This window comes from Chloroflexus islandicus (assembly GCF_001650695.1).
Lineage (GTDB): Bacteria > Chloroflexota > Chloroflexia > Chloroflexales > Chloroflexaceae > Chloroflexus > Chloroflexus islandicus.
The window spans coordinates 1-57,671 of record NZ_LWQS01000021.1 but is presented as its reverse complement, the minus strand read 5'-3'; the positions used below and the strand labels follow the sequence as shown (position 1 = coordinate 57,671).

General features: G+C 61.0%; 42 protein-coding genes and 1 tRNA gene (1 of these 43 running past the window's edge). 10 read left to right on the top strand and 33 right to left on the bottom strand.

Annotated features, from left to right (window positions below):
* The 7 genes from A6A03_RS20225 to A6A03_RS00690 all read right to left on the bottom strand — a co-directional run.
* Positions 1-1,771: the start of a hypothetical protein gene (locus tag A6A03_RS20225; RefSeq protein ID WP_156525232.1), read on the bottom strand. The gene continues 1,964 nt to the left of window position 1, outside the view; 1,771 of the gene's 3,735 nt are visible here — the first part of the coding sequence; its start codon is at positions 1,769-1,771; the stop codon falls past the left edge of the window.
* A gap of 281 nt (positions 1,772-2,052) precedes the next feature.
* Positions 2,053-4,098: a glycosyltransferase family 39 protein gene (locus A6A03_RS00715; protein ID WP_066782603.1), complete on the bottom strand. Its 2,046-nt coding sequence runs from the start codon at positions 4,096-4,098 to the stop codon at positions 2,053-2,055.
* A 145-nt stretch (positions 4,099-4,243) separates the two neighbouring features.
* Positions 4,244-6,376 (bottom strand): tetratricopeptide repeat protein, encoded by a 2,133-nt coding sequence (locus A6A03_RS00710; protein ID WP_066782600.1) that lies wholly within the window; start codon positions 6,374-6,376, stop codon positions 4,244-4,246.
* Between the two features lie 465 nt (positions 6,377-6,841).
* Positions 6,842-9,346 (bottom strand): hypothetical protein, encoded by a 2,505-nt coding sequence (locus A6A03_RS00705; RefSeq protein ID WP_172812266.1) that lies wholly within the window; start codon positions 9,344-9,346, stop codon positions 6,842-6,844.
* A 520-nt stretch (positions 9,347-9,866) separates the two neighbouring features.
* A complete protein-coding gene (locus A6A03_RS00700; protein WP_066782599.1) occupies positions 9,867-11,885 on the bottom strand; it encodes a glycosyltransferase family 39 protein in 2,019 nt (672 codons plus the stop codon).
* Positions 11,885-13,126 carry a glycosyltransferase gene (locus A6A03_RS00695; RefSeq protein WP_066782598.1) on the bottom strand — a complete coding sequence of 414 codons (1,242 nt, stop codon included), beginning with the start codon at positions 13,124-13,126 and terminating at the stop codon, positions 11,885-11,887. Before A6A03_RS00695 ends, A6A03_RS00700 begins: the two co-directional genes overlap by 1 nt.
* Before the next feature lie 16 nt (positions 13,127-13,142).
* Positions 13,143-15,974 carry a glycosyltransferase family 39 protein gene (locus A6A03_RS00690; RefSeq protein WP_066782596.1) on the bottom strand — a complete coding sequence of 944 codons (2,832 nt, stop codon included), beginning with the start codon at positions 15,972-15,974 and terminating at the stop codon, positions 13,143-13,145.
* Between the two features lie 349 nt (positions 15,975-16,323).
* Between A6A03_RS00690 and A6A03_RS00685 the strand changes: the two genes are divergently transcribed.
* Together A6A03_RS00685 and A6A03_RS00680 are read left to right on the top strand one after the other, a co-directional pair.
* Positions 16,324-17,367, top strand: a complete 1,044-nt coding sequence (locus A6A03_RS00685) for a hypothetical protein (RefSeq protein WP_066782594.1) — start codon at positions 16,324-16,326, stop codon at positions 17,365-17,367.
* 939 nt (positions 17,368-18,306) lie between these two features.
* A complete protein-coding gene (locus A6A03_RS00680) occupies positions 18,307-19,008 on the top strand; it encodes a metallophosphoesterase (protein ID WP_066782592.1) in 702 nt (233 codons plus the stop codon).
* A gap of 50 nt (positions 19,009-19,058) precedes the next feature.
* Here A6A03_RS00680 and A6A03_RS00675 read toward each other — a convergent pair whose 3' ends face one another.
* The 3 genes from A6A03_RS00675 to A6A03_RS00665 all read right to left on the bottom strand — a co-directional run bounded on the left by A6A03_RS00675 (position 19,059) and on the right by A6A03_RS00665 (position 24,334).
* The gene (locus A6A03_RS00675) at positions 19,059-19,349 is read right to left on the bottom strand and encodes a PspC domain-containing protein (protein WP_066782590.1); all 291 of its coding nucleotides are present in this window, start codon (positions 19,347-19,349) and stop codon (positions 19,059-19,061) included.
* Positions 19,350-19,527: 178 nt separating this feature from the next.
* Positions 19,528-23,679 carry an alpha-amylase family glycosyl hydrolase gene (locus A6A03_RS00670; RefSeq protein ID WP_245668743.1) on the bottom strand — a complete coding sequence of 1,384 codons (4,152 nt, stop codon included), beginning with the start codon at positions 23,677-23,679 and terminating at the stop codon, positions 19,528-19,530.
* 334 nt (positions 23,680-24,013) lie between these two features.
* The gene (locus A6A03_RS00665; protein ID WP_066782588.1) at positions 24,014-24,334 is read right to left on the bottom strand and encodes a Rieske (2Fe-2S) protein; all 321 of its coding nucleotides are present in this window, start codon (positions 24,332-24,334) and stop codon (positions 24,014-24,016) included.
* A gap of 117 nt (positions 24,335-24,451) precedes the next feature.
* Between A6A03_RS00665 and A6A03_RS00660 the strand changes: the two genes are divergently transcribed.
* Positions 24,452-26,089 carry a GAF domain-containing sensor histidine kinase gene (locus tag A6A03_RS00660; RefSeq protein ID WP_066782586.1) on the top strand — a complete coding sequence of 546 codons (1,638 nt, stop codon included), beginning with the start codon at positions 24,452-24,454 and terminating at the stop codon, positions 26,087-26,089.
* Positions 26,090-26,166: 77 nt separating this feature from the next.
* Here the strand turns inward: A6A03_RS00660 and sucD are convergent, their stop codons facing one another.
* Both sucD and deoC read right to left on the bottom strand, forming a co-directional pair.
* Positions 26,167-27,057 carry a succinate--CoA ligase subunit alpha gene (gene sucD / locus A6A03_RS00655; RefSeq protein WP_066782584.1) on the bottom strand — a complete coding sequence of 297 codons (891 nt, stop codon included), beginning with the start codon at positions 27,055-27,057 and terminating at the stop codon, positions 26,167-26,169.
* 91 nt (positions 27,058-27,148) lie between these two features.
* Positions 27,149-27,940: a deoxyribose-phosphate aldolase gene (deoC, locus tag A6A03_RS00650; RefSeq protein WP_066782582.1), complete on the bottom strand. Its 792-nt coding sequence runs from the start codon at positions 27,938-27,940 to the stop codon at positions 27,149-27,151.
* Positions 27,941-28,061: 121 nt separating this feature from the next.
* Between deoC and A6A03_RS00645 the strand changes: the two genes are divergently transcribed.
* On the top strand, positions 28,062-28,952 hold the full coding sequence (locus A6A03_RS00645) for a sugar kinase (protein WP_066782579.1): 891 nt from the start codon (positions 28,062-28,064) through the stop codon (positions 28,950-28,952).
* Here the strand turns inward: A6A03_RS00645 and A6A03_RS00640 are convergent.
* The 7 genes from A6A03_RS00640 to A6A03_RS00610 all read right to left on the bottom strand — a co-directional run bounded on the left by A6A03_RS00640 (position 28,949) and on the right by A6A03_RS00610 (position 38,200).
* A complete protein-coding gene (locus A6A03_RS00640; protein ID WP_066782577.1) occupies positions 28,949-30,073 on the bottom strand; it encodes an FtsW/RodA/SpoVE family cell cycle protein in 1,125 nt (374 codons plus the stop codon). The two genes, A6A03_RS00645 and A6A03_RS00640, sit on opposite strands and share 4 nt — an antisense overlap.
* 19 nt (positions 30,074-30,092) lie before the next feature.
* Positions 30,093-31,127 (bottom strand): 3-deoxy-7-phosphoheptulonate synthase, encoded by a 1,035-nt coding sequence (gene aroF, locus A6A03_RS00635; RefSeq protein ID WP_066782576.1) that lies wholly within the window; start codon positions 31,125-31,127, stop codon positions 30,093-30,095.
* A gap of 85 nt (positions 31,128-31,212) precedes the next feature.
* The gene (ndk, locus tag A6A03_RS00630) at positions 31,213-31,668 is read right to left on the bottom strand and encodes a nucleoside-diphosphate kinase (RefSeq protein ID WP_066782574.1); all 456 of its coding nucleotides are present in this window, start codon (positions 31,666-31,668) and stop codon (positions 31,213-31,215) included.
* Between the two features lie 171 nt (positions 31,669-31,839).
* Positions 31,840-32,187 carry a roadblock/LC7 domain-containing protein gene (locus A6A03_RS00625; RefSeq protein ID WP_066782570.1) on the bottom strand — a complete coding sequence of 116 codons (348 nt, stop codon included), beginning with the start codon at positions 32,185-32,187 and terminating at the stop codon, positions 31,840-31,842.
* Positions 32,188-32,250: 63 nt separating this feature from the next.
* Positions 32,251-37,572: a tetratricopeptide repeat protein gene (locus A6A03_RS20975; protein ID WP_066782568.1), complete on the bottom strand. Its 5,322-nt coding sequence runs from the start codon at positions 37,570-37,572 to the stop codon at positions 32,251-32,253.
* 265 nt (positions 37,573-37,837) lie between these two features.
* Positions 37,838-37,914, bottom strand: a tRNA-Pro gene (locus tag A6A03_RS00615).
* Between the two features lie 34 nt (positions 37,915-37,948).
* Positions 37,949-38,200 carry a hypothetical protein gene (locus A6A03_RS00610; RefSeq protein ID WP_066782566.1) on the bottom strand — a complete coding sequence of 84 codons (252 nt, stop codon included), beginning with the start codon at positions 38,198-38,200 and terminating at the stop codon, positions 37,949-37,951.
* A gap of 189 nt (positions 38,201-38,389) precedes the next feature.
* Between A6A03_RS00610 and A6A03_RS00605 the strand changes: the two genes are divergently transcribed.
* Both A6A03_RS00605 and A6A03_RS00600 read left to right on the top strand, forming a co-directional pair.
* Entirely contained in the window at positions 38,390-39,418 is a 1,029-nt protein-coding gene (locus tag A6A03_RS00605) for a sulfurtransferase (RefSeq protein ID WP_066782564.1), read from the top strand.
* A gap of 3 nt (positions 39,419-39,421) precedes the next feature.
* Complete coding sequence (locus tag A6A03_RS00600) at positions 39,422-40,648, top strand: YeeE/YedE family protein (RefSeq protein WP_082908881.1); 1,227 nt, start codon at positions 39,422-39,424, stop codon at positions 40,646-40,648.
* 63 nt (positions 40,649-40,711) lie between these two features.
* Here the strand turns inward: A6A03_RS00600 and A6A03_RS00595 are convergent, their stop codons facing one another.
* From A6A03_RS00595 to trpA, 3 genes are read right to left on the bottom strand one after another with little or no spacing between them, the layout of a single operon-like run.
* The gene (locus tag A6A03_RS00595; protein WP_066782562.1) at positions 40,712-41,650 is read right to left on the bottom strand and encodes an acetamidase/formamidase family protein; all 939 of its coding nucleotides are present in this window, start codon (positions 41,648-41,650) and stop codon (positions 40,712-40,714) included.
* 27 nt (positions 41,651-41,677) lie between these two features.
* Complete coding sequence (locus A6A03_RS00590; protein WP_066782560.1) at positions 41,678-41,911, bottom strand: Lrp/AsnC family transcriptional regulator; 234 nt, start codon at positions 41,909-41,911, stop codon at positions 41,678-41,680.
* Between the two features lie 25 nt (positions 41,912-41,936).
* Positions 41,937-42,731 carry a tryptophan synthase subunit alpha gene (trpA, locus tag A6A03_RS00585; protein ID WP_066782558.1) on the bottom strand — a complete coding sequence of 265 codons (795 nt, stop codon included), beginning with the start codon at positions 42,729-42,731 and terminating at the stop codon, positions 41,937-41,939.
* 1,035 nt (positions 42,732-43,766) lie between these two features.
* On the opposite strand from trpA, the gene A6A03_RS00580 reads away from it, so the two are divergent.
* Positions 43,767-45,185 carry a BCD family MFS transporter gene (locus tag A6A03_RS00580; RefSeq protein ID WP_066782556.1) on the top strand — a complete coding sequence of 473 codons (1,419 nt, stop codon included), beginning with the start codon at positions 43,767-43,769 and terminating at the stop codon, positions 45,183-45,185.
* 58 nt (positions 45,186-45,243) lie between these two features.
* Here A6A03_RS00580 and A6A03_RS00575 read toward each other — a convergent pair whose 3' ends face one another.
* From A6A03_RS00575 to A6A03_RS00560, 4 genes are all read right to left on the bottom strand, one after another.
* The gene (locus tag A6A03_RS00575) at positions 45,244-45,762 is read right to left on the bottom strand and encodes a hypothetical protein (protein WP_066782553.1); all 519 of its coding nucleotides are present in this window, start codon (positions 45,760-45,762) and stop codon (positions 45,244-45,246) included.
* Positions 45,763-45,887: 125 nt separating this feature from the next.
* Positions 45,888-46,538, bottom strand: coding sequence for a response regulator (locus tag A6A03_RS00570; protein WP_066782552.1), 651 nt, complete (start codon positions 46,536-46,538; stop codon positions 45,888-45,890).
* A 174-nt stretch (positions 46,539-46,712) separates the two neighbouring features.
* Positions 46,713-47,969: a sensor histidine kinase gene (locus A6A03_RS00565; RefSeq protein WP_066782550.1), complete on the bottom strand. Its 1,257-nt coding sequence runs from the start codon at positions 47,967-47,969 to the stop codon at positions 46,713-46,715.
* Positions 47,966-48,922, bottom strand: coding sequence for a hypothetical protein (locus tag A6A03_RS00560; RefSeq protein ID WP_066782548.1), 957 nt, complete (start codon positions 48,920-48,922; stop codon positions 47,966-47,968). Before A6A03_RS00560 ends, A6A03_RS00565 begins: the two co-directional genes overlap by 4 nt.
* 375 nt (positions 48,923-49,297) lie before the next feature.
* Here A6A03_RS00560 and A6A03_RS00555 point away from each other — a divergent pair, with 375 nt between their 5' ends.
* The gene (locus A6A03_RS00555) at positions 49,298-50,794 is read left to right on the top strand and encodes a M1 family metallopeptidase (RefSeq protein WP_066782546.1); all 1,497 of its coding nucleotides are present in this window, start codon (positions 49,298-49,300) and stop codon (positions 50,792-50,794) included.
* Between the two features lie 87 nt (positions 50,795-50,881).
* Here the strand turns inward: A6A03_RS00555 and A6A03_RS00550 are convergent, their stop codons facing one another.
* The 7 genes from A6A03_RS00550 to mnmA form a co-directional block, all read right to left on the bottom strand.
* Complete coding sequence (locus A6A03_RS00550; RefSeq protein WP_066782544.1) at positions 50,882-51,160, bottom strand: HU family DNA-binding protein; 279 nt, start codon at positions 51,158-51,160, stop codon at positions 50,882-50,884.
* Positions 51,161-51,419: 259 nt separating this feature from the next.
* Positions 51,420-51,950 carry a GTP-binding protein gene (locus tag A6A03_RS00545; protein WP_066782542.1) on the bottom strand — a complete coding sequence of 177 codons (531 nt, stop codon included), beginning with the start codon at positions 51,948-51,950 and terminating at the stop codon, positions 51,420-51,422.
* Between the two features lie 31 nt (positions 51,951-51,981).
* Entirely contained in the window at positions 51,982-52,794 is an 813-nt protein-coding gene (locus A6A03_RS00540; RefSeq protein WP_066782541.1) for a DUF4388 domain-containing protein, read from the bottom strand.
* A gap of 39 nt (positions 52,795-52,833) precedes the next feature.
* Positions 52,834-53,769, bottom strand: coding sequence for a DUF1385 domain-containing protein (locus A6A03_RS00535; RefSeq protein WP_066782539.1), 936 nt, complete (start codon positions 53,767-53,769; stop codon positions 52,834-52,836).
* A 98-nt stretch (positions 53,770-53,867) separates the two neighbouring features.
* Positions 53,868-54,320 carry a hypothetical protein gene (locus A6A03_RS00530; protein ID WP_066782537.1) on the bottom strand — a complete coding sequence of 151 codons (453 nt, stop codon included), beginning with the start codon at positions 54,318-54,320 and terminating at the stop codon, positions 53,868-53,870.
* 66 nt (positions 54,321-54,386) lie between these two features.
* Positions 54,387-54,644, bottom strand: a complete 258-nt coding sequence (locus A6A03_RS00525) for a hypothetical protein (RefSeq protein ID WP_066782535.1) — start codon at positions 54,642-54,644, stop codon at positions 54,387-54,389.
* Positions 54,641-55,720, bottom strand: a complete 1,080-nt coding sequence (gene mnmA, locus A6A03_RS00520) for a tRNA 2-thiouridine(34) synthase MnmA (protein WP_066782533.1) — start codon at positions 55,718-55,720, stop codon at positions 54,641-54,643. Before mnmA ends, A6A03_RS00525 begins: the two co-directional genes overlap by 4 nt.
* A 62-nt stretch (positions 55,721-55,782) precedes the next feature.
* Here mnmA and A6A03_RS00515 point away from each other — a divergent pair, with 62 nt between their 5' ends.
* Entirely contained in the window at positions 55,783-56,631 is an 849-nt protein-coding gene (locus A6A03_RS00515; RefSeq protein ID WP_245668742.1) for an alpha/beta fold hydrolase, read from the top strand.
* A 63-nt stretch (positions 56,632-56,694) separates the two neighbouring features.
* A complete protein-coding gene (locus tag A6A03_RS00510) occupies positions 56,695-57,483 on the top strand; it encodes an alpha/beta fold hydrolase (protein ID WP_066782529.1) in 789 nt (262 codons plus the stop codon).
* Positions 57,484-57,671 lie beyond the last annotated feature (188 nt).

Genomic DNA, 57,671 nt, shown 5'->3' with positions numbered 1-57,671 from the left:
CGAACAGTTCTTCATCCCAAGCAAGAACTTCTAAAGCCCATAGCGTACTAGCAATATAGCTTTGATAATTTTCTTGAGCGAAGAGAATATCAAATATACTAGGTTTTTGTTGCAATTTTTGCTCAACGATATACAAAAACTCTTTTGGGGCAGCCTCCGCAAGCAGAGGCAACAAGTGATCGAGGCGTGCCCATCTGTTGCTATCCGCATCTTCAAGTACTGCTCGAACTGTTAGAATAGCAGTTGTTTCAGATTTTCTATGGCTGCACGATATCAATGCTTTGCTATGGCTACCTAAAAGTGCTAGTGTTCCGGCTATACCTTCACGCAGAAGCTTTGAATAACGTTCAGAGTCTTGCAAAACCGCCACCGCAATACGTTGGAAATCGTCTAAATGGCGATCAGATAGCCATTTGCCAAGTGTATGCCAACCTTCATACCGTAATACAAAGCGCCACTGTTGTTCGTGATATGATAGTGGAGGTGATGGATTCAACAAGAATACACGTATTTTCTTAGTCCATTGATCATACGATTGACCTGCTAAAGATTCTATAGCCTCTCGATCTGCTTCTGATGTTTCTAGCCAAGATCCTACTAGCAATGCAATGGCGAGATCATCAGCATTGTTGTGTTCAGACCATTTTGGTTGAACAGTGCTACCTGCCAATAAGTGTAATAGTGAGCTCAAATTTCCGGCACTGCGTTCTGCTAAAACTCGCGCTCGCTCTTCGTTGTATCCACTTTGTTCTAAAATCTTTCGAAGGTCATGGATCGAAAACTTTGCAGGTAATGTACAGTGACGAATTTTGCTTCCTAACTCTTTACCCGGCAATGTAGACCATACAATAGAATGACCGTTTTGTTTGGCAAGTTGCAGCGATCTACTCCAATTTTCGCTATTCATCTCAAGATTAGGATGAGCAATGAGTATAAGTGGTTCGCGATAATCACACAAAACATTCCAAGCACTAATATTCTGAACAATTAAACATCGCCCAACAGCACGAATACGAACATCTTCTGTTAATGACGCAATATACGCAGCCACAAAATCAACGAATTGATCAGGAAAACGGGTTGTGAGTACTAGTTCGTAATTTAATCCGTTCAAAATATCTTGAAGACCTATACAGGCTTCATGACGGTTCATGAGGAAAATTTGTGGTGTGAGTGGAGGATCACCGATCGATCGCAAAAGCTCCCAGTGTCGATCAAGTGTTTCGATCTGATCTATATTAAGACCAGTGATGATCTTTTGAGACAACCACAGCTCTACCGCAGGAAATCGATGGATCCAGTCAATTAGTTTGGTTCCGTCAATAATCCGTATATCTTTCCATGCATTTTGCTCACGTCGTTTTGACAGCCAAGCCGCTTGATGTTCTTCTTTCCAAGAATACTCCCAATTACGCCTTGCAGAGAGTGGGGTCACAAAGATAAATGTTGATTCTTTTCTAACACTCTCTGGAAGAGCACTAGTAAGATCGTTATAATCTGCTGTAGCCTTATCTCTTGATTGCAAACCTGTTCCTATTTCCCAAAATGATCGTCCAGCAGGAACAAACGGTTCAAAACCTGTGGCAACTTCCAATATCCCATCAGGTCCATGCTGTCCAATACTATCAGCTAAAGGGAAACGCTGTTCTCGTACCTGAGTGCATGAAGCACTAATAAGCCGGTAGATCAATTCAACAATGACACCTTGAGCTTCACGAGCATGTGCGCGAACCCATTCATCAAGTTGGTTTTCATTAACTATAAACAACATTTTTCAACCTCTAACCCGATTAAGGATTACTAAATTTTATTTTATTGTATCACAAGCCGGTTTGTTTTTCAATCTGACCACTAAATCAATCAATGAGCGTAATAGACCATCAAGCTCTATTCAATCAGTGACAGAACTGTTTTTTACTCTGTCAGTAATAAGTTCTTGCTAAAACTTTCAATTTTTCATTCGATAACATTGCTTATGAGACATGTTGCTAACAGCTTGACAGGTTCAGCGCGATGAACGGTCGCCCCAGAGCGGCACACTGTGCAGCTTGCCTACCGCACCTCCACCGTATCCACCACCAACCCCAGCTCGCGCCCATCCGGCGCCGGCCACGGCGTCACCCGCAACTCGATGTCCCGGAGTTGGGAGGCGGTCGTCGCCGGCGGCAGTTGCACGATCAGCCAGCGCCACGCCACGCCGAGGCTCAACGAGTGGCACTGACCGTCGCTACAGATCTGCCCCGCCACCGGCGCGTCGGGCCGCAGCGCCGCGACCCGCAACCGCACCACCCGCGCCGTCGCCGGCACCCGAATCCGCGCCACTGGCCCTGTCCAGCGCGCGCGTGCGCCGGCCAGCTCTTCGGCAGGGTAGAAGCCGCTCAGGTAGCCGAAATCAAGCCCATCCCCGACCTCGATCACGGTTTGCGCAACCGGTACGGTGTCGCGCCACGCTAGATCGAGCAGGGTCTGTTCGCTAGCGTATTGCGGACGGTAGACGCGGCGAGCTTCGTCACGTTCACCGGTTTCGCGCAGCAGATCACCGAGATAGACATACGACGGCGCATAGAGCATGTTGCTGCGGATGGCGGCCCGGTAGGCGGCAATCGCGCCGGCGGTGTCTCCCTGCGCGCGCAAGGTATGGCCCAGCGCCAGATAGCCGTCGGGAGTTGGTTGGGCCGCGAGCGCCTGTTGGTAGAAGGTGGCGGCCTGCGGCAGATTGCCGGCGGCGCGGGCCAGATCGCCGCTCAGCCGCCAGAAGCTGCGCGCGCCGCCTTGGATGGCGTAGTCCCAGTGGTAGGCGAGCAGTGCTGAAAGACCAACCGCACCCGCCGCCGCGAGCGCCGTCCCCATTGCCAGCCGGTGACGCCGGCGCGCCAGTGCCGGCAGTGCCAGCCATGCCCGCGCTGCATACGGGATCAGCGCGCAGAAGATGAAGTGCCGGTAACGCCCTTCGCCGTGCGTGACCAGCGATACGGCGATAAAGTAAGCTAGCCACAATCCTAGCAAGACCGCTGGTGCGCGCCCGCGCATGGCGGCATAGACTAATGCCGCCACGCCTCCCACGGCGATCACTCCGTAGAGCAGATCGTCGAAGATCAGCGCGGCGAGGAAGAGCAATGGCGGCGGATCGGCCCGGTAGTCTTCGAGCAGGAAGCGGTCTTGGATGGCCTTCACCCGCCAGATCGCCAGCCAGTTCGGCCACAGCTTGCGCAGCATAATCGCCGGATCTTCGCGCAACCGCTCCAACCCGCGCGCGGTGGCGTAGGCCGCCCGTTCTGATGGGTCGGGGATGTTTTCGAGCACGCGGAAGATGGTCGCCATATCTTCACGTGGCTCGTTGAAAGCCCACAAGTTGTACGAGAGTCCAGTCTCGATCAGAATGCAACTACGGTAACTCAAGCAATTACGGATCGTCCACGGCGCGACGACGGCCATGGCGGTGACAGCAAAGACCACGCCGATCAGCAGGGTGGCGGGACGGCGCATAAGGTTGCGCCAATGGCCAGCGGCGACGACCGCAATCCAGCCGGCCACCACCATGGTAAAGTAGAGCGGCATCGAGCGGGTGAGGAGGGCAAGGCCCCATAACCCGCCGGCAGCAACGATCCGCCAATCGGGCCAGCGCGCGCCGCGTTGCCGCCACGCCAGCAATAGCCAGAGCGCGGCGCTAAACAGGGTGGTGAAGAGGGTTTCGCTCATGTAGAGCGAGGCGAAGGTGGCGTGGGTGAGCAGGATGGCCGCTGCCAGCGCCGCTAACCGGTGAACCAGCGGGCTAGCGTGATCGCCAATTGCCTGCGAGAGGCGGTAGATCAGGTAGACATTCAAGACGCTGAGCGCGATATTTGGCAACGCCGCCAGCCACACGTCGCCACCGGCCAGCCAGAGCGACCCGGCTAGCCAGAGCGGATAGAGCGGCGCGCGCAGCCAGTGGTAGCGTTCATAGAAGCTCCACCCACGCCCTGCCAGCAGATCGCGGGCAACGGTCAGATACTCGACTTCATCGTTAGCCGGCAAATGAAGTGGTTGCAGCCACAACCCGATCCGGATCAGCGCCGCCAGTGCTAAAATGCCAATCAGCCACCACGTTTCGCGTTTCATCGTCATTCGTCACTAGGTTTTACCGCGGAGAGCGCCGGGGTTTTTTACCGCAGAGAGCGCAGAGGTCGCAGAGGTATTTCTGCTCTCTCCGCGTCCTCGGCGTCCCCTGCGGTAAACGTATCCCTCCGTGTCCTCGGTGGTATCTTCACCGCACTACTATGTGCCGCACTTGCACCCCTAGCCGGCGACCATCAGGACTAGCCGGATCGTATTGGCGCGGCCAGAAGGTAGGGGAGCGCACAGCCACCACCACTTCGCGCGGCTGCATAACCGGCGACAGTGGCAACGCAATGGTCTGCCAATCGGGGCCAATCATAAACGGCTGCGGTTCGCCGCCGTCTACCGTGACCCAAACCCGTACCGCACTACCGTCGGGCCGTCCGCTACGCAGCTCCAGCGTGAGCGCCTGCGCCCCCGCCGGGGCCGTCACCCGCGCCTGCGCCCAACCGGTCGTCCACCGCCAACCTGCTTCTCCCGGCAGCGGGTGATGCATGCCACGGATAAAACCGAGATCAAGGCCATCACCCAACCGCAGGGTCGCTGACGGCGGCGTGATCGCCCGATCCCACAGCCACGCCGCCAAATCTTCACGGGAAACCGCTTCAAATGCCTCCAGCTCAGCGCGGGCCGCCGCCAGATCGCCTTGCTGCCGCAACAAGTCGCCACGCAACAAGTGCGGATAGGGATGGGCCGGCAGCAGCGCAATCGCTTCGTCGAGCCATCGCATCGCGGCAGGAGCATCGCCGGCCACCAGCGCTGCCCGCGCCAACGCCACCCGCGCCAACACCGAAGCGCGGTCGCGGGCCAGTGCTTGTTGCGCCGCCGCAGCGGCTGCCGCCGGATCGCCCGCAGCCAGCGCTCGTTCTGCCTGCGCTAAATCCAGATGTTTGCCGGCTAACTGCCATGCCAGCGCCGGATATGGCGCGTGCCAGAGGGTGATCGCCAACGCTAGCAACGGTAAGAGCAGCGCCGCCGGATGCGGACGCGGCAGGGCATGCCGCAGCGCCGGCAGCCACGCGGCCCCTACCATGCCGCTGTAGGCCAACAGCACCGGATAGAGCGGCAAGCGGTAGCGTAATTCAACATGAAAGATGAGCGTGGTGAGCGCCACATACGCCACCCACGCGCCGAGCAGCCAGCGCGGATCAGCGAACATGCGCAACAACGCGCGCCAGAAACCCTCTACCCTTACCAGCGTGGCTTGCCAGCGCCGCGCCAACCCGTAGCTGCCGGCCAGCAGGATGAGCAACCAAACCCCATCCCCCAACCCCAACCGGGCCGCGACTTCAGCCGGCGACACCCAAATCGCCCGCCGCTCCCGCAGATCGTCGGTATGTTCAAGCGCGAAGAACAGCCGCAGCTCACGGCTCATCTTGGCGATGAAACGGCCCGGATCAGCGGTGATCACCGCGATCCCACGTTCGGTAGCGAGTCGCTGCCGCAGCAACCGGTCTTCCCCCAGCGCATAGAGCTGCGCCTTCACCGCTTCGCGCCCAGCAGGATCGTTATCGAGCCACAAGTTCTCGGCCCCGGTGGTATCGATCAGAATCACTCCGCCATACGTCAGCGTATTCCGCACCGTCCACGGCCCCACCACCAGCGCGCAGCCGAGCAGCACCAGCGCCGCTTGGGCCACGCCGCGCCGCCACTGGCCGGCGGCCAGCGCATTGATCAGCCACCACCCCATCATCAACGGCAACAGCGGCAACGCCACCGCCCGCACCAGACACAACGCCCCCACCCCAAGCCCTACCATCAACGCCCGCCACCATGGTGGCGCCGGCAAGAGCGCCAGCCACAGCACAAGGCTCAAACCAGCCAAAAAGAGCGTCTCGGTCAGCAGCTCGGTAGCATTGGCAGCCAGCGTGTAGTTCAGCGCGGTGAGCAGAGCGGCCAACAACCCGGCCCAACGCGCAAACACTGGCGGCATGTGCGGCGCGCTGCGCTGGGCCAAGGCCCGCGCCAGCAACGCGATCAGGGGCACCGTCAACGCACTGATCACCGCCTGCACCAGCCGCAAGTTCTGCACCAACGAATCGACCACAAGGATCGCAGCCGCGAGAAAGAGCGGATACAGCGGCGGACGCATCAAGCGCAACTCGACGTAGCGCCGCTCTTGCAAGAGGGTGAGCGCCTGCGCCAAATATTCGGCCTCGTCGCCTCCCAGCGGATACAACTCGCGCCAGCGCCAGACCAACAGACGCAACAACAGCGCCAGCGCGGTCAGCGCCGCTACCACAAGCCACCAGCGTCGATTATGGCGCCGTTCAATGGCCATGCCAGACCTCGGTGTAACGCCAAGATGCAATCCTACACTTCCCCTATGTCCTTGCGCGGGGGCGCGGTAGAGGCCGAGCGGCGCTCGGCCCTCGCGCAGCGAAGCAATCCCCCACGAGCGCGGGAGCGGAGCCTTGCCGGTCGCTCCCCGGTTGTCATTGCGAGCCGCCGCAGGCGGCGAAGCAATCCCCCGCAAACGCGGGAGCGGAGCCTTGCCGGTCGCTCCCCGGTTGTCATTGCGAGCCGCCGCAGGCGGCGAAGCAATCCCCCACGAGCGCGGGAGCGGAGCCTTGCCGGTCGCTCCCCGGTTGTCATTGCGAGCCGCCGCAGGCGGCGAAGCAATCCCCCACGAGCGCGGGAGCGGAGCCTTCCCGCCGAAGGGGGAGATTGCTTCGGTCGTACGGCAACCACCTGCGTTGGCCGCCGCCGCTCCCTCGCAATGACAAGAAGGAACCCACCGCCCCCCTCACCGCACCTCAGCCCAATCGAGCTGGAAGGCCAGAATCCGCACCTGCCCGACCTGCGGCCCCTGCCGGCGCACCAGATCGAGCGCATCGGGCACAAAGCCGGGACTAGTCAGCGTGATCACATAATCGGCCCCCGCCGGCAAGGCCGGCAACGGCACGCAGTCCTCACGCAACGAGCGGTCAGGCGTCAACGTCCCCAGCACCGTCTCGCCCAGCGCCACTTGCACAGTTGGCGACGGCAGATCGGGCGGCCAGTTGGCCGCCGCCCGCACACAGAACTGGCGCGGTTGGCCGGTCGCCGCCGCCGGGAAGCGCAAGCGGGCCGTCTCGCTCGCCCACCGCACTGTCGCACCTAACGCCGGATCAAACTCGCCGAGATAGAAGCCGTCAATATAGCCGAGATCGTTATCATCGGCCAGATCGATCCGGTCACCGGGCAGGCGCGGCGGGTGCAGCCAGCGCCACGCCCACGCCGTCGGATTCCAGTCATCAACCAGCGTCAAGCCCAACCACTGGCGCGCACCGGCCAGATCACCCATCTGGCGCAACAACTCGCCGCGCACCACTGCCGTCTGCCACGGGTAGAGCGGCTGTCCTTGCGCTAACAATTCCAACCCCTGCGCCGGCTGGCCGCGCCGCGCCGCCAACAACGGCTCGGCCACCGCCCGCGCATACGCCGGCAACGCCGGATCGGCCAGCGCCTGCGCCCACGCCGCCAGATCATCGCGTTCGACCGCCGCTTCCAAGCGCGCCGCCGCCTCATACTGCGGACGGCTCTGCCATGCGATCTGGGCCGCCGCTAGCGCCGACGGGTAGGGGCCAAAGTACGATGCCCAACGGGAGGGCGCGCCCGGCGCCAGCGGTTCGAGGTAGGCATACGGCGTAGCGGCGATCAGCCACAAAACGATGGCTAACAGCGCGTAGAGCCGCGTTTGCCAGCTCGCCAGCCGCAGCCGCCAACGCGGCAGCGCCGCCAGCGCGAACATCGCCAAGACGAAGAGGAACGGCAGCAGTGGAGTGCGAAAGCGGTTGATCGCAAACAACAGCGGCGCGGCAGCGATATTGTAGAGCAGCCATAGCCCGATCAAGCCAAGCAATGCGCCGTTCGCAGGCTGGCGCCGCAACGCCGCCCAACCCAATACCGCCAGCGGCAATGTGACGATGTAGAGCGTGTCGTCGAGCAGCAGCAGCGCCAGCGTATACCAGCGCGGCAACCGGCCCAACGCAAACCCTTCGGCCAGCCGTTCGGCGCCGCTGTAGTTGATTTGAAATAGATCAACCAGTTCAATCAGCGTCTTCTCGACGAACGCCCATGGCTTGGCCCAGATCAAGCACCACCCTTCGGCGCTGAGCAAGCGTTGCCGCTCGGCCTGCGTGATCGCCGTCACCGGCTTCGCCAGCGCGGCGCTGAGGCGTGGATCACCGGTTTGGGCGAGACACGAACCGGCAGCCAGCGCCGCGCGCGCGCCATCATCGAGGGTGGGATCAAGCAGGGCTAGCGTGAAGTTGCGCGTCGGCGCATCACTACGCCCGCCGTCGTAAGCGGTGCGCCCACCCAGCGCTAGATTGTACGCGCCAGTGGTATCGATCACGATCAAGCCGCCGTAGGTGCGCGAAGCGTAGATCGCCCACGGCCCGATCAACGCGCCAGCGGCCAGCAAGGGTAAGAGCGCCGCAACCAACCGCTCGCGCCAACCACCGCTCGCCCGCCAGCCGATCCAGAGCGCGACCAGCGGCAAGAAACCGAGCAGCAAGCCACGGGTGAGCGTCGCCAGACCGAGCAATAGCCCGCCGAGCAGCACATTCCGCCGCCGCTGCGGATCGGCCAAGAGCAAGAACGCCGCCAGCAGCAGCGTGATAAACAGCGTCTCGCTGAGCAAAAACTGTGGATACATCGCCAACGGCAGCGCCACCGCACTCAGCAGCGCCGCGCCGCCAGCAATCAGCGGCGAACCTCCCAGCCGCCGTTGAGGTGCGGACAAAACATGTGGTCGATCACAAGCGTTGATCGCGGCGCAATGCCTCAAAGCTCGGTGCTGCCCCCCTCTCCCGCGATAGTGGGAGAGGGGCTGGGGGTGAGGGTCATCAGCCCGCGGAGCGGGCTTCGTAACCATAGCCCGGCCCTTCAGGGCCGGGTTCCGGGTAAAATGTTCTGTCCGCCTCTCAACCAGCCGCCGGGTGAGGGCATAGACCAATCCCACATTCAGCAGGCTGAGCAACGTCTGGCTGGCGAAGATCACGGCCAGATTCCGCCCGAACAGCGCAACATGCGCCGCCAGAAACAGCGGATAGAGTGGCGCCCGCGTCCAGAGATAGCCAGTATGCCACGCAAAGCCGCGCCCATGGGCCAGCCAATCGGCGGCAGCCAAATACTCGGCTTCGTCAGAAATCAAACTGAGCCGCGGCAGATGGCCCCACAGCGCCATCCGCAGCGCCGTGCCGATCAAGATGGCCAGCAGCAGCGGCCAATGTTGAGAATAGCGATTGTTATGCAATGAACGCACAATAACGAATGATCCAAGACGGTTTTACCGTTGATAAGAATGGCGTTTGCCGCTTTTGCGGCCCCTCCCCCTCCTGTATTGAGGGGCGGACAGAACGTTTGATCGAGTACAACTATCGATCGCTGTGCGATGCCGTAAAGCCCCGTGCTATGCTCCTCATCACCCCTCCCCCAACGGGATTCAAGGGCGGATAGAAATTTGGTCGAGTACAACCGTTGATCGCTGTGCGATGCCTCAACGTCCGGCTCTACCCTCCCCTCTCCCGCGCCAGTGGGAGAGGGGCTGGGGGTGAGGGCGAAACGACTCATCGCAACGCCATCAATCGCACCTGCGCTCATGATTCTGTCCACCCCTCCCCCAGCGGGGGAGGGGCAAGGGGTGGAGGCATCAGCCCGCGCAGCGGGCTTCGTAACCCTAGCCCGGCCCTTCAGGGCCGGGTTCCAGACAAATGTCCTCCCCCTTGCCCCCTCCTGTACGGGCACAGCGCTGCTCTGCCCTCAGCGCTGCTCTGCCCCTCCCCCTATCGTATGGGCAGAGCCCCGCTCTGCCCATCCCCAACAATCTCAATCGTCGCCAACCACAACCTTCCAGCGCTCATCGCCCCCTCACCGCGCACCGGCAACCGCCCCTCCGGCGACGGGTCAGATGGCCGGTACCAGCCGATCAGCAGCCGGTACTCCCCCGGCGGCAAATCGCGCGGCACATGCACCGCCCGGTCATCGCGGGCCGGCTTGCCCGGCAGCCACGTGCTGGTCGGAAGATAGCCGGCTAACGGTTGGCCATCATCACCGGCTACCGGCGGCTGGTCGCAGTCGCGGCAAAGATGAATAAAGAGGCTGTAGTCTTCGGGCAATGGCTGGCGCACATCCCAAAACAGGCTGAGCGGAATATTGCCCCCGGCGCGATACACTCCCGGCCCAGCGGGAGTCGTCGCTTTGAGCGTGTACCCCAGCAACTGTAGATCGTCGCCGAACGTCGCTGTCGCCAGCGTTACCGGCTCTACCAGCTCACCGGTAATGTACGCTTCTGGCGCTTCTTGGCAGAAGAGATGCACCCCTTGGAAGCGCCAAATGCCGCACGGCCACGTGCGCTGTTCGCGGCTAAAGGCCCAAAAATTGCCGACCAAACCATACTCGTCGCCGGGCAACGGTGGATCAACGGTACGGGCATGGTCAGGCGCAATCAGCAGCAAGCTGCGCGTATAGCCGGCCAGCGCCACCCGCCGCTCGGCATCCCACTCGCGCTGGCTATAGTTGTTCTCACCCGTCCAGAAATTGGCAAAGGTGATCGGCTCCGGCGCCGGGTCGGCGCTCAGCCGCGCCATGTAGTAGGCGTAGAGCGGGCGCAAGTAGCCGGGATGGATCACCACCGCATCGTCGGGATGCACCCGCCGGGCCAGTTCGGCGATAGCTTCGCGGTACTGTTCTTTGACTGGATCGCCTGAAAAAAGACCAAAGCGCGGTTGGAAGAGCGACAAACCGCTGGTGATCAGCGCACCGGCGAGGGCAAGAGCGCCCAACCCCCGCCATAACCCAACACCCGGCCCAGCGTTGCGCGGCGCTGCCCCCATCGCCAACACCACTACCCACACCGGAAAGATGATCATCAGATAGCGCGCTTCGTAGAGGCGGGTAAAGAACAGTTGCAACCCGAAGAGCGCCAGCGGCACGCCGCCCATGATCCCGATCACCAGCGCCGTCGAGCGCGGCGCGGCGCGCACGTTGTTCAGTCCCAGCCCTACCAGCAACAGCCACGGCCCAAGCCACCACCATGGCAGATCACCCGGCCAGCGGTCGAGGCTAAATCGGGTAAAGGTCAACCACAGCGCCCGCAGCGGATCCGCCGCAATCGACGCCCCGCTAGCGGCGCGGTCGCTGCCAATGCCAGCGGCCATGGCCGCAATCATGCCCACGCCAACCAGCAGCAAGCCAGCCGCGATCGGCCATGCGTAGCGGCGCGGACGGCTAAACAGCCATATCAGCGCCGCGCTCAGCGCCAGCAACGCTGTCAGCCGGTGGATGAAGAAGGCAACGATCGCCAGCCCGATCAGCCATCCCCAATCCGCCGGTCGATCGCGCTGCGCGGCGCGCAACGCCAGCCAGAGCAGCGCCGCGCTGGCGAGCAACACCAGCGCATAGACCTTAGCTTCTTGCGCATACCAGAGGGCAAACGGCGATAGCAAACCGATCAGCGCCGCCGCTGCCGTAGCGATCGTTCGTTGCGGTTCAGCGGGTGCGGCTGCCCGCGCCGCCAACGCCAGCAATGGCACACTGAGCGCACCGGCCAGCGCCGAGGGCAACCGCAACATCCACTCGCTCGCGCCGGCCAGCCCGATCCACCCCTTCAGTAGCAAATGGTAGAGCGGATAGGCCGCATTGGGCAGCGCCAGATCAAGCGCCAGCACCGGCCATGGCTGCATCGCCATCGCCCAACTGTTGCCCTCATCGAGCCAGAGGCTCTGCGCATCGAGCCGGTAGAGACGCAGGCCCAGCGCGGCGAGACCAATCACCACCCAGAACGCAACCCAACGGCGGTTCATCACCCTCCCTCACCGCGCAGCGCGGCAGCAAAGGCAGCTTCGTAACGCGCCGCGGTCTTCTCCCACGTCAATTCGGTGACAATCCGCCGGCGAGCCGCTTCCCCCAACCGCACGGCCAGCGCCCGGTCGGCGATCAAGCGGCCAATCGCCGCCGCCAGCGCCCCCACATCGCGCTCCGGCACGATCAACCCATGCACGCCATCGTCGATCACATCCGGCACGCCGGCCACTCGCGCCGCCACAATCGGACGCGCCGCGCCCATCGCTTCCAGCAACACGTTGGGCAGACCGTCAACGCCATCGCGCACGATCGGCAGCGCAAACACATCCGCCGCCGCCATCGCCATCGCGGTGCGTTCACGGTCAAGCTGGCCAGTAAACAAAACCGCCGGCGCGATGCCTAACCGCGCTGCCTGCGCTTCCAGTGCCGGACGCAGATCGCCGTAGCCGACAATCACCAACCGCGCATTGGGATGCATGCGCAACACTGCTGGCCACGCATCAAGCAAGACGCTAAACCCTTTTTTGGCCACCAGCCGGCCCAAACCTAACACCAGCGGCGCATCAGCCGGAATGCCCCATTCAGCCCGAAACTGCTGCGCTGCCGCCGGATCAGGCCGGAACTGGGCCGGATTGACCCCGTAGGGGATTACAAAGGTGCGGGCCGGATTAGCACCCAAGCGCACGCCTCGCATACTCAGATCGGCGCTGCACGCCGTTACCGCTGCCGCGCGCCGGAAGACAAGGCCGGCTAACGTTCCCATGAATCGCTGCGTCTCGGCCAGATAGATATCACTGCCGTGCAAGCTAACCACCAGCGGCAGCCGCGCTGCTAACGCCGCCAACGCCGCCGGCGGGCCATTGGGCAACACCCAGTGCGCTTGCACCAAATCGAACGGGCGTCCAGCGGCGCGCGCTTGTTGCAATTCGCGCTGCAACGCCAGCCACGAGGCCGGCAACGCAAATGGCGCCGCCAGCCATGCCCGCTCGCGCACCTGCGTGTCGCTCTGCAACGACTGCGCATAGCCCCAGATATTCAACGCCGGATGGGGCGCATAGCGAAAAAAACGCAGCTCGATCCCACGTTCGCGGGGTTGGCGGCGCAGGTCGGGGTGCCACGGCGCGACCAGCGTCACGTGGTGGCCACGCGCAGCGATGCCCGCCGCAATCTCTTCGATGAAGGGTGCGGTCGTCTCGCGAGGATATTTAGGCAATGACGAGGCCAGCATTAAGATGCGCATGGCAAAACGTATTCCATCATGTATCGGGAATGCGATAGATAAAGGCGCGAAAATCCGGCGTTGGGCTGGCATACAGCAACTCAAAGCCGTCGATCACCATGCCGGGTTGGTTAGAGTGATCCATCAGCGGTGCCAACAACCGGCCCGCGTCGCCTTTCACTCGCATCTGATTCTCTAACACCAGATATTTCGCCCCGTAATAATGGGCAATCTCTAGTAACAGCGCGCGATCATCAGTGTTCGGAATCATCACTGCTGGCCGTTCAGTGTGCCAATTCACCTGCCACGGCAAGCGGGTCATAATCACCGTGTCCGGCGGCGTGTTAGCCTGTAGCCATTCATAAGCCGCCAAATCCTGCTGCCAAATGCGCGGCTCGTTGCGCACTTTGTCTTCGATGTCGGCTTGCGAGCCCGCCACAATCGTCACGATCGCCGCCACCGCCAACACCAACCCCAGCGGCGCCCAGCGCCGGTCGCCGATCGCGGCTAGCTTATCATAACCGGCCCAAATCATCCATGCCGCCAACAGCGCCAACCACGGGATGATCATCACCCAATACCGTTCTTCGTTGGTGCGCCAGTAGGTGAGCATGAAGATGATATACGGCGTGTAGGCAAACACCATGAGACTCAGCCAGCGCCGCCGGTACGCTGCCGCAGCTAAGACGCCAGCCAGCGCCAGCCATGCCCCTAGCGGGGTGAGAATGTTTTTGCGCGCGTCATGGCTAAATAGCGCCGCCAGCGGTTCGGGGGCTCCCGGCCACGCCGGCATAAGATAGGCGCGCAACTCGCGCACCTGCGTCTCGAATTTGGTCTGGGTCGCGTCAAACCCCCAGCGCATGATCCAACTGCGATCAGGTAAACCCGGCCCGCCCCACTCTGGCGTAAAGACACGGTAGATTTCCGACCACGCATCGCCGCTGACACCGCGGTAGTCGAGCACCCATGCATCGTAGCTTTCGGTGCTGTAGACCGGTTTGCCGAATAGGATCATGTTGCGGGCGAGGTACGGTGAAAGGATAAGCAGCGCCACCGCCGACCAGACCACCACCGGCGCTAACCCTTCGCGCAGCCGTTGCCAGCGTTGCGGCCAATCGAGCGCCGTGCGCAGCTCGTTGGCGATCAGCGACAGTTGCCAGAGACCCATGCCGAGCGCGAACATCGCTCCGCTCGGCTTTTGCAGCATCATCAACCCGGTGCAGACGGCTGAAATCAGCAGCCAGCGCCACCGCCGCGCCGGATCAGTCTGGCTGCGCAGCAAGGCCGCAATCGCGGCCATATTGAACACGACAAAACCCAGATCGTTGGTGACGTAGATCGATAGCCGGAAGAAGAGGTAGTTGGTCAGCACAAGGATGACCGCCGTCACCCCGACCCGCCGATCCCAGAGCCAGCTCCCGACCGCGTAAATGAGTCCCGCCAAGATGATATCAAAGATAAAATTGGGTATCTTCGCCGCCCACGCCGTCGGGCCGAACAGAGCAAAAAAGGGGGCAATCCAGACCGGCTGCAACAGCGGCCACGTCTCTTGCGGGCGGGTGAGGCTCTCGTAGCGGTAGTAAAACTGGCTGATGTAATCAACCACCCATCCGCGCCCGCGCACGAGATTGCGCGCGACGATCGCATTATCGCTGTAATCGGCGTGGCCCACGTAGGGTAACGTTGCGGCGACGACCGCTTCAAAACCCAGCCAGATCAGCGCAAACGTTCCGAGCACAATCCACGCGCCGCGCCGCGCCGCAAACCAATCGACGATCGCATCGCTCAGGCGTGGCAACCCGGCCCGGCCATAGTTCAACCCCAACGCCGCCAACGCTGTCCCTAGTAAAGCCAGCAAGAGCGAATCGGGGAAGGTCTGCCAGAACAGCCGCACCCCAGCCGCTGCCGCCCAATTGATAGCGTGCAACAGCACATACCCAAAACAGAGCAACGCTACCGCGACCAACCCATAACCGAGCGCGCGGCCTTGGCTATAGCGCCGCACCAGCATCTGGATCAGCGCCAGCAACGGTTGGCGATAGGCGATCACCAGCAACACCAGCAAGCCGGTCATCGCCACACTCAAGATCGCCGCCATCCAAATCCGGGCTATCGCCAAACCAATCGCCGCCGCACCGATCCCCACCGCCGTGCCGCCGTACACCAGCGCCGGACTTAACCGCAACCGCGCCAACAAGATATAGAGCAGCACCGCATTCCAACCGAGCAAGGCCACTGCCGGCCATGCCGGCGGCAAGAGCGGCGCTGGTTCGCTCGCTGGTTCGATCCGCACCTCAGCCAGCCGCACCCCCTTTTGGCGCGGATCGCGGCTATCGGCTAGCGTCGCCGAGGTTTGCAGCGTGATCGTCAGATCGCCGTGCTGGTGGGCAATCCCCGGCACGGCAAAGGAATATTCGGCCCATACACTGGTTGGGGTAAACTCGCCGACGACCGAATTGTCGATCGCGACCGTCACCACCGGTTGCGCGCCGGCCTCTGCCGGCCAACCTTGCGCCACCAACGTCACTTGCAACGGCGAGCCAGCGCCAACATTCGGCAGCACCACCACGGCCCGCTCGCGCGTCCACCGCGAGCGCGTCGTCGGCGAATCAGGCGTCAGTTCATCGGCAAACAACTCGCCGCGCCGCACCGGTTCAGCGCCCAACCCCGGACTAACCCCCACAAAGAGCCGGTCACCGGGCCAGCCGATCGCCACCCGTCCTTGCGGCGGCGCTTGATACGCCATCGCCCCGGCCAGCAAGGCCAGCGCCAAGATCAACAACAACGCGCGCACCGTGGCCCGGACAGCCGTCCCAGTCGCGGTGACGCGCACATACTCGGCTCTGGTTGAACGATCGCTAACAGCCATGACACTCCTACCCGTGCGGCCCAATGCCGACGGCCATTATACCGCCAATCGGGCTGAACTGCGGCTTATAGCGGGCTGATAATTGCTTCAGACGCGATACCGTAGTTTTTGGCTTATGGAATGCGGCAGTGCCACCGCCGCACCTGAACAGGAACATGTTCTTACCGCGTTGATAGAGCGAGCTGATAATCGCTTGCGGCGCGACGCTGTCGCTTTTGGTCTATGGAGTGCAGCAGTTGCACTGCCACACCTGAATAGGAATATTTTGTTAACGCGTTGATATGGCAATACGACTAAAGAAACGCTGTTGCGAGTGCTACAATAGAAACTACTTGCACAGGAGGCGGTTATGAGCGACCAAAACACCTCTTCATCCTCCGCCAGTACCGTCACGTTAGACACAACCGAGCGAAAGCATCTGAGCCACATCGCCCATCTTGCCGCCTATCGGGCGTTGCAACGTTGCGCTGCTACAGCGGTCGAACAGATTGCAAACACTGTTCCAGTGCAACGCCCGGTCGTGTTCGTTGATCGACTTATTGACGAGCGTGATGCATTGTTGGTGGAATATGCTCGCGCTCGGCTCATGGCGTGGCAACGGAAATCAGTTTCTGACCAGCGCGGAATGGAGCGGTCACAAGACGGATTACCAATGAAGGTTGATGCTACTAAACAAACACTGGAATTGGCACCGATAAAAACTACTCTCGATAGTGTAGAAGAAATCATTAATGCACTGGCTAATGTCACAAATAGCCTCGCGAAGCTTACCGCCCTCTTTCGCAGTGAATTCACCCTTTTCCCGGTGACAACTGCTATTGACAGCAACACCTTGCGCGCTGCATTGGCCTTTGCTTTTGTGCAGCGCAAATGGCAGACGTCATCGTTTCCGCTGCCGGATCCGAAAGCAGAAGATGGGCATCATCCAACCCTATTCCATCTGATCAAAACGATCGCTGGCAATCTCGCCGATACCCCGCCGGCTTCGTCCCAACAATTCCTCGAAATGCTCAAAGCATGCGATTCTGAGCTGCAACAGATATTTACGCCTCCACCAATAGTCACCACTACCTCGGACGGCGCCACTCCAGCTCAGACCAATACCACGTCCGAATCATTATTAGCACGCGCACTCTTGGTTGAACGCCTGCGCCGCGCTGACCAGCATTACCAGCTTGCTGCGCGAATAACGCAAGTAGGCAGCGATATGATGATCCGGAAACATCTTTTCTCGGCTGATCGCTTGACCTTCATCGGCGGTTGTACAATTGAATATGTGCTAGCGAAGCCAAATGGCGAAATTGTCGCCGCAAATCTGGTGCAGAGTTCCGAACAAATTACGCTGAAGTTAGGCATGAGTAAGAGTAAAATCAACTGCGAGACACTATCATAAACAAAGCACTAAGAGAGTCTACAAACAGTGTTACTTCCCTAAGAAACAAGCGCACTCTCCAGTCTGCACGGCGCACTCTGCCAGCATAGCCCGGCCCTTCACGCCGGAGCAGGGATAGCCGCAAAAAGTACCCGCCCCCACCTGTCATTGCGAGCCGCCGCAGGCGGCGACGCACTCCCCCGCGAGCGCGGGTGCAAGCCGCTCAGGGGTCTGTTCCGCGAAAGCGGGAGATTGCTTCGGGCGCTGCGCGCCCTCGCAATGACATCGGGTGAGCGCAACACCCGCCCCCGTGTCATTGCGCGCCACGCGGTAGGGGCAGCGCATCGCGCTGCTCGTGCGCGGTGACGCACTCCTCCGCGAGTACGGGAGCAACCCGCTCAGGCATTTTCTCCGCCAAAGCGGGAGATTGCTTTGGTCAGGCGGCATCCAGCTTCGCTGGACGCCGTCCTTCCCTCGCAATGACAGCGGGTAAGCGCCCCTCTTGTTGTCATTGCGAGCCGCCGCAGGCGGCGAAGCAATCCCCCGCGAGCACGGCATGCATTCCCCTCAACGTCCTTTCCGTCCCCCCGTGTCATTGCGCACCACCGCACTCCCCGCGAGTACGAGTGCAACCCGCACCGGGGTCTGTTTCCGCTGAAGCGGGAGATTGCTTCGGGCGCTGCGCGCCCTCGCAATGACATCGGGTGAACGCACTACCCACTCCCCATTGTCATTGCGAGCCATGCGGTCGGGGCAGCGCGATGCGCTGCCCGCGCGCGGCGAAGCAATCCTCCGCGAGCACGGGATACCATCACTCATCGATCAATCCGTGCCGAGCCGGAGCATGGATAGCCACAAAAACCCACAAAAGGTGCAAACATCGTTTTGTGACTTTTGCGTCGCTTCGTGGCTATTCTTGCCAGTTGCATTGCGCCGCCATGCCTGTTATTATCAGACGCTATGATCTGGACAATTTCTGACCTCCATCTTTCGTTCGCTCGTCCCAAGCCGATGGACATCTTCGGTCCCGGTTGGAAAGATCATCCCGATCGCATTGCCGAGGCATGGCGCGACCGGGTAGCACCCGGCGATTGGGTGTTAATCGCCGGCGATATTTCGTGGGCAATGAAATTGCAAGACGCGCTGCTCGATTTGCAGTGGATCGATGCCTTGCCCGGCACGAAGGTGCTGATTCGCGGCAATCACGACTATTGGTGCCCGCGCAGCGTCAATTCCATCCGCCGCCACTTGCCGCCGAGCTTGCGCCTGATTGGCGCCGATGCGCTCGATATCGGCGAGGCAGTGGTTTGCGGTACCCGCGGCTGGATCACACCGGAAACTCCCGGCTTTGCTGAGAAGGATCTGCCGATTTACCAGCGCGAGCTGGGGTTGCTCGATCGGGCGCTGAAAGCGGGCCGTGCCTTAGCAGTCGGCAAACCATTGATTGTGATGATCCACTTCCCGCCGTTCGTCAATCGCCAGCCGACCGAGTTTGCCCGTATGATCGCCGCCAGCGACGCCACCGCGTGCATCTACGGCCATCTCCACCGCCGGTACGACTGGGATAACGCCGTGCAGGGGCGGGTTGATGGGGTGTATTATCAATTGACCGCCTGCGACTATTTGGGGTTTGGGCCGGTGGCCGTGCGGGGATTAACGTAAAGACGCACGGCCGTGCGTCTCAGAGACAAACAGCCGTGCGTCTGTCCATGTCACCGGCGGAATAGATCCCGAATATCGCCGATGATCCGCTCGACTATGGCCCGCATCTCACTCACCGCCACATCGAGGTTGTTGTCAGTTGGCGCGGCATCCTCATTTGGCATTAGCAGCCACAACACGATATAGAGCACCACGCCGATCCCGTTGAAAAAGCTCACCACCACGAAACCAAGCCGCACAAAGATCGGATCGATCCCGAAATAGTTGGCTAATCCGCCGGCAACACCAGCCACCATCCGGCCCGTGCGCGCGCGCAACAGACGTTGGGTTTGCGTGTTCATATCTCCTCCTCACACACCACACATATCCCTGTGTATCTGACGATGGCCGTCGCGTGCCGGTTGCGTTTTATCAGACACGATGATGCCGCCGCAAGTGTTCTTTCAGATGCAATATCCCCCTTCTCCCATTTGTGGGAGAAGGGGGAACAGGGTTGTTACACCTGCGCTGGCGTGACGATCAATTCCCGCACGGCGTCACGTTGCGCCAGTTGAGCACCGTGTCGTTGACGGTCTGCACGCCGCTCGCGCCGTAGGTCAGCGTCAATTGGCGGTTGGCCAGCTCTTCGCAAGCCGCCCCTTTCTCAACGTAATCCCACGAGCCAAGTGTGTACTTGTACTCAAGCTGCGTGCCTTCGCGCCCAGTAAAGGTGATCGTCCATTGGGTCGGGCTGACCTGCGTCATCACCACCCCACCCGGATTCCACTGCGGCAACCCGCCGTCGAGCCGGTCGAGGAAGCCGGCAATGTAGACGCTGCGCCCCACTGCACTGGCGACCGGCGTTGGTACGGTGACGTTCATCACCAACGTGACGGTGCGCAGTTCAGCGGTAGCCGTCACCGGCGCGCTGAAGGCCGAGCGATTGAACGATTCGTCGAGCGCGCGCACGGCGTAGCTGTAGGTCGCCCCTTGCGCCACGGCAGTATCGGTGAAGGTGGTGGCCGTGGTGCGCGCTACGATGATCACGTTGCCATTGCTGTCGGTGCGGCGCACTTCGTAGGCATAGGCGTCACCCACTGCGTTCCAACTCAGCACGATCCCCGCCGGCGAGGCGCTTAGCACTTGCAGACCGGTTGGCGTGGCCGGCGGCGTGGTGTCGCCGCTCGATAGCACGTTCAGCACACCCGGCTGCGCCGGCAACCCGCTGAACGGCCCGCTGAGATCAGCGTAGAGCCAGTCGCGCCCGCCAGTGGTGCTGTAGCGGAAGACGTAGTTGAATACGCCTACTGTTTCAGGTTGCAAGCGGGCACGGAACTCGTCGTTGTTGCCCGCATCAACGTTGAAGGTCGCTTCGACCCATATCCAACCCGCACCACGCGGATCGCTGCCCTGCGGCCCGTAACCCACTTGCGCCCGCAGGCCGGGGGTAGCGCCGGGTTGGTTGGTGACGCCGTTGATCCAAACCTGCCCGTAGATGTCAGGCGTGAAGGCTATCGCCGAGATGGTGTGATTGATGCTCGGCGGCCATTGCAGGTTGGCCCAGCCGATCCGGTAGTGCGGCAGCGCGCTGACCTCAGCCGAGGCCGGCCCTTCGTTGCCTACCGCGTCGAGCGCGCGCACCACGTAGTAGTAGGTGCGCCCGTTCTGCACCGTAGTGTCGGTGAAGCTAAGGCCAGTCACTGGCGTGGCGTTGACCTTCACCCAACCGCCGCCGCTCACCGGACTGCGGTAGACATTGTAGGCCTGCGGCCCGCCGCTCGGTCGCTGCCAGCTCAGGCTCACCGCACCATCGCCTTCATCGGTCACGCGCAAGGTGCGCGGCGCTCCCGGCGGGGTCAGATCGGCCCCCGGATCGGTGATCAACACCGTGCCGCTGAGCGGGGCCAGTGTGATCTGTACGCCGCCGTTGATCACCCGCACGGTCACATCTCGCGGATTGCCCACCGTGAACAACGCGCAGAGTTCAACCCCATTGGGCAAGAAGCCACTCACCGGCACCGTCACCGTCTGCGCGCTTGCGCTGCGGTTGACCAGCACAATCGCCGCTTCATTGCGATACTTCCGCCCATAGGCCGCCACTCCCGCCGCGTCATCGGCCAGCAACGGCGTGAAGTCGCCCCTGACTAACGACGGGTAGCGGTTACGCAGCTCGCTCAGGCCAGCGTAATGGGTGAACAGATTGGCATCGGGCGAACCACCCACATCGGACCACGGATAGGTGCGGCGATCGTCGGGATCGTCGTCGCCGGTAACACCCACCTCATCGCCGTAGTAGACGGTCGGCGCGCCGGGCATGGTGAACTGGATCAGCGAAGCCAGTTGCACCCGTCGCTTGCCTTCGGCTACGTTGGCGGCATTAAACTCCTTGTCGGCCCGCGTCTCTTGGCCGGGAGTCAGCGTCCACAAGATGCGCTCGGTGTCGTGGCTGCCCAGCAAGTTCATCAGCGTATAGTAGGCAGCATCGGGGTAATCCTCGCGGATCGAGGCGAGCCGGCTGAGGAATTCCGACGGACTAATCACCCGGCCGCTATCGCCAAACCCCTTGCTGTCGAACGTACCGCCGGGCAAGAGCAAGCCAATCACCGCGTCGCGCAGGCGATAATTCATCGCCGTATCAGCCGTCTGCCCGCGCAGATGGCGCAGGAGCGTCGAATCCTTCTGCCACAGCTCGCCGACAATCAGCGCATCGCTCTTTGTCTGGCGCACCACCGAGCGGAAGGTTTCCCAGTAACCGGCGGGGAAGCTAGCGTCACCCATCACATCGAGCCGCCACCCCGCCGCGCCGCGCCGCAGCCAGAAGCGGGTCACACTGTTGGGGCCGGTGAGGAAATACTCTTGCACCGCTGGGTTCGACTTATTGATTTCGGGGATCGAATCAAACCCGAACCAACCCACATAATCGGCGCCAGTGCAAGGCACATTAGTGGTGCGGAAGTTGAACCAGTCGCGGTAGGGTGAAGCGAGCGACTCACACGCGCCGAGGGTCGGATAGTGGCTATAGCGATCGAAGAGCGGGCTATCCGACGACATGTGGTTAAAGACATTATCGAGCACAACACGGATACCACGCCGGCGCGCTTCTTGCACCAGATGGGTAAAGGTGCCATTGTTGCCAAGGTACGGGTCAATCCGGTAGTAGTCGCGGGTGTCATAGCGATGGTTAGAACCGGCGGCAAAGATCGGGTTGAAGTAGATCGTAGTAATACCCAGTTGCTTGAGGTAATCGAGCTGCTCGATCACACCCTCAAGATCGCCGCCGTAATAATCACGCCCACGCGGCCCTTCGATCACCGGACTCCACGCCGGTGGCGTCGAATCAAACCGCCACGGGCAGTTGGTGGCGGCATCAGCGTAGTGGCGGCAGAAACCTTCCGGCAACTCACCCCAACCGAGCGTGATCACCGGATCGTCGTAGCGAATATCGCCGTCTTTCGGATCGTTGCGCGGATTACCGTTGCGGAACCGGTCAGGGAAGATTTGGTAGATCACTGCCGACTTCGCCCAATTCGGCGACGTGAAGGCCGGGTCGTAGAACATCAGCGCATAGCTGAAATCAACCACATCATCGGTCATACGACCGGCGCCGCCATCGAGCGCAGCAGTATTATCAGCGTAGTAATCGGTATCGTTGCCATCGGTGACGATAAACCGATACCAGAGATTATTCGGACTGCTCTCAACCAGCGTCACTGCCCAAAAATCACAGGTGCGCGGACCATAATCGCCGTAACAATCGGTATTGGCAGCGACAACGCTCATTGGCACAAACCGTTGCGCACCGCCATTGACATCGTACACCCGCAACGTCACTGCGGTGACATCATTATGGAACGTGCGCAACCGGATCGTCACCGGCGTACCGGCAGGCACCGCGCCCCCCGGCGTGCGGTAGAGCGGATCGCGCGAATTGTGGTAGACGCCGTCCCACTCGACGTTATTGTCGGGTTGGGGCAGTGCGCTGCGCACCTCAACCCCCACAAACGTCGTGGTGGTGTTAAAGCTAAACGTCACCGTCGCCGGGCCGGCCACGGTAAAGGGCACATTATTGCCGAACGCGCCATAGTTGGGGTTCGCCCAGCTCTCGTTGGTAGCAATCTTAAACTCATAATTGCCGGGAGGGATGGCATCAGTGGTAAAGGTAAAGATACCATCGCCATCGACATCACTCATGAAGGTGCGCAGACATTCCGGCTGCCAATCGCCGCTGCACCCGATCTCGCTGTTGAAGTTGCCGGGCACGGTGTAGATCGTATTGCGCGCGCTATCGGCGATATAGTGCGTCTTGTGGTCATAGTAAAACCGCACGCTTTGCGCGCTGGTTAGCGTAACCGGAATGTTAGGGCCGTTGAGCTGGAAATTCGCGCCGTAGTTCTCGGCCCAACTGCCCATCGCAATCTTGTACTCGTAGCTGCCGGGCGGGATAGGAGCCGAAACAAAGAGATAGACCCCATTCCCCTGATGAGCAAAAGCTGAAGCGGGACAAGCCGGATCCCAATCGCCGCAAGCATTGGCGGTCGCTTCCGATTGCAAATTACCAGCCAGATTGACCGAAGCGGGGAGAGGGGAGTGATCAGCCAGCGCAGCGGGCGGTGCCGGCACGCTGATAGCGCCGATCAGCAACCCGATCGCAAGGATCAGATGCGTCAGGCGGAGAAACGAACGCGGTCTCACAAAGCGCTCCTTTGCACTCATTGTGCCCCTAACACAGCGGCATCGCGTCGCGCATGCCGAGCAGTAGCGTCATTGCTGTGACCGCACATGGGTACAACGGAACTGGGAAGAGCGCGGTTTAGTTTTTGTTTTGCAACGAAAAGTTGTTAACGAAATAGATGCGTGTGCATCTATTATAAGAGACGGGCGTCGCCTTGTCAAGACCGCCCTTTGTGGTAGAGAGCGACCAAGCGATGCAGTTTTTATCTGGCTGCAAAAAGTACGATATTTTGTAGTATTTTACTCAAGATTAAAGATCGATTACAATATTGGTGTATCATACGTAGGGTGCTCATTACACCTCCGGCCAATCAATGATGATGAAGATCTCGTCGTCGATCACCTCGACCGGATAGGTAGCGATCCGCAAACCTACCGGTGGCACGATGCTCTTGCCAGTACGCACATCGTAGGTCCAGCCATGCCACGGACAAGTGACCGTGTGTTCGATCAACACCCCTGCCGAGAGCGGCCCGCCCTCGTGCCGGCAGCTATCACTAAAAGCGTAGATCGTGCCAGCAACATTCGCTAACCCAATCGGCAAGCCATCAATCTCGACATAGCGCATCTGGCCGGGCGGCAATTCACTGCGATGACAGATTTTGAACCGTTCCATAACCGTTATTCCATTGACAGCCCTATCATCGATCCATTACAGTACAGGCAATATACAATGATAAACGTCCTTACCCTATTGCGTTTAACGCCTGTTGCCACAGATCGAGGTGATCGTATGCCGCCGCTCGCGATTAATCAGCGCCAACTGGAAACGCTTAGCCAATTGCTTATTGCCGGCGGCCACCACGAAGTGGCCGATCTCTTACAGGCATCGCTTGAGCGTTTGATCGCTTTCTGGCCGGCCCAAGCCGGTGCGCTGCTCTACATCTCTCCCTACGGCGAAACCACCAAAGTTACCCGCGGCCAGCTCGACGCCGAGACGCTGTTGTTGATCGAGCAAGCTCGCGACGGATTCACCCGCCGCGATGATAGCGGCGAACCAATTGTCGGTTCGTATTCGATTGACGACAGCCGCGATCTAATCGAGTTGCCGTTGCAAAGCGGCGGCCAAGGAGTTGGCCTGCTCCATCTGGTCGTGAGCCGCGCCAACCAGCAATCGAGCAGCACGCCGCCGCTTGATGAAGAGCTGCTCGTGCTCTTGGTGCGCGCCATTGGCGGTGAAGCCGATAAGCTCGCGATGCTGCGCCGCGCCGAGCGTGATCTGCGCGAACTCCACTTGCTCTACGAAATCGGCCAGTCGCTGGCAGTCAATCTCGACCTCACCAGCCTGCTCAATGATATCAAATTGCGCGCGCCGAAGGTGGTTGGCGCCGAACGCTGCTCGATCTTTATCCTTGACGAAGATACCCACGAGCTGGTGTTAGAAATTCCCGGCGAGCAGCGCCAGTACCGGATGCCGGCCGACCGCGGCATTGCTGGCTGGGTTGTTACCCACGGCGTCGGCCAGATCGTTAACGATGTCGAGCACGATCCGCGTTGGTACGATGCGATCAGCCGCGAGGCCGATTTTGTCACCCGTTCGATCGTCTGTGTGCCGATGCGGGTGAAGGATCGGGTCATCGGCGCGATGCAGTTGCTCAATAAAGCCAATGGCCAGCCATTCACCGAGCAAGATATGCAATTGCTGACGACGCTGGCGGCGCAGGCGGCGATCGCGATCGAGAATGCCCGCCTCTATCAACGCCTGAAGGAAGAGCGCGACCGGCTGTTGCAGAAAGAGGCCGAGGTGCGCTCAGCTATTGCCCGTGATCTGCACGATGGCCCTACACAGAGCGTTGCCGCCATCGCGATGAATATCGAGTTTATCAAGCGCCTGTTCAAGGCAATGCCCGAACGGGTGCCCGCCGAACTTGATACGCTGGCCGAACTCGTGCAGAAGACGACGCATGATATCCGCACCCTGCTCTTCGAGTTGCGCCCGCTTGGCCTTGAGACGCAGGGATTGCTGGTCACGCTGCAACAATACGTTGAGCGCTGGCGCGATCCCTCTGGCCATGACACCAAGCTGCGTCTTGAAGCGCCATCACAAGTGCCGCGCTTGCCGCCCGAAATCGAAGCCGCTGCCTTTATCATCATCCAAGAGGCGGTCAACAATGCCCGCAAGCACGCCCAGAGCGACCTGATCACGATTTACCTCTACGTCGAGGAAGATCACTTTGTCGCGAGTGTGCGCGACCGCGGTCGCGGGTTTAATGTCGTCGCCGTTGAGAGCGGTTATGCCAACCGCGGCAGCCTTGGCTTGCTCAATATGAAAGAACGGGCGCGCCTGATTGGGGCCGATCTGCGCATCCGCAGCGAAATCGGGCAGGGGACGACGGTTGAACTGCGGATTCCGTTGAATCAATCACGGTGATCGAGCGGGGTGGGTTTGAGGCCTGCTCCTCTGGTACAGTAAGGGCGGGTTTGAAACCCGCCCTTATCTGTGCCTTATCACAACGCCGCGCGGGCGGCCAACGCCTCTTTCACCAGTCCGGCAATGTCGGTCGGCATGCGGGCCACCCGTACCCCCACGCTCTCTAGCGCAGCGATCTTTTCTTGCGCGGTGCCTTCGCCGCCGCTGATGATTGCGCCGGCGTGCCCCATGCGCTTGCCGGGAGGCGCCGTCTGGCCAGCAATGAAGCCAACCACCGGCTTGGTCACGTGCGCTTTGATATACGCCGCCGCTTCTTGCTCGGCAGTGCCGCCGATTTCACCAATCAACACAATCGCTTCCGTCTGCGGATCAGCCTCAAACATCGCCAGCACGTCAATGAAGTTGGTGCCGATAATCGGGTCGCCGCCGATACCGACGATCGTGCTCTGGCCGATGCCAATCCGGGTGAGGGCATCCACCGCTTCGTAGGTCAACGTGCCTGACTTGCTCACAATCCCCACTGGGCCGGGCATCGCAATATTGCCGGGAATAATGCCGACTTTGGCCGCTCCCGGCGTCAGCAGGCCGGGACAATTCGGCCCGATCAGTCGCACGCCGCACTCTTGCACAAAGGCGTAGGTGCTAACCATATCAAGCGCCGGGATGCCTTCGGTAATGCACACGATCAAGGGAATGCCGGCAGCCGCCGACTCACGGATGGCATCAGGCGCAAATGGCGCCGGCACATAAATCACCGCTGTGTTCGCGCCCGTTGCTGCCACCGCTTCCGAAACGGTATTAAACACCGGCACCCGCCCATCGATCGCTGTCTGGCCGCCACGCCCCGGCACCACCCCAGCCACGACATTCGTGCCATAATCGAGCATCTGGCGGGTATGAAACTCGCCTTCTTTCCCAGTAATGCCCTGCACCAACAATCGGGTATTGGCATCGATCAGGATGCTCACGCGCGCCTCCTTGTGCTTTTGCGTATCTCACTCTCGTGTCGAGCTAATATTGTTTATCTGCGATCCCGTTTCTCTGTTCCCTACCCCCAGCTTAATACCCATCACTACTTGGCCGCTCCGGCGCGGCGCCTTCCGCTTCTTGCACGATCGCCACCCCCGCCGAGGTGCCAATGCGGGTTGCGCCGGCAGCGATCAGCTCTTGCGCCGCCACCAACGACCGCACGCCGCCCGATGCCTTGACCCCGATCGCCGGCCCAACCGCCGCGCGCATCAGGGCAATATCGGCCACCGTCGCTCCTCCCGGCCCGAACCCAGTGCTGGTCTTGACGAAATCGGCGCCGGCCCGCACGGCCAGCAGACACGCCATCACCTTTTCCACATCGGTGAGCAAGCCGGTTTCAAGGATGACTTTCACCAGCACGCCACTAGCATGAGCAGCATCGGTCACGGCCCGGATATCGTCAGCAACGGCATGGTACTCGCGCCCACGCAGCGCGCCCACCGCTAGCACCATATCGACTTCGCGCGCGCCGTGCCCAATGGCCTGCACCGTCTCAAACACTTTGACCTTCGTGGTTGTTGCGCCGAGGGGAAAGCCAATCACCGTACAAACCCGCACCGGCGACCCGGCCAGCGCGCGCGCGCATCGCTCGACGTAGCGTGGATTCACGCAAACGCTGGCGAAGCGATAACGTTCGGCTTCGTTGCACAGTCGATCAATCTGATCAGACGTCGCTTCGGGTTTCAACAGCGTGTGATCAATGTAGCTTGCAATCGGCGTATCTGAAGCAGGCGGCGACGGCGGGTTCGGCAGTTGCATCCCGGTCGGCAACCCGACCAACGCTTCCATCTGCGCGCGCACCTGCGCAATCAGGTCTTCCACGACAACGCTCCTCTTGACGGCTGGCGCACTGATCCGGCATCATTCACCTTGCTATTGTAGCACAGGCAAGCAAATGATTCGCTGAATGGCAATGATAGGCAACCCTGCCTTAGGAGTTGATATGCCGCAATTTGATGTGATTGGAGTCGGGATCGCCAGTTGGGATATGATTGGCGTAGCAGCCACACCACCGGTCTTAGGCCAGAAACAACCCCTCGCCGGTCGCACCGAGATGGGAGGCGGCCCGGTGGCGACGGCACTGGCCACGCTGGCCCGGCTGGGGGCCAAGGTGGCACTGGTGAGCGCCGTCGGCAACGATCACTACGGCGACGCGATTCGGGCCGAACTCGCTCATTTCGGCATCAATACCGCGTTCATCGCCACTCGCCCCGGTTCATCACACGTGTCGTTCGTACTGGCCGAGCCGGGCAGCGATCGCCGCACGGTCTGGTGGTACAACGAACCAGCCGTCTTTGCCGACCTTGTCTTCCCCCCAGAACTCGCCTCCCAAACCCGCGCCTTGCTGATTGACAGCCACTTGCCAGCGGCATTATCCGCCGCGCAACAGGTGCGCGCTGCCGGCGGGCGCATTATGATTGACGCCGAACGGGTGAAACCGGCGGTGATGGAATTGCTGCCGCTCTGCGATGATATCGTCGTGTCGGCCAATTTTGCCCGCGCTGTAACCGGCCTCTCTGATCTGGACGCCGCCACGCAGGCTTTGCACGACCGTTACCGGCGCCTGATTGTCGTCACTGCCGGCGAAGCGGGGAGTTGGGCCTGCGACGGCGGTGACGTGATCTACACCCCGGCCTTTCCTACCCAACCGGTCGACACGACCGGCTGCGGCGATGTCTTTCATGGCGCATTGCTCTTCGCCCTCTTGCGCGACGATCCGCTACCGGGTGCCCTGCGCTTCGCCAGCGCCGCCGCTGCGCTCAAAACCCGCGGCCTTGGCGGGCGGAGCGCATTGCCAACGTTGGCCGATATTGAGGCGTTATTAGCGTCTTAGAAGGCGATTTGCCGGTGGCGCAACTGCACGCTTTGCAGCAACCCAATCCCGGCGAGGGTCATGACCATAAAGCTGCCGCCAGCCGACACAAACGGCAACGGTAAACCCGTGACCGGCAACAAACTCATGTTCATGCCAAGATTGATCACTGTATGGCTGAAGAGCATGCCAAAAATGCCAAGCGCAATCATCCGGCCAAATTGATCGCGCGCCTTGCCGGCCACGGTTAACGTTTGCCAGAGCAAGATGGCTAAGAAGATGATCAAAACGAGCCCGCCAATGAAGCCTAATTCTTCACCCACCACCGCAAAGATGAAGTCGGTATGCTGCACCGGCACATAATTGCCCTGACTGAACAGGCCGCGGGTCAACCCGGCGCCGGTGAGACCGCCGGAGCTAATCGCATTGAGCGATTGGATCACGTTATACGCCGCGTTGAAATCAACCGCCGCCGGGTTGGTCAGCAGGTAATAAAAGGTGCTGAGGCGCACTTGCTGGTAGGTGTCGAGCACGTAGTGCCACGCCACCCAGCCGAGCGGCACCGCCATAACGAATAAGAGCATGAGTTGGCTAGGCCGCATCCCGGCGCCCCACGCCATGACCAGCCAGATGCTGGCCATGACCAGCGCCGTGCCGAGGTCAGGCTGGACAAAGACCAACGCCATTGGCACTGCGGCAATCAACAAACTGCCCAATTGCGCCAGCCAACTCCCGCCGCGATCGGCGTAGCGTTGCCAATACGCTGCCAGCGCCAATATCAACACCAATTTGCTCAATTCCGAGGGCTGGAAGGTGCGCTCGCCGATCGCAATCCAACTGCGCGCTCCCTCGCTCACCCGGCCAATGACCAATACCGCGGCGAGCAAGAGCACCATCCCAATGTAGAGCGGGCGTGCCAGACTGGAGAGCAGGCGATAGTCGAATAACATCATCATGACCATCACCACCAGCCCGACCGTAATGTAGATGAGTTGACGATCAAAGACCGGGCGCAGCGGCAAACCATTGCCTGCGACCGCGTTGAGCGTGGCGCTGTGTAAGGCCATCCCGCCGATGACGAGCAAGACCGCCACACTGCCGATAATAGCCCAATCAAGATCACGCCAACGCCGTGTCTCCACCGTTTACCTCCACGCAACGTCAGCGGTATACGCTGCTGAGCAGCGGACGTTCGATCGCCGCGGCAATGCGCGCCAGTTGGCGCATCATGCCGGCAAAACTGTCCGGCACCAATGATTGCGTGCCATCACACACTGCATAGGCCGGATTGTCATGCACTTCGACGATCAAGCCGTCGGCGCCGGCGGCCAACGCCGCGCGCGCCATTGGAATGACCAAGTCGGCCCGGCCACTGGCATGCGACGGATCGACAATCACCGGCAAGTGCGAGAGCTGTTTGATCAGCGGCACCGCACCCAAATCCAGCGTGAAGCGCAGACTATCATCAAACGTGCGAATCCCGCGCTCGCACAGCACGACATTGGGGTTGCCTTCGGCCAGAATGTACTCTGCCGCCAGCAACAGATCTTTCACCGTAGCGGCAAAACCGCGCTTGAGCAGCACCGGTCGTTGTGTGCGCCCCACGGCCCGCAACAGCGAGTAGTTTTGCATATTGCGCGCGCCGATCTGCAACATATCGGCGTATTCGAGCACGAGCGGCAACGTCTCGGTGTCCATGACTTCGGTCACGACCGGCAGACCGGTCAAGGCGCGCGCCTCAGCCAATATCTGCAAACCGGCTTCGCCCAAACCGTGAAACGAATACGGCGATGTGCGCGGCTTGTACGCGCCGCCACGCAAGATCACCGCTCCGGCGGCCCGCACCGCCTGCGCCACGTTGAAGGTCTGTTCCCGGCTCTCGACCGTGCATGGGCCGGCGATGATGGCGATTCCTTGCCCACCAATCGGGACGCCGCCAACCTCAACGATCGTATCCAGCTCTTTGAATTCGCGGCTCACCCGCTTGTACGGCGCAGTGACCCGGATCAACTGGCTCACGCCGGGAAGGCGCTGTAACCGGCCAGCTTGTTCAATCGGCCCTTGGTTGCCGGTAATTCCAATTGCGGTGCGGGTCGGGCCGGGCATCGGGTGAGGCGTGAATCCCATCGCCCGGATTTCGGCGCAGACTGCTTCGATCTGCTCCGCCGTGGCATGCGCTTCCATCACGACTAGCATAGACAAGGTGGCGGCTGGCGGCGATCATCCGACCGCGCCAACCGCATTGACGGGTGCTAAGCACCCGTGAGCTGCACAACCATCGTTACTCGTAGATCCACCCGTCAAGCGAGCGATTCCACTCGCCGATCAGTTCATGAGGCTGGAAGAAGATCGCCGTTTCGCGCTCACCGCTCTCCGGCGAGTCAGAGGCATGGATCAGGTTGCGTCCGATATCGACGCCAAAATCGCCGCGAATCGTGCCGGGAGCCGCTTTGGCCGGGTTCGTCGCGCCGACCATCGCGCGCACCAGTTCCACCGTGCCCGGCTTGCCAGCTACGACAGCCACCACCACTGGCGCTGACGTGATGTAGCTCACGAGGCCATTGAAGAAGCTCTTGCCTTCGTGTTCAGCGTAATGGCGACGCGCTAACGCCTCATCAACCTGCATCAGCTTGAGCCCCTGAAACTTGAGGCCACGTTGCTCAAACCGGCTGATAATCGCCCCAATCAGACCTCGTTGCACCGCATCGGGCTTTAAAATCAGAAGTGCGCGTTCCATGCATACCTCATTACGTCAAGAAATAGGTTGGTTGCCCGCGGTCAGTATACCATATACTGGTCAACAACCACGCAATCATAAGGGCGACGCGCGCTGCGTCGCCCTTTTATCGCTGCACGCTCTGATTAGGCGGGTGATGCAGAACGTCACCCTTCGTCACCCACCGTGCCATCAGATCGGCACCGCCTCACTGATCCGCTTGGCGGCGCGGCGCATTTCCATCTTCACCAACCCTAGATTCACCGTGCGCTGGGTGATGACGACGAGGATCAGCTCTTTTGCTTCCAACAACAAGATCGAACCGTCTTTGGCATCGATAATCGAGTCTACGAGATTACCCACGCCGAGCCGCCGGGTTGCTTTGTCGATCTCACCAAAGACAGCCGCCGACATTGCGCCCAATACTTCAGCGTCTTCTTCATCGAGTAAGGTACTGGCGACAACCAGACCATCCTTGCCGACAAGCAAGCTGCCGATGACGCCATCGACCCGGATGAGATCCTCTACAATGCGGCGCATGCTAAACCTTTCTTGTGGTGCCATCTTTGCGACTGCTTTCGTCTAAAGGAAGACGGATCCTGCTTATTCAGCAAATGTGACGCTGTAGGCGGCAATGGCTTCATCTAGCCGGCCCTGCCGCGAATAGACATCACCCAATAACCGGTGCAACTGCCGCAGCACCGGAACGTCATCGACGGTATTAATCAGATCTGCTAGCTCTTCAGCGATCCGGTCAAGCAACGCGCTTTGCTTGAGCAAACGGCGATAGACTACCGCCATCAATTCCGCCTGACCTGTCTGCGCGCAGAGGCGGGCAATCGTGAAGGCCAGCGTGTGATTGGCTGGATTGGCGCTCAACTGGCGCAGGTAGTCATCAAGCTTAGCATTGCCGGTGGGAATAAAATCTTCTGGTGCGCGTGGCCGCAATGGCGCGCGTGCCGATCGGCCCCGTCCGGCGGTCGCTGCCTCGCGACGGGCAAAGCGCAAGTCATCGCGCGTCGGCGCTGCACTCCGCCGTTCTTCCGCCATTGCAGCGCGAGATGCCGGTTGCGGCTTGGCCCGTTCAGAGAGCGGCGGCAACACGACCCGGGCCGGCTCTGGCGCAACCGGCTCTGGGGGGGCTTGCCAAATATCATCCAGCGCATCGAGCGGCTCAGGCTTAAAGCTCGCGTCTTCTGGTTTGGGGGTTGGCGGTGGCTCTTCTACGCGCGGGGTGGTGCGCACGGCCTTTGCCACCGGAACTGCTTCGGCAACGCTGAAATCAAACAGGTCTTCTTCGGCTGTCTGCGCCGCCGGCTGCTCACCCTGTTGCATCGCCTCTAACTGCGCAATCTCTTCCGCCGACAATCCCAACTCTTCCAGCGAGAATGGCGCCAGCTCCGGCTCTGCCGCTTGCGCCGCCGCCGGCTGCTCACCCTGTTGCATCGCCTCTAACTGCGCAATCTCTTCCGCCGACAATCCCAACTCTTCCAGCGAGAATGGCGCCAGCTCCGGCTCTGCCGCCTGCGCCGCCGGCTGCTCACCTTGTTGCATCGCCTCTAACTGCGCAATCTCTTCCGCCGACAGGCCCAACTCTTCCAGCGAGAATGGCGCCAGCTCCGGCTCTGCCGCCTGCGCCGCCGGCTGCTCACCCTGTTGCATCGCCTCTAACTGCGCAATCTCTTCCGCCGACAGGCCCAACTCTTCCAGCGAGAATGGCGCCAGCTCCGGCTCTGCCGCCTGCGCCGCCGGCTGCTCACCCTGTTGCATCGCCTCTAACTGCGCAATCTCTTCCGCCGACAGGCCCAACTCTTCCAGCGAGAACGGTGCTAGCTCCGGCTCTGCCGCCTGCGCCGCCGGCTGCTCACCCTGCTGCATCGCCTCGAGCTGCGCAATCTCCTCCGGCGACAACCCCAACTCTTCCAGCGAGAACGGCGTCAGCTCCGGTTCCTCCGCTTTCGCTGCCGGCTGCTCTGGCTGTTGCATCGCTTCCAGTTGCGCAATCTCCTCCGGCGAGAGACCCAGCTCTTCCAGCGAGAACGGCGTCAGTTCCGGTTCCTCCGCTTTCGCTGCCGGCTGCTCCGGTTGTTGCATCGCTTCCAGTTGCGCAATCTCCTCCGGCGACAACCCCAACTCCTCGAGCGAGAATGGCGTCAGCTCCGGCTCTGCCGCTGGCGCCGCCGGCACCTCCTCGGCAAACGGAGTGAGATCCGCTTCAGCCACCGGCGCTGCCGGCCCGGCCTCTTCCTCACCGATTTCGGCCTCGAGATCAATAATTTCGTCGCCGTCGCGAAGCTGGATCCCAGCGTGGTGCAGCGACCAGCCAAGCTGCTCGATCCGATCCGCCTCGCGTTCGGGATCCTTCACTAGGGCGATGATATCAGTGAGGTCAACATAGCCTTGCCGGTGCCCCAACTGGATCAGGCGATTCAGCACGGGATCGCCGGTGTCGATCAGTGGCTCTTCATCTTCCGAGAAGACTACTGTCTCAAAATTCCCCAGATTTAAGTTGTCAATCTCTTCCGGCGGAATGGCCAACTCACCACCGGCATTGGCCGCGCCGCCTTCCAGATCTTCAAATGAGAACGGTTCGAGATCGCTAAACTCATCGAGCGAGAAGGGTTCGACACCGGGCAACTCAAACGGCGATTCCGCTTCAGCGGGAGCTATGCCCAGATCGGCCAAGACGTTGCTGTCAGCCGGCTCGGTTGGCGCGAATAGACTTTCCAGCGTCTCATCAACAACTGGGGCAGCCTTGCTCTCCGCCGCCGGCTGCTCACCCTGTTGCATCCCCTCAAGCTGCGCAATCTCTTCTGGCGACAGCCCTAGCTCTTCCAGCGAGAATGGCGTCAGCTCCGGCTCTGCCGCCTGCGCCGCCGGCTGCTCACCCTGTTGCATCCCCTCAAGCTGTGCAATCTCCTCCGGCGACAACCCCAGCTCTTCGAGCGAGAATGGCGTCAGCTCCGGCTCCGCCGCTGGCGCCGCCGGCTGCTCACCCGGTTGCATCCCCTCAAGCTGCGCAATCTCTTCTGGCGACAACCCCAGCTCTTCGAGCGAGAATGGCGTCAGCTCCGGCTCCGCCGCTGGCGCCGCCGGCTGCTCACCCTGTTGCATCCCCTCAAGCTGCGCAATCTCTTCTGGCGACAGCCCTAGCTCTTCCAGCGAGAATGGCGTCAGCTCCGGCTCCGCCGCTTGCGCCGCTGGCTGCTCTGGTTGTTGCATCGCCTCGAGCTGTGCAATCTCTTCCGGCGACAACCCCAGCTCTTCCAGCGAGAATGGCGTCAGCTCCGGCTCCGCCGCTTGCGCCGCCGGCTGCTCACCCGGTTGCATCCCCTCAAGCTGCGCAATCTCTTCTGGCGACAACCCCAGCTCTTCCAGCGAGAATGGCGTCAGCTCCGGCTCCGCCGCTTGCGCCGCCGGCTGCTCACCCTGTTGCATCCCCTCAAGCTGCGCAATCTCTTCTGGCGACAGCCCTAGCTCTTCCAGCGAGAATGGCGTCAGCTCCGGCTCCGCCGCTTGCGCCGCCGGCTGCTCACCCTGTTGCATCCCCTCAAGCTGCGCAATCTCTTCTGGCGAGAGGCTCAACTCCTCAAGCGAGAACGGCGTTAACTCCAGCTCTTCTACTGGCTCTTCACCCTTGCCACTCAATGCACCAACTGCGCCAGAAGGAGCAAGACTCTCATCAAGGCTCAACTTGGGCAAACGGAAGGTTCCGGTCAAGCGCTCAGGCGAACCGTCGTCCTCGCGCAACGACACATCATCATTCGAGAAATAAGCCGCTACGTCAGCATCAGTCAGCTCAACCGACGACAGCGGCGGCTCTTCGACCGGCGGTAACGAGGCAGCGCGTTCAACTAACTTGCTAAAGATCGACGGCCCGCTCGGCTCGGCCTCTTGGGGCAACTGAATACCGCCACTCCGCATTGACGGTTCTTGCCAGCTATAGATTCCCGGTTCAACCGGTTCAGCTTGCGGCATAGGATGCGCCTCATCAAGCGCTAGATCGTCAAGCGAGAAGGGTTGCAACGACGGCGGTAATTCACCGGCAGGGGCGCTTGACCCGAAATCCAGATCATCGAGCGAGAACGGTTGCAAGCCGCTCAATTCATCAGCGAATGTATCGCTACCCGCCGTACCCTGCTCTTGGGATCGCGCAGCCTCATCAGCCGGTAAGCCTAACTCTTCGAGCGAGAACGGCGTCAACCCTTGCGCCGGCGCCCCCTCCAACTGGGCAATCTCTTCGGGTGACAACCCCAGCTCCTCCAGCGAGAATGGCGTCAGTGCCGGTTCTTCCGCCTTTGCCGCTGAACCACCCTCCAACTGGGCAATCTCTTCGGGTGACAGCCCCAGCTCCTCCAGCGAGAATGGCGTCAGTGCCGGTTCTTCCGCCTTTGCCGTCGCACCACCCTCCAACTGGGCAATCTCTTCGGGTGACAACCCCAGCTCCTCCAGCGAGAACGGCGTCAACCCCGGTTCTTCCGCCTTTGCCGTCGCACCACCCTCCAACTGGGCAATCTCTTCGGGTGACAACCCCAGCTCCTCCAGCGAGAACGGCGTCAACCCCGGTTCTTCCGCCTTTGCCGCCGACCCCTCCAACTGGGCAATCTCGTCCGGTGACAGCCCCAGCTCCTCCAGCGAGAATGGCGCCAGTGCCGGTTCTTCCGCCTTCGCCGCCGACCCCTCCAACTGGGCAATCTCGTCCGGTGACAGCCCCAGCTCCTCCAGCGAGAATGGCGCCAGTGCCGGTTCTTCCGCCTTCGCCGCCGCACCACCCTCCAACTGGGCAATCTCGTCCGGTGACAGCCCCAGCTCCTCCAGCGAGAACGGCGCCAGCGCCGGTTCGGCGGGGGGAGTTGCAGCTACATTGACACCAATCTCATCAAGCGTCAAACCGGTTGGGGTCGCAGCCGGCCCCGGCAGATCGAGATCGAAATCAAACGCATCGCCACCTAGCGTCGCCGGCTGAGGCGGGGAGGCAACACTCGTTGCCGGCGGTGAGAAGAGCAACATCGCCAGCAGATCATCATCTGACATCGCCGAAGCCACGGCTACGGGTTGGGCCGCCGGCGCCAACCAACTGGCTTCGGCAAAAAAATCATCATCGGCAGCGACCGCCGCCGGAGCTGCGGCTGCCGTGCGCCGCGCTCGCCACGCCGCCTCGTCCCACGCTGGCAACGAGACATCAGGCGTTGGCACACCAACCGGCAGCGGATCAAACAACATCCGCGCCACAGTCTGATACGGATCGAGGCGTTGCGCGATGCGCCAGTGGTCGACGCCACGCTGGTCGCCATCGTCAAGCAATATCGCCCCGAGGATCAGGTGCGCTTTCAGGAGCTGCGGTTGCGCCTGCAGCGCCTGCTGGCATGCCTCAACGGCTTCGTCAAGCCGGCCATCACGCCAGAGGGCCTCGATCAAGCCAACCCACGCATCGAGCCGCTCAGGATGTTCAGCAATGACATTGCGGAACTCGTGGATTGCCTGCGGCAGCATGTGGCCACGGGCATACAGGCGGGCTAACCCAGAGCGGCTCAGGCGGAGAGCGGCATGCTCGCTCCCCCATGCTTCGGTGTAGAGCCGCACCAACTGGGCCCGGAGTTCGGGCATATCCGGGCGGATTTCAAGCGCCCGTTCAAACTCGGCAATCGCCTTATCGAGCCGGCCTTGCCACTCGTAGGCCATGCCAAGACCAACGTGGGCCGGAATATTTTCGGGATCAGCCTGCAACACCTGCTCGAAGGTCGCCACGGCAGCGGGCAAATCGCGCTGAGCGAGATACGCCTCGCCCAACAACCGTTGGGCTTCCAGATTATCAGGGTGATGCGCGAGGATGTGCTGGGTCAGGCCAATTGCCTGCTCAATCTGGTTCGCCTCGAGGAATGTTCTGGCTTGTGTGTAGGCGTCTTGCAGGCTGATAGTCGCCATCCCGGATCCTCCCACGTGATATATGCTGGCGCCGCTCGAAAAAAGAGAAGTTATGCGTTGAGGGAACGCGATAGCAGCGCGAATGGTATTCGCCACATGCTTGCAGTATAGCGCCGAATCATGGAAGGTGTCAAGATGTAGTGGGTAATTATTGGCATTTTACCAGTATCGCCGGGCACAAAATCGTTTACTGCGCTGGTTATCCAGAGGAAAAAAACGCCAAAATACAAACGCTGGCGAGCAAATGCTCACCAGCGTTACCGGATGGTCGGGGCGACTGGATTTGAACCAGCGACCTCCTGAACCCCATTCAGGTGCGCTACCGGTCTGCGCTACGCCCCGAACGCCCTGATTATAGCGCGGCTACGGCGAAGAGTCAAACTTCGCGCCAGATCAGCGACGCAAAAAAACCTAACGCCGCGCCGAACGGCAGCGCGCCTAGCCCCCACACCAGTATTGCCGGCCACAGCACGCGCACCCAATCCGCCCAACCGGCATCAGGCGCGAGCTGGCCGGTGAAGAGGCTGATCACGGCGGTAAACACCCCGCCCAGCACAATTGCTAATAACGCCAGTATCAATGCGCCGCCCACAGCCCAGCGCATCCGGCGAGCAGGTGATGGATCCATAGGCAATGCATCAAGATATAAACCAACTCACCGGCATGGTACTCGCAAGACCGGCTATCGTCAACTAGTACCGAAGAGATTCTTGAATTCTTGATCAAGTATATTGACAAACTCAACAATCTCCGCTATACTCTGGCTGGCACCGGTGCAACCCACGAAACGCTTGACAAGAGAAAGTGAGGGAGGATCGTGAATACCCCGACGTTGCGCCTTGCCGGCGCGGCCCTTGCCGGCGCACTGGCAACGCTCGCCATCGTGACGGTGATCAGCGTTGTGCGCCCGCAAACGAACGCTACCCAACTGGTGCAGCCGGCAACAACGAACAACGCTCCCGTTTCGACCGCCAATGCGCCCCGCGAGCCGCGCCCGTTTGATCAAGTGGTTGTGAGCACTGACTGGCTCGCCGCTAATCTCAACAACCCGCAGGTGCGCGTGATCGAGGTCAGTGTCGTGCCCGGTTTGTACGAGCGCGGTCATATCCCCGGCGCGGTCAATTTTGTCTGGACGACCGATTTTGTTGATACGGTCGCGCGCAATATCATTGCCCCCGAACGATTTCAGGAACTAGCCCGCGCGGCAGGGATCAATAACGACACGACGATCGTGCTCTACGGCGATAACTACAACTGGTTTGCCGCATGGGGCGCGTGGGTCTTCCGCCAGTACGGCGCGACAGATGTGCGGCTGCTTGACGGCGGGCGCAGCAAGTGGGAAGCCGAGAATCGTGAACTATCCACCCGCGCCCCATCGTACCCCGCCGGCGCGTTCACCGTCCAGCAAGACAGCTCGTTGCGCGCCTTCCTGCCCGATGTGCTGAAGGTGGTGTACGGCGAAGCGGATAAAGTCCTAGTCGATATTCGCTCACCCGACGAGTTTAGCGGCAAGATCTTCGCACCGGAGGGCTTCCAAGAATTGGCGGTACGGGCCGGCCATATCCCCGGCGCGATGAACGTCCCGTGGAAGAAGGCGCTCAACGATGACGGCACCTTCAAGAGTGTCGAGGAGCTGCGCAAGTTGTACGCTGATGCCGGCATCGACGGCAGCAAGCCGATCATTACCTACTGCCGCATCGGCGAGCGGGCTAGCCATACGTGGTTTGTGCTGAGCGAAATCCTCGGCTATCAAGTTGCCCTGTACGATGGTTCGTGGACGGAATACGGCAATAGCGTCGGCGTGCCGATTGCCAATCCAGCCGGCACCGTCTGGGGTGTGAAGTAGACGATGGCTCAGATGCTACCGCAGAGCAGCTCGCTTGAGCGAGCTGCTCCGTCACCAACAACCAATCGGCTTCAGGCCAGCCTTGGCGTCGTGAGCTTGGTTGCACTCGTGGCCGGAGCGTATGCGATGCACGCCATTCCCGGCTCTGGCGCGCCGGCGGCGCTCTCGCTCCTGCTCGGCGGAGCGTTGGGCATCGCCTTTGAGTGTGGCCGGTTCTGCTTCTTCTGCATCTTTCGCGATTTGATCGAGCGCCGGCAGGCTGGGCCGCTGTACGCTATTCTCACGGCGCTGGCCATCAGCGGGATCGGCTATGCCATCGTCTTTGGCGCGTTTCTACCTAACCCGGCCAGCGGACGGCTCGCGCCCGACGCCCATATCGGCCCGGTAAGCCCAGCACTGGCGCTCGCTGGGCTAGTCTTCGGCCTTGGTATGGCGTTGTCGGGCGCATGCATCAGCGGCCATCTCTACCGGTTGGGTGAAGGATCAGGCTCTGCGCTGCCGGCATTGGCAGGAGCACTAATCGGTTTTGGGCTTGGCTTGCGGACGTGGAACTGGCTCTATGTGACGATGATCGCCGGAGCGCCGGTGATTTGGCTGCCCAACCTGATTGGCTATGGCGGCTCATTGATCGTTCACCTATTGGTGTTGGGCATCATCGCCCTTAGCTTGCTACGCTGGCTTGCCCCGCTCGCCGAACAACCGGCCCGCGCCATCACGCCAACGTATCTCCGCACCGTGCTGCTCGAACGGCGCTGGAATCCGCTCGTCACCGGCGCGATTGTTGGCATCATCAGCGTTATCGCCTACTTGCGCATCGAACCGCTGGGCGTTACGTCACAATTGGGCAGCCTGTCGCGCACTGTTCTCCACAACTATGGCCTATTGCCCGACCGGCTCAACGGTTTAGACAGTTTCGCCGGCTGTGCAACGCAAGTCGTGCAAACTATTACGACCAACGGCTGGCTTATCGGCGGGTTGATCACCGGTTCGCTCGGCGCGGCGCTGCTGGCCGGACGCTTCCGCCCCAGCCTCCCGCGCCGCAGCAGTAGCCTCGCGGCGCTGGCTGGCGGCATCTTGATGGGATGGGGCGCCATCATCGCGCTCGGTTGCACAGTGGGCACCTTGCTATCTGGTATTGGCGCGTTTGCGCTATCAGGTTGGGTGTTTGGGATCACGGTGTTTGCCGGGGTATGGATCGGGATTACGCTCCGGTTGCACCGGTGGGTATAGTACATAATCCAAGCGACGGCGCGAACGCCGTCGCTTGGGTTGTTGCATGAGCGCGCCGTCGCTTTAACGAAACACGCTCAACGCCATATAGAACGACACACACCAATTGGGCGCATCGACGATTTGGCTGATGCGCAAATCGCCGGCCAAACTGCACAGCACATAGGCATCTTCGCGGCTGAGATGATAGGTATCAACCAGCCACTCGATCATGTCGCGCACCGCATTGCGCGCGTTTTCCATCAGATCAGGGCCGATGGCGGTGGTGACGTAGTAGCCGCGCGCGTCATAGGCGGGTTGGATCGGGCCGGGTGGCGTGTAGAAGTGGTAGCGCCACGGCTTGAGCGAACGCCCCTTGATCACGTTAAACCGCAGCGAAAACTGCATCGGGCATTCGATGCCGGTCACGCAGACCTCGCCGTCGCCTTGGGCAGCATGGCAATCACCCGCCGAGAAGAGCGCGCCGGGCACGAACACCGGCAGGTAGAGCTTGGCCCCAACATTGAGGTGGCGAGTGTCGATATTGCCGCCGCCTTTGCCGGTCGGCAACACATCAAACGCCCCCGGCTCGTCGAGCGCCACCCCCATCGTGCCGCAAAACGGTTGCAACGGGATGTGAATGTCATCGCGCAACGGCGCGGTCTGGCCGTTGCTGAGATCGAAATGGCGAATGTAGGGCGCGGTGAAATCTTGCGCCAACAACCCCAAACCGGGAATGATCCCCGTCCACCCCCAATCGAGCGGCTGCAAGCGCAGAATCTCAACTTCGAGGATGTCACCGGGCATCGCATCTTTGACGAAGATCGGGCCGGCCAGCGGGTAGAGCTGGCTAAAATCGAGATTCATCAATACGCTGGCGTCACAACCGGGAGTCACCTGATCATTGGTCACTTCCGCCGTCTCGCAATGCACCACATCGCCGGAAGCGATTTCGATCGCCGGCGGCAGGCTATTGTCCCACTTGTGATGCACCTTGCCCTTTTCCAACACGTATTCGGCCACACTATGCTCCTTTCCTGCCAACGCACGTCACCCAATCACCATGCAGGTAATCGTGCGCTTAATACCGCTAATCGCGTGGATCTCGCTCATCACCAGCCGGCCAATTTGGCGCGGATCAGGCGTCTGCACGGTCGCCACGATATCGTAGGGGCCGGTGACGGCATCAACCGCAATCAGGCCATCGATCGCGCGCAGCGCAGCTAGCACCTCGCCGATCTTGCCCGACTCGGCCTCGATCAACACATACGCTCGCGCCTCCATCGCTCTGCTCCTCTCTAGCCTAGGCTCATTCCACCGCGCTCAGTAATTCGCGCACATAAGCGGCAGCGCCGGTCACCCGCTCAGCCGGCGGCAACCGTTCGAGGCGGTCGATCAAGGCGCTGCCGACGATCGCGCCGTCGGCAATCCGCGCCACATCGGCGACGTGCGCCGGCTGGCTAATACCAAACCCAACTACCAACGGCAGATCGGTCTGTTGGCGCACCGTGGCGATGAGATCGGCCAGATTGCCGGCCAGCGCCTGCCGCGCACCGGTCACGCCGGTCAACGAAACGATGTAGATAAAGCCGCTGGCGTGGGTGACAATCTGCGCGATCCGCGCCGGCGGGGTGGTGGGAGCAATGAACATAATCAGATCAAGCTGGTGCGCAGCGGCGATCTGGCGCAAATCAGCCGCCTCTTCGAGCGGCAGGTCAGGAATGATCCAGCCATCGCCGCCGGCAGCAGCCAAATCGGCGCAGGCCCGCTCGAGACCGTAGCGTAACAACGGATTGTAGTAACCCATCAAGAGCAGCGGCGCCGCCACCTTGCGCGCACGCAGCTCGGCGACAGTAGCCAGACAATCGGCCATCGTCACGCCATGCTCAAGCGCGCGCTGGGTGGCGCGCTGAATCGTCGTGCCATCGGCCAGCGGATCGGAAAAGGGCACCCCTAACTCAAACAAACTGGCGCCTGCCGCTTCCAGCGCCGGTACCAGCTCTAACGTGCTCTCGCGTTCGGGGAAGCCAACCGTCAAGTAGGGCATTAAGGCAATCCGTCCCTCGGAACGGAGGCGGGCAAAGGTTTCGGCAATTCGGCTCATAGTCGGCAATCTCGGTAGAGTACTTCGCTGTGATTATCATCATACCACAGGCAAGACGGGGCAAGGGCCGCCTCATGCATACCACCGAGGGCGTAGAGGGTGCAATGATCTTTGCCTCCTTTGCAGAGCCGGACAGCCGTCCGGCTCTACGGCGTCTTGACATTCGCCCTCACCCCCTAGCACCCTCTCCCACTGGCGCAGGCTCAAGGGTGGACAGAACCTCTGATCCGGCGCCCGGCCCTGAAGGGCCGGGCTACTATTACGAAGCCCGCTGCGCGGGCTGATGCCCTCACCCCCTAGCCCCCTCTCCCACCTGACGGCGGGAGAGGGGGAGCTGCTGGATGGCGGGCAAGACATTACGGGAGCGGAACGCAGGAGCACCCCACTCCCGGCCTGTCATTGCTTCGGCGCGAGCGAACCCACAGCCGATTGCTCCCGTGCGTGGGGGAGATTGCTTCGCCGCGCGACGGGCAGAGCCACGCTCTGCCCCTACCGCGCGGCTCGCAATGACAACTAAAAAGCGGGGCTGGCGGGCGAACAACACATCTGGTCGCTTAAGACCGTAGATCGCTGTGCGATGCCGTAAAGCTCGGTGCTGCGCTCCCCTCTCCCGCGCTAGTGGGAGAGGGGCTGGGGGTGAGGGTAACATGGCGCATTGCAAAGCCTTCAGATATATCTGCAATCATGGGTTCTATCCACCCTTGAACTCCACAGTGGGTTAAGGGGCAAGGGATGGTGGCTGCCTAACACGCACCGCCGAAGACGCAGAGAGTAATGGTCATTCCAATCCCTTTGCGCTGCTGTGCGGAGCCGGACAGCCGTCCAGTTCTACAGCCCCTTTGCTCGCGCTGCGCCTTGGTCTCCCGCCGTCAGGCGGGAACAAGGGCTAGGGGATGCAGACCTTCCCAACATAGCGACGGTTCTGAATTCATAAGAAGCTAGCACCCAAACTCGAGGCCAGCTTCGTTTATACCGCATGTCACCGCGTGCTATAATACGTCACAACAACGACGCTCTAGCGCAAGGAGCCGGAAGATGGCAATGGCAGACACGTTGCTGCGGCCGTTTCGTCAGGTGCAACACTGGCTGGAAGCCCGTCCGCGCCTGCGGATGTGGCTGCGCGTTTTTCGTCTCAGTCTATTTCAATTCGGAATGGGTCTCTCGCTGGCGCCGCTCACCGGCACGCTCAACCGGGTGTTGATCAACGAGCTCGGGATCGCCGCGTTTTTGGTTGGTTCCTTGCTGGCGCTGCACTACTTTATTTCGCCGGCCCGCGCCATTTTCGGCTACCAGTCGGACGTGCATCGCGCCGCTGGCCGCTGGCGCACCCCCTATCTCGTGTTAGGGGCGATGCTGACCTACGGTGGCTTGGCTACCGCGCCCTTCTCGCTGATTCTGCTCAGCGGCGAGGGTTATTTGCCGTTCCCGCTGGCAGTCATCGTCTGTTTTGCGATCTTTTTTGCCTATGGGCTCGGAGTCAACATCGCCGAGACGATCTATCTCGCGATTGTGAGCGATGTGACCCCGCAAGAAGAGCGCGGGCGGGTGTTGAGTCTGTTGTGGGTAGCGTTGGTGCTGGGCACGATCGTTGGCTCGTTGCTGATCGGCGAGCTGCTGATCGATTATAGCCATACCCGCTTGATACAGGTGATGCAAGGTTCGGCGCTGGCCTTTGTCTTCTTGACGTTTATGTCAATGCTCGACCAAGAGCGGCTGAAACCGAATGGCCAGTTGGCCGACGTGACACCGGTGCGGGTGCGCGAAACGCTGGGCGATTCGCTGCGTATGCTGGCGGCGCAACGCCCGTTGCGCAACCTGTTTATCGTGCTAGCGCTGGCTACCACCGGCTTTGCCGTCCATGACGTGTTGCTTGAGCCATACGGCGGGCAGGTGTTGGGGATGACGGTCGCCGAAACGACCCGCTTGACCGCGGTGTGGGGCGGCGGCATGCTCACCGCGATTGTGTTGACCGGCTGGCTGCTCTGGCGCGGCCAACCGGCGTTGCGCATGATCGGCGGCGCTTCGCTGCTCGGCATTGTTGGCTTCGCCACTATCAGCTTGTCCACCTCGCCCGATCACGTCGGGCAGTTCCTTAGTGGCGTGGCGCTGATCGGGATGGGCCGCGGCATGCTGATCGTCGGCGGCCTCTCGCTGGTCATGGGGCTTTGCGACCGCGCTCACGCCGGTCTGTTCCTTGCCCTGTGGGGTATTACGCAGGCGCTGGCCCAAGGCGTGGGCACCATCGCCGCTGGTCTCGCCCGCGATATTATCGGGCGGATGAGCGGCGTGGTGGCGAGCGGTTACATCGCTGTCTACCTGAGCGCACTCACCTTGATCGCGATCGCCGGCGTGATGCTGCTTGTCCTCTACCGGCGCGGCCAACTCCGCGCCGAGCAGGTACGCTCGCCGTGGAGCAGCCTTGAGCAGGTGAATGCCGATCAGATTATTTTCTAATCAATAGGGGAACGAAGCAACGAATAGCGCAGCGCCATTCGTTGCTTCGTTGCTTCGTTTATTCGTTCCCCCTATCCGTTGTCCGGAGCAGCAAGGCCACGCCAATCGCAATCAGCACCAGCGGCCAAACCCAGCCGGCCCGGTTGAAGATGAGATCGAGCAGGGTCATCCCACCCTCGCCGATCAGGATGAGTGAACCGATCACGGCCATCACGCCGCCGGGGATGAACGGCCACCACACCTTCTCGTTTGCGAAGAGCGCGCTGAGCAGCGGGATGGACGCCCAACCAGCCGCAAACGAGAGCAGGAAAACGCCGCCAGCAACAGGATCGACCAGCGGCAACGTTTCGATCAATACCGTCCCCAACCCGATACCGCCAATGATACCCGCCGGAACAAACCAACCCGCTTCGCGCTTGCGAATGCCGGCAATGGCGAAGATGATCGCCATCATCGGCATCACCAGCAGACCAGTGTCGATCACATATCCCAACAGCAAGACGATACCGAGCGCAATCAACACCATCCCTACTACTGACCGGTTGCGCGTTTCGGTCATTGTCGTTTCGGTTGCCATCGCTGTCCTCGCTTTCACGTCGCTCGATTGCCTGTCTGAAGCATAGCACTCGGCGCGAGGTGCCACCAGTGGCGCAAGGTAGATTGCGGTCATAGGCGGAGGATGACGTTTGGCATAGGAAGGAGTTACTCGATCAAGCCCAACTCGCGGGCGCGGATGATGGCCTGCGTGCGATCGCGCACCGCCAGCTTGGCGAGCAGGTTCGAGACGTGATTCTTGACCGTGCCCTCGCTAATGTAAAGCTGATCGGCGATCTCGCGGTTCGACTGCCCGGCGGCAATCCCACGCAGCACGTCCATCTCGCGCTCGGTGAGCGGTTCGGCCAACGGCGGCGTTACCGGCGCCTTGCCACCGGCCAGCCGAGTGAACTCAGCCAGCACTTTGCGGGTGATGCTCGGCTGAATCAACGCCTCGCCGCGGGCCACAATCCGTACCGCTTCGACAATCTCGCTGCTGTCGGCGTCTTTCAGCATGTAGCCGCGCGCACCGGCTTTTAAGCCCTCGATCACATATTCATCATCATCGAACGTGGTGAGAATGATGACCCCGATCTGTGGCCACCGCTTGGTAATCTCACGGGTCGCCGCTACGCCATCCATCACCGGCATGCGCACATCCATTAACACTACATCCGGCTGCAATTGCTCTACCATAGCCAACGCCTGTTGGCCGTTCGCCGCCGCACCCACCACGGTCAAATCCTCTTCTAGATCGAGCAGGGTCTGAATCCCCTGCCGCACCAAGGTCTGGTCATCGACCAACAGAATGCGAATCATGCGGCCTCCCTCTGCTCCCATTGAGGGACGGACAGAACATGCGGTCGAGTACAACCGTTGATCGCGGTACAATGCCTCAAATCGTAGCTCTGCTCCCCTCTCCCGCGCCAGTGGGAGAGGGGCTGGGGGTGAGGGCGAACCAGCGCATCGCAACTCCATCAACTCCATCTACGCTCATACGTTCTGTCCGCCCTTGAACACTGCGCCCGCACGGGGCACAGCCATCACCAACCGGAAGCCGCCTGCCGGCAGCGGTTCCGCCTGCAAGGTTCCGCCCAAGCGCGCCGCCCGTTCCTGCAGGCCGGCAAGGCCAAAGCCGGTATCGGCGACCGGCGGCGCCGGCGGGCCGTCATTGATCACTTCCAGCCGCACACTATCGGCAGCGCCGATCAGCCGCACCGTCACCTGCGTGGCCTGACCGTGCTTTTGAGCATTGGTAAGCCCCTCTTGGGCAGCACGGTAGAGCGTCATCGCCACCGCCGGCGCCACCTCACCCACGTTACCCTCAAGCGTAAAGCAGGCCTGCAAGGGCGAAACCCGATCGAAATCGCGCACCATCCCGGCGATCACGTCCGGCAGCGGCTGGCCGGCCAGCGGATTGGTGCGCATCAAAGCCACACTCTGCCGCACCTCGGCCAGCGCCGCCTGCGCCTCTTCCCGGCAGAGGGCTAGCGCCTGCGCCGCCCGTTCCGGATCGCGGTCGAGCAGGCGGGCAGCCGCTTGCAACTGCACATTCAGCGCCGTGAGATGATGGCCGAGCCCGTCGTGAATCTCGCGCGCCAACTGCACCCGCTCTTCCGCCGCCGCCAAGGCGACTTCGCGTTCGCGCGCCGCCGCCAACGCCGCATTAGCTGCGCGCAACTCGGCGGCCAACCGCTCGGCGCGGGTCATCTGATCGGCCAACCGCGCCAGCACAACCGAAAATACCAAGGTGAAGATCAAGCCCAACAAAATGGATGAGGTCTGAGCGAGGAGATGTTCGAGCGCGGCGCCGCGCAACCAGAGCACACCGCTCCAGCCAAGGTACAAGAGCAAGCTCATGCCGAGACCGCGCCATACGCCTAGCCCAACCACCGCTTGCGAAGCGATGACGAAGAGCAAAAAGGGCAGGAACGTCCAACCGGCATCGAGACCAACGTAGTTCACCACTAAAAAGAGCGTGCTGCTAGCGGCGAAATAGAACCGGTTTGCCGCCGCTTCGCCCCAACGGCGTTTCAAACCTTCCCACGCGGCGTTGAGCGCCAGCAACATACTCAAGAGCAATACCACCGGGTAAAATCGTTCTGGCGGCAAGTGGCGGTGGAAGAGGATAAACTCAACCAGCGCGAAGCTGATCATGGCATACGCCGCCAGCATCAGCGAGTTCTGCCCGCGGCTGAAATAGCGGGTGAGGCGCTGCCAGAGCGGGATAAACGGCCAGTGCGCATTCATGGCACTATCCACGGTTGCAAGACGTACCGCCACCAATTGTTGGCGACGCCGTCGGTTTCACCGGCGACCCGCGGCAGATGATCGAGCCACCAGAGATGGTGCAGGCGCATATCGCCGCCGCCCCATTCAGCGCAGCGCATCACGCGGGCCGGCGCACTGAGGTCGGGAAACTGGTACCACGCATCGGCCCGCGCCCACACTGACCGCGGGTTGCCCCAGTCGTAGTCGCGCACGCTTGACGGGGCGAAGTGGACGTTACCGCACTCGTCGAGGCGGGTGAAACGCTCCCACAAGTTGCGATCTGGCGGATGATTGCGGTAGACATGCGCCATAATCGACTCGACGCGATGGCCGAAGTTTTCGAGCATACAACCTACATCGCGCTCGACATTGAACCCCATCACAATATAGCGGCGGCGGGCATGGGGCAACCGCAGCGGCGGCGCGTTGCACCAAAACGCATCCACACCAACCATCCGGCTCTCGTAGTAACCGGCATACGGAAAGGCAAACAGCCACAGCTCATCCAGCTCGCCGCGCTCAAGCTCGGCAGCCAACCCGATCTGATCGAGCAACCGCTCATAATCGGCTTCATCGGGTTGATGAGCCGGCATGCGCCGCTCCCACGCTGCTAAATAGGTGGCACTATCGTAGCGAAAGCCATCGCTCTTGACCGGAAAGTCGGTGTAATGCCGCCGCATCACAATCCGATAATCGGCGATCCCGCCCGAACAAGCGCGCAGATCGGCGATATACTGCGCAGCCAAGGTTTCGGCATCATTCCACCCCATCACCCGGCTCAACGGCAAGCCGCCGCGTTCGGGGATCGGCGGATCGTGGGTAATCAGCGCCACCTTGAGCGTGATCGGCTCGCCGGGCCGGTCGCCGCGCAACATAGACGGACGGTCGCCGGATTCGCCGCGTTTGCTCCAGCCGAAGAGACGGTTCAGCATAGGTTTAATCTCCGAATAGCCACGAAGAGACACAAACATCACAAAATGTTGTTGTGTCTCTTGTACCTTTTTGTGGCTATTCCCTAACCATCACGATAAGACTAATCCCCAAATAGCCGCGAAAAGACACAAAAATCACAAAATGTTGTTGTGTCTCTTGTACCTTTTTGTGGCTATTCCCTAAAAAATCACTAAAAGATTGTTGCCGTCAAGAAAGCAACCAACCGCTCTCTTCGCCCCCACTTCAAAACCCCTCTGCGTTCTTTGCGTCCCCTGCGCCTTTGCGTTACCCCCTCTGCGTTCTTCGCGGAGCCGGACAGCCGTCCGGCGCTACTGTGCCTTTGCCGCATTCACGGTGTATGGTATGATGATTACATGATACGCCTAATTCTACTCCTCGTCATCGTCTTCACCAACGTTACCCCGCCGTCGGCAATCATCCGCGACGAAGGCGCGGCAACGGTCATCGATCCCTTCATCACCACCCAAACCGCCGCGATGCGCCCTGATCGCGTCGCCGATCTTACCCGCGAGCCGTGGGATCGCTACACGATGCGCGTCCAGCTCGACCCCAGCGGGCCACGGCTGAGCGGTGACATCACGGTGCAACTCACCAACCAGACAGAGGCGGAGTTCGATACGATCTGGTTCCATCTCTATCCCAACCACCCCGACTTCGGCGGGAGGCTCGATGTCACCTCGGCCCTGATCGACGGCGTGCCGGTACCATCACGCACCTTGCACGGCGACACCTTGATCGGCCTCAGCACACCGCAAGCCATTGCCCCCGGCCAGCGCACCACCGTCACGATGACCTTCACCGCACGCGGGCCGCGTAATGCTAGCCAGCGCATCTTCGGCGCCTACAATCTGGAAGCGGGGGTCTGGTCGATTGCCTCATTCTACCCAATGTTGGCCCGTTATATTCCGGGGATCGGCTGGGACACGCGGCCCATTGTGGCGCGAGGAGACTTCACTGTCAGCGCGATCGCGCTGTACGATGTCACTATCGCAGCGCCGGCAGACTGGCAACTCGTCACGAGCGGCAGCCGCCTCGCTTATCAAACGACTGGCGATGGCGGGCAGATAAGCCGTTTCGTCAGCGGGCCGCAACGCGAATTCTACCTTGCCGCGCTCCAAGGGTTAGTGGCGGCCAGCGCCGAGGTAGACGGCACTCGTGTAGTTAGTTATGTCCAGCCAGATGATCCTGCCGCCGCTGAGCGCAGTCTCGCGATTGCCACCGCCGCTCTGCGCGCCTTCAACCAGCGTTTCGGCGCTTACCCCTACGCCGAGCTAGAGGTGATCCAAGCGGCCTTGACCCAATTTTACGGCATGGAATATCCGGGAGTCGTGTTAATCGAGCAGAGCCTCTACCGGCGTGATGACCGGCTGCTCGAGACAACCATTGCCCACGAGATCAGCCATCAGTGGTGGTACGGGTTAGTCGGCAATGATGCGCAGGGGGAAGCGTGGCTTGACGAAGGGCTAGCCAGTTATAGCCAAATCCTCTACTACGAGATGATCGGGGTGCCAGAGCAAGCGCGGGCCGAACTCGACGCCTTCCGCGCTGTGTACCGCCGGTTGCGCGAACGGGGTGGCGACGCGCCGTTGGCCACGCCGCCATCAGGGTTAAGCGATGGCCGCTACGTACCGGTTGTTTATGCCAAAGGCGCGCTCTTCTTCCACGCGCTGCGCCAGCGCATCGGCGAAGAGGCATTCAATGCGTTCTTACAAGGGTATGTGGCCGCGGCAAGTTACCGCGAGATTGCCGGCCCTGACCTGCTCCGCGCCGCCGAGCAGGCGTGCGCGTGCGAATTGGATGATCTGTTTACGGATTGGGTGATCACCGCGAACGAGGTGACAATACCGTAGGGACGGCGCATACGCCGTCCCTAAACGAGGATACGTTACTCTGACAGCAACGCATGCGTTGCTCTGACGGCAACGCATGCGTTGCCGCTACTCGCCCTTCACAGCCTCTTTGAGCGTGCTGCTCGCGCTAAAACCGGGGGTCTTGGTAGCGGGGATGTGGATCTTCTCGCGGGTCTGCGGATTGACACCCTCGCGCGCCTGCCGCGACCGCACCTCAAACGTACCAAAACCGGTCAGCGTCACCTTCTCACCCCGCGCCAACGCCTCAGTGATCACCTCGAGCGCCGCATCGATAATCTGCTTCGTCTCCTTCTGCGAAGCTTTGGCGCGCTCGGCCACCGCCTTAATAAAATCCGTCTTCTGCATCGGTGCAGTCCTCCTCTATGCACTCAAGCGTTAATCGCTCTTCAGAAAGCAGTATACCGCATCTGTCAAGACCTGTATCCCTTGCTGATGCGGTAAACGGCCCATTACGCTTTCCAATATGATTTTATGGCTTTGCAATGCGAAAAATCAATTTAACCGCATTGCAAAGCCATGCCAGAAACACCCATATCACCTTCACAACACAACAGGGGCGACGGATCGGTCGCCCCTTCCCACCATCCCCATCACGCGGGCAACCCTAATCCTCGCTGCGTTCTTGAATCACGTACAGCAACTCAAGCAACACGTTCTTGACACTTTCGCGATCGGTCGCCGTACAAGGCAACACCTTGATATGCGGCGGTTGGCGCAAAGCCAAGCGCAGTTCATCAGGCGACCACGCATTAGGGCGATCCTGCTTATTGGCCGCAATCACGTATGGCGTATCGCGGTACGAGACAAAAAAATCGATGATCCGGTTCGTCTCGCGGAACGTTTCCGGGCGGGTGCTATCGACAAGGATGACCAAACCGAGCATCCCCTCGGCGAGAATCTCCCACATAAAGTCGAAGCGTTTTTGTCCCGGCGTCCCAAAGAGATGGAGCACGAGATCATCAGAGATCGCGATGCGCCCGAAATCCATCGCGACAGTCGTTTCCTTCTTGATCAGCCGAGTATCGTCGGTCGCCCGGCGTTCCGTCGAGACGACCTCAATCTCCGAGATCGTCCTGATAAACTCAGTTTTGCCGGCGTTGACGGCGCCGCTGATCACCATCTTTACCGTCTGCACACAGCCCTCCGCTCCGATGCTCCGGCCCCAGCTACATGCTGCGGATCCGATTGATGATCCGGTTGACGAGGCTCTTCTTCAAACGCGGCTGTTCAACCGGTGGCATACCGGCAGCCAGCACGCGCTGCCGTTTCACCAATTCCAGCATACCGGCGGTCAAGAAGCCATAGACCGCGCGGCACACATCAAAATCGCTTAGCCCAGTCTTTTGGGCAATCTCGGCCAGCGTATCGCGGCCATTAATACGCGCAAACACCTTCCACTCATCAGGTGAGAGGCGCATCCCCTTCAGTTTTTCCCCCGGCGGGGCCAAGAAGCGCGGCACCAGATCGGTTGAGGGGATGCGGTCGCGAATCCGCTCCCATTCATCGATCCGGCGCACCCCTTCCATAATCAGGTGATCGATCGAGATCGGCGTCAGCGCCAAGGGTGCATCAGGCGCCGGACGCTGGTTATGCTCGAAGACAAAATCCCCTTCCGGCCACGCAAATAACCCATACACCGATTGCTCGGTATGGCCCATCAGCGCACTCTGCAACCGCTCAGGGCTCGCCATGCCGGCATCAATCACGACCTGACTCAACGTCACCCCATTGCCACGAGCCGCCAATGCGCGGCAGGCTTGCGCCAACTGATCGGCGTTCAGCACGCCGAGCCGCACCAATAGCTCCGGCTTCTCGTCTTCGGGGCGGCGCGCTGCGAGCAGCAGCTTGCCTTTCTCAAAGTAGAGCCGCGCCGTCTGATCATGATAGGTCAAATGCAGGGCGCCCGTTTTATACCCGCGATCAACGAGCGAGAGAAAATCTGACAAACTAAAATCGCGGATGTTCCCCACCAGCGCCATACGTTCCTCCGCTATCGCGGGTGTTGTGCGACGATTACGTCACATGGTCGGTTGTGTATCGGCCAAACCGGGCGCCACACCGGTCGTTGGCGCCGGTTGGACAACTTCAAGGTGATCAGCGGCCACGACCGGCTCGAAGGCAGCGATCGCGGTAGCAATCATATCATCATCCGGCTCGCGGGTGGTCAGGTATTGCGCCGCTAACGTCGGGGTCAGCAACCAGCGCACCCACGGCAGATGGTAATAGTTCGCGGCGAGTTGTTGGGCCTCAAAAGCGACTGCCGCAACTAATGGAATGAGCACAATCCGGGCAATGATCCGCTGCCAGACCGGCAGGCCGGCGACCGAGAGAAATATCAGAAAGCCGATCAACGCCACCGCCAGCAGGAAACTGGTCCCGCAGCGCGGGTGAATACGGCTGCACTGCCGCACCGATTCCACCGTCAGCGGTAGACCCGCCTCGTATGCATTGATCACCTTATGCTCAGCGCCGTGATAGCCAAACACCCGGCCAATATCAGGAATACGGCCAATCGCGGCAATATAGGCCACTACTAATGCCAGATTGATCAACGCCTCGATGATTTCGCGCACGAGCACCGGCGCGCCAAGCTGGCCAATGAAGTTAGCCACCAGTGATGGCAACACCACAAAGATGCCAATCGCGATTGCCAGCGTGACCACAACGATCAACGTCTGGACAACCGGGTGCAGATTCTCATCGTCATCAGCGGCAACCACCGAGGCCGAGAAATCGAGCGCCTTGCGCCCGATCGTAAAGGCTTCGGCTAGCGCGGCAAACCCGCGCAGCAGCGGCCAGCGTTGCCACTGCGCGCTGCGAGCCGGGATCGGCAGGTCGAGCCGGGCAAAGCTGCCGTCAGGACGGCGCACAACGACGGTCGCTTGCCGGCGACCGCGCATCATCACCCCTTCGAGCACTGCTTGCCCACCATACTTAAACTGATTGGTACTCATGCCAATTCCGACTCTTACCCGCTCGCCGGCCAAACCAAACTTCTACTATCCTCTATCTTACCATGCCAACAGGCACGGTAACGTATCGAACATGGGGGTTATGAGGCCGGTTCGTCAGGTTTTCCGCGCCGGGCTAAGGTTGTAGCCGCTGCCCGCACGCCGCTCACCAGACTTGAGACGCGAATAATCGGCGAAACCACTCGTTCAGCCACGTAGGTTGTCGCCGTGGTCGCCGTCTGCGCCGATTCGCGCACATTGTTGGCGATAGCGCGGGTCGTGTCGAGCGTCTCATTCGCCTTCGCCAACGCCTCATCGAGTTTAGGCAGCACATTGTTGCGCGCCAGCCGGTTGATCTGCTCAACCGCGTAGAGGATCGCGATCAGAATCGCAACCGACAAGACCGCGCCGATCAGTTGCAACGCGGCCAAGATCACGATGAAGACATCGCGCCACGCGGCACGGAAACCTTCACCGAGGAAGATTGCCGCGATAATGAACCCGAACAGAACTGCGGTTAATAGGCCAATGCCGATGCCAATCCAGCGTAACACGGGGCTACCTCCGTACCGGGCCGCAGAACACGCGGCTGCGAGGGCGCTCTAATGCGCCAAATTATATCATAGCCGCAAGCGTGAAACAACTATCAGCAAAATCCACGCTAACAAAGAGGCTTCGAGCATTGGCACCCCCGCCGGAGCGGGCAGATCGAGCGGGAAGCGCCAGCCGATCAAGGTGGCGATCAAACACCCGGCGGCTGCCGTGACCCAAAAAATCGGGATTTGCCGCCACGAGCGGCCCAGCAAGAAGTGGGCCAGCGCCGCATGGGTCGTGGTCAACAAGAGCAACAGCAAGGCTGCTGGCGAAAGCGCGCTCATCGCACCTCCGGGCGGGCGATCCATCCCCCGCCGAGCACGCGCTGGCCAGCATAGAAGACGGCAGCTTGGCCGGGGCTGACGGCCCGTTGTGGCCGTTCTAATTCCACCAGCCAGCGTCCATCGGGTTGGGCTGACACACGGGCCGGCAGCGGTTCGGCGTGGGCGCGCACTTGCACCATACACGTCAACGGCTCAGCCGGCGGCTGATCATCAACCCAACGCACGTCGGTGACGGTAAATCGCTCGCGGTTGAGCGCCTCCGCTGGGCCGACGATCAGCGCGTTGCGGGCCGGATCGATTGCAATCACGTAGCGCGGTTCGCCGCCGCCTAACCCCAAGCCGCGGCGCTGGCCGACGGTGTAGAGCGGCAATCCCTGATGCCGGCCAATCTCGCGCCCTTCCAGATCGACAATCGGGCCGGGGGTGAGGCTTTCCGGCGCTTCGATCCGCAACAGATTGCGGTAGTCGCCATCGGGCACAAAGCAAATGTCTTGGCTCTCTTCCCGATCGGCGCTCGGCAAGCCGCGCGCTGCCGCCATCGCCCGCACGTCGCGCTTGGTATACTCGCCAATGGGGAAGAGCAGCCGGGCCAGATCGGCTTGGCCGAGCATGTGCAGCATATACGACTGATCTTTGTCTTCATCTACGGCCCGCCAGAGCTGGTAGCGGCCATCAGCGCCGCGCACAATCCGGGCGTAATGGCCGGTCGCCACCGCGTCAAACCCCAAGGCTCGCGCTCGATCGAGCAGCGCGCGAAACTTGATCATACGGTTGCACTCGACGCATGGATTGGGAGTGAGACCGTGGGTGTATGCCCGGATGAAGTAGTCAATGACGTGGCGGCGAAACTCGCGCTGGTAATTAAAGACGTAGAACGGGATGCCGAGCAAGGCGCAGACGCGCCGCGCGCTGGCCGCCGCTTCAGCAGCGCAGCAGAGACTCTCGCGCAACCCGTGGTCGTCATCATCCCACAGATGCATGGTCACGCCGGTCACGTGATGACCGGCTTCAAGTAAGAGCGCAGCGGCCAGCGAGCTATCAACGCCGCCGCTCATTGCAACCAGAACGTTTGCCATATTTGGTATTATACTCGGTATGACCGTTTCCAATAACAGCAAGGTACCATGAGAGCGCCAACGTGACGAATCCTATTACCACTATGACGTCTCCTGTCACCATCGAACGCCGCTACCACGACCGCCTTGGTCTGAGCTATTTGACTGCCGGCGCCAGCGGGCCGGCGATCGTCTTTCTGCACGGCTGGGGCGCATTTAAAGAACTCTGGTGGAGCGCCCTGCGCGATCTTGGCCGTGACTACCGTTGTTTTGCCATCGATATGCCCGGCCACGGCGAGAGCCGGATCGGGCGGGCTGACCGGATCGAAGCCATCGCCGAGCTGGTGGCCGAGTTTTGCCGTGATCTCGGCCTGACCACGATCACGCTCGTTGGTCATTCGATGGGGGGAAGCGTGGCGGTGGAATTGACCCTGCGCCACCCCGAACTGGTGCAACGGCTGGCCCTGATCGATGCCGCGGTTGACGCCTACCGCATGCCGGCCTACACCCGCACCTATCTGCTCCCCAACGCCGGCTGGGCCGCCTTCCGTCTATCTCAAGCCGTCGGGCGCGCGTTTCGCCCGCTGGGCCAGCGCGTTCCGCACGAGCACGGCGGCGGCTGGATTCGCCCATGGCTGCGGCGAGCATCGTATCTCGCCACCTTCGACCCAGAAGGATTGTACCGCATTTTGCGCTCGCTCTTTGCGACCCGCGCCGATGACCGGTTGCAGCAGATTCGGACGCCAGTGCTGGTGATGACCGGCCAGTTTGATAGCCTTGCCCCGCCGGCCCATGCCCGCCGGCTAGCCAAAGCCATTCCCGGCGCGCAGTACGTGATGATCCCAGCCAGCTTGCACAACCCCATGGACGAACGTCCGCGCGCGTTTACCCGCGCATTACGGCAATTTCTTGCCAACGCAAAGGCACAGTAGCGCCGCAACAGCGCAGAGTATGGTAAAGCGCGTTTCACGTCACGCTGTTCCAGAAAGAGGGTTATGAACCTCGAACCGTACCGCAAAGAGATCCAGCTTGCCGGCACCTCACCGGTGCGCCTGAGCGTGGTCGATGTCGGGCCGCTTGAAGGCGAGCGGCAAGGCACGATCGTCTGCATTCACGGCTGCGCCGGCAACCTCGAACAATGGACACCGCAGATTGCACACTTGTCCGGTCGCTACCGGGTGATCGCACCCGATCTGCGCGGCCATGGCCGTTCTGAGGTGGTCAATTCGGCCTATTCGCTGGAAGAGTTTCTCTGGGATTTGACCCAGTTGCTCACCCGCTTGAACGTCGAAGAGCCGTTCATTCTGATGGCGCACTCGTTCGGCGGCCCGATTGCGATTACCTTTGCCGCTAGCCAGCCCCAGCGCGTCAGCCGCTTGATCTTGATCGCGACCGGCCCTGAGATGCACCTCAACCCACTCCACGAACGGATCGTCAAGTTGCCGGTATCGCTGGCGATGCTCGAACGGCTCCGCCCGATCGTGATGCCTAAAACCTACGCGCCGGTCAAGGTGATCCAAAAGGTGCTGGCCGGCACCCTCTTTCGCTGGGATGGGCGGGCCGTGTTGCCGCAGGTGCAGACGCCGACCCTGATCATCGCCGGCCAGTGGGATTTCATCGCCCCGGTAGCCCAAGCCCGCGAAAGCCAGCAACTCATGCCCAACGCCCGGCTCGAAATTGTCCGCTATACCCGCCATCTCCCCCACCTTGAGCGGCCTGATGCGGTGAACCGCCTGATCGACCGCTTTCTGGAAGGGCCGCGGGTCTGGCGAGAGCAACGATAAGTGCCATTATGGAGTGCGGCAGTTTGACTGCCGCATCCCCCAGCCGGCAAGCGCGGGGCGACTCTGGTACCGCGATTGGGCGAACGCCAACCAGCACCCTTCTAGCCCCCCTCCCGGCCTCCCCCCGCTGGGGGGAGGAGGCCAACTCCCCTCCCCCAGCGGGGGAGGGGCTGGGGGTGGGGGCACCC

What these genes read in the sequence shown, in the direction of transcription:
- A6A03_RS00715 (WP_066782603.1), bottom strand. Translation starts at nt 4,098, where the DNA reads ATGAAACGCGAAACGTGGTGGCTGATTGGCATTTTAGCACTGGCGGCG.
- A6A03_RS00710 (WP_066782600.1), bottom strand. Translation starts at nt 6,376, where the DNA reads ATGGCCATTGAACGGCGCCATAATCGACGCTGGTGGCTTGTGGTAGCG.
- A6A03_RS00700 (WP_066782599.1), bottom strand. Translation starts at nt 11,885, where the DNA reads ATGAACCGCCGTTGGGTTGCGTTCTGGGTGGTGATTGGTCTCGCCGCG.
- A6A03_RS00695 (WP_066782598.1), bottom strand. Translation starts at nt 13,126, where the DNA reads ATGCGCATCTTAATGCTGGCCTCGTCATTGCCTAAATATCCTCGCGAG.
- A6A03_RS00690 (WP_066782596.1), bottom strand. Translation starts at nt 15,974, where the DNA reads ATGGCTGTTAGCGATCGTTCAACCAGAGCCGAGTATGTGCGCGTCACC.
- A6A03_RS00685 (WP_066782594.1), top strand. Translation starts at nt 16,324, where the DNA reads ATGAGCGACCAAAACACCTCTTCATCCTCCGCCAGTACCGTCACGTTA.
- A6A03_RS00680 (WP_066782592.1), top strand. Translation starts at nt 18,307, where the DNA reads ATGATCTGGACAATTTCTGACCTCCATCTTTCGTTCGCTCGTCCCAAG.
- A6A03_RS00675 (WP_066782590.1), bottom strand. Translation starts at nt 19,349, where the DNA reads ATGAACACGCAAACCCAACGTCTGTTGCGCGCGCGCACGGGCCGGATG.
- A6A03_RS00665 (WP_066782588.1), bottom strand. Translation starts at nt 24,334, where the DNA reads ATGGAACGGTTCAAAATCTGTCATCGCAGTGAATTGCCGCCCGGCCAG.
- A6A03_RS00660 (WP_066782586.1), top strand. Translation starts at nt 24,452, where the DNA reads ATGCCGCCGCTCGCGATTAATCAGCGCCAACTGGAAACGCTTAGCCAA.
- A6A03_RS00645 (WP_066782579.1), top strand. Translation starts at nt 28,062, where the DNA reads ATGCCGCAATTTGATGTGATTGGAGTCGGGATCGCCAGTTGGGATATG.
- aroF (WP_066782576.1), bottom strand. Translation starts at nt 31,127, where the DNA reads ATGCTAGTCGTGATGGAAGCGCATGCCACGGCGGAGCAGATCGAAGCA.
- ndk (WP_066782574.1), bottom strand. Translation starts at nt 31,668, where the DNA reads ATGGAACGCGCACTTCTGATTTTAAAGCCCGATGCGGTGCAACGAGGT.
- A6A03_RS00625 (WP_066782570.1), bottom strand. Translation starts at nt 32,187, where the DNA reads ATGCGCCGCATTGTAGAGGATCTCATCCGGGTCGATGGCGTCATCGGC.
- A6A03_RS20975 (WP_066782568.1), bottom strand. Translation starts at nt 37,572, where the DNA reads ATGGCGACTATCAGCCTGCAAGACGCCTACACACAAGCCAGAACATTC.
- A6A03_RS00610 (WP_066782566.1), bottom strand. Translation starts at nt 38,200, where the DNA reads ATGGATCCATCACCTGCTCGCCGGATGCGCTGGGCTGTGGGCGGCGCA.
- A6A03_RS00600 (WP_082908881.1), top strand. Translation starts at nt 39,422, where the DNA reads ATGGCTCAGATGCTACCGCAGAGCAGCTCGCTTGAGCGAGCTGCTCCG.
- A6A03_RS00590 (WP_066782560.1), bottom strand. Translation starts at nt 41,911, where the DNA reads ATGGAGGCGCGAGCGTATGTGTTGATCGAGGCCGAGTCGGGCAAGATC.
- trpA (WP_066782558.1), bottom strand. Translation starts at nt 42,731, where the DNA reads ATGAGCCGAATTGCCGAAACCTTTGCCCGCCTCCGTTCCGAGGGACGG.
- A6A03_RS00580 (WP_066782556.1), top strand. Translation starts at nt 43,767, where the DNA reads ATGGCAATGGCAGACACGTTGCTGCGGCCGTTTCGTCAGGTGCAACAC.
- A6A03_RS00575 (WP_066782553.1), bottom strand. Translation starts at nt 45,762, where the DNA reads ATGGCAACCGAAACGACAATGACCGAAACGCGCAACCGGTCAGTAGTA.
- A6A03_RS00570 (WP_066782552.1), bottom strand. Translation starts at nt 46,538, where the DNA reads ATGATTCGCATTCTGTTGGTCGATGACCAGACCTTGGTGCGGCAGGGG.
- A6A03_RS00565 (WP_066782550.1), bottom strand. Translation starts at nt 47,969, where the DNA reads ATGAATGCGCACTGGCCGTTTATCCCGCTCTGGCAGCGCCTCACCCGC.
- A6A03_RS00560 (WP_066782548.1), bottom strand. Translation starts at nt 48,922, where the DNA reads ATGCTGAACCGTCTCTTCGGCTGGAGCAAACGCGGCGAATCCGGCGAC.
- A6A03_RS00555 (WP_066782546.1), top strand. Translation starts at nt 49,298, where the DNA reads ATGATACGCCTAATTCTACTCCTCGTCATCGTCTTCACCAACGTTACC.
- A6A03_RS00550 (WP_066782544.1), bottom strand. Translation starts at nt 51,160, where the DNA reads ATGCAGAAGACGGATTTTATTAAGGCGGTGGCCGAGCGCGCCAAAGCT.
- A6A03_RS00540 (WP_066782541.1), bottom strand. Translation starts at nt 52,794, where the DNA reads ATGGCGCTGGTGGGGAACATCCGCGATTTTAGTTTGTCAGATTTTCTC.
- A6A03_RS00535 (WP_066782539.1), bottom strand. Translation starts at nt 53,769, where the DNA reads ATGAGTACCAATCAGTTTAAGTATGGTGGGCAAGCAGTGCTCGAAGGG.
- A6A03_RS00525 (WP_066782535.1), bottom strand. Translation starts at nt 54,644, where the DNA reads ATGAGCGCGCTTTCGCCAGCAGCCTTGCTGTTGCTCTTGTTGACCACG.
- mnmA (WP_066782533.1), bottom strand. Translation starts at nt 55,720, where the DNA reads ATGGCAAACGTTCTGGTTGCAATGAGCGGCGGCGTTGATAGCTCGCTG.
- A6A03_RS00510 (WP_066782529.1), top strand. Translation starts at nt 56,695, where the DNA reads ATGAACCTCGAACCGTACCGCAAAGAGATCCAGCTTGCCGGCACCTCA.